The following is a 55,909-nucleotide window of genomic DNA, read 5'->3' on the forward strand; positions in this document are numbered from 1 at the left end:
TCCACCCAGCAAGCTGGGCTTCATCGTTCGACTTGCATGTGTTAAGCACGCCGCCAGCGTTCGTCCTGAGCCAGGATCAAACTCTCCGTAAAAAATTACGAACACCGACCCCGAAAGGAAGGCACTCAAGTTTGACCTCTAGCAAATAAGACATCATTACTGACATCAATTTCCAAAGGAACCCAACCGGATCACAAGACCCGGACGGGGTTATAAATTTGGCATTGAACATAGTGCACGCTGTTGAGTTCTCAAGAATCGGACACATCCCGCCTCCACACCTGAAGTGGTGCTTCACAACGGAAGTGATCGAAGATGTTCTACCGAGAGCCGGCCTGATTCAGGCGGGCCGTTCGATTTGTTCGTGTCGCCGAGACCGGGTAGACTTATCAGAACCGAAGTCCCGATCGCCTCCGTGGCAACTCGACTAACTTAGCACATCCGCAGGCCGTGTCAAGTCGGCGTCTTCGTGATGCTCGGCGTCGGATCCGGAGATCGTCTCGCCGTCATCGTGCCAAGCCGAGGCCGTGCACCGAAGCCGAGGACCGGGGTCCCGCGGAGGCTTTGCATCTTACGCTCGCGATCCGCCGCCATCAAGAGACGAATCTCTAACAGGCTTGAGAGCGAGGGGATGGTCATCGCTTGAGGGGGGCCGGCGGGTCACGATGCTCTGCATCCGACTCTCGCTGTCCGCTCCTTTGGGCTGACGAGGAGTTACACTACGTCGAGGTTTCGCGGCCCTGCAAATCGCTCGTCGCCCGGGCGTGTCGCGATCCGGGCTCCTCGCGGGGCGGACCGCGTCCGCGTCAGGAGACGAAGGCGCCGGCGAAGCTCTTCTTGCCGCGGCGCAGCACGGCGATCCCGTCGATCAGCGGGAGGTCGCCGAACACGGCGGCGTCGTCCGACACCGCGGTGTTGTTCACCGAGAGTCCGCCCTGGCCGATCGCTCGGCGGGCCTCGCCGAGGCTCGCGACGAGCCCGGCCTCCACGAACGCCTGCACCACCGGAGTCGACGCGGTCGCCTCGACCGTCGTCACCGCCTGGAGTGCTCCCCGCAGGATCTCCGCGTCGATGCCCTCGAGCGACCCGCGACCGAAGAGCGCCGAGGAGGCCGCGATCACCGAGGCCGTCACCGCCTCCCCGTGCACGAGAGTGGTGACCTCGCTCGCGAGTGCGCGCTGTGCCTCCCGCTTGAACGGTGCTTCCGCACTCGCCTGCTCGAGCCGCTCGATCTCGATGCGCGGCAGGTAGGTGAAGGTCTTCAGCCGGGCCGCCACGTCGCGGTCGTCGGTGTTGAGCCAGAACTGGTAGAACGCGTACGGGCTGGTGAGCGACGGGTCGAGCCAGACGGCGTTGCCCTCGCTCTTGCCGAACTTCGTCCCGTCGGAGTTCATCACCAGCGGCGTCCCGATGGCGTGCACCGAGACCCCCTCCGTCCGGTGGATCAGATCGGTCCCGCTGGTGAGGTTGCCCCACTGGTCGCTGCCACCCGTCTGCAGGACGCAGCCGTACTGACGGTAGAGCTCGAGGTAGTCCAGCCCCTGCAGGATCTGGTAGCTGAACTCGGTGTAGCTGATCCCCGCGTCGGAGTTCAGGCGCGCGCTGACCGCGTCCTTCTTGAGCATCGTGCCCACGCGGAAGTGCTTGCCGATCTCCCGGAGGAAGTCGATCGCGGACAGCGGCGCCGTCCAGTCCAGGTTGTTCACCAGCCGCAGCGGGTTCTCCCCCTCGGTCGAGAGGAACCGCGACACCTGCGCCTGCAGGCGGGACACCCACTCGACCACCGTCTCGCGGGAGTTGAGCGTCCGCTCCGCCGTCGGCCGCGGATCTCCGATGAGGCCCGTCGATCCGCCCACGAGACCGAGGGGGCGGTGCCCGGCGAGCTGAAGCCGGCGGAGCACGATGAGCTGCACCAGGTTGCCCAGGTGCAGGCTCGGCGCGGTCGGGTCGAAGCCGCAGTAGTAGGTGATCGGGTCTCCGGCGAGGAGCTCGCGCAGCGCTGCCGCGTCGGTCGACACGTGGATCGCGCCACGCCAGACGAGCTCGTCCCAGACGTTCTCGAACGAAGAATCGAGCGACGGCATGGTCGCGGATCCGCGGGAGTCCTGATCGGTCACCCGTCCAGGGTAGCGCGAGGCCGGCGGCTCGCCCGGCGCACGATCAAGTCCGAGAGCTTGATCTCACGGCATCAAGCCCTGATACTTGATCGAGGAGGTCATCGTGTTCGTCATCACCGCCGATCAGCGCGACAGTCGTCACGACGACGACCGGGTCGAGCAGGCGATCGCCGCTCTGCTCGAATCGGAGGAGTCGTCCTTCGTGCTCCCTCCCGAGCGCACCGCGGGCGACGAGTTCCAGTTCGTGCTCGACCGCGCCGAGGCCGTCGTCTCCGTGGTCCTCGCACTCCACCGCTCCGGGCACTGGAGCATCGGCCTCGGCATCGGCGCGATCGAGCGGCCGCTGCCCCGGACCACCCGCGCCGCCCGCGGAGCGGCGTACTTCGCGGCGCGGCGCGCGGTCGAGGCGGCGAAGGGACGGGCGACCCGCTTCTCCCTCGACCCCGGCTCCCCCGCAGCAGACCAGCCGAGCACCGACTCGCCGGAAGACGCCTTCCCCTCGGTCCGCGACGCCCAGGCCCTGTTCGATCCCCTGCTCCACCTCCGCGATTCGCGGACCCCGGCCGGCTGGGAGATCGTCGACCTGCTCGACGCGGGACTGTCGCAGAAGGAGGCGGCCGAGCAGCTCTCGGTCTCCCCCCAGGCGGTCAGCCTCCGGGTGCGCGCGGCGAGCGCGCGCGCCGACCGACCGGCACGGGACGCCCTCGCCCGGCTGCTGACGGTGGTCGACCGTACGCTCGACCCCGACGCTGCGGCGAGCGCCGATCCGTCGCAGCGCGGATCGGTCGAGACCGACGCCGCTTCCACTTCCGCTTCCACTTCCGAGAGGACACCCCGATGACGGCACTCCGCACCGCACTGCCCGAGACCTTCGCCGTCGCCGCGCAGTCCGCCTCCTGGACCGGCGTGCTCCTGGTGCTCCTCGCCGGAGTCGCGGGCGCCGTCCTCGCGGTGCGCCTGCGACGCCCCGCTCTCGGCTGGATCAGCATCGGCGCCGCGGCCGCCGCCTTCCTGCTGACCGGCGTGGCCGGCGCCTCCGCTCCCCCGGCGCTCGCTCTCGCCGTCGTGGTGCTCGCCTTCGCACTCGCGGTCCTCGGCGGCGGGCCGGTGGTCCTGCTCACCCTCGATCTCGCGACCACCGACTCCCGCAGCGGCGCGCACGGCGGCATCATGATCGCCGCCGCTCAGCGTCCCGGGACCCCCGGGGTCGCTCCGTCGGCGATCGGCCAGCCGATCGAGGTGCTGCGAGGCGGAACCACCATCGGCGTGCTCGAGCGGATCGCCACAGCGGGCGCCCTGCTCAGCGGTCTGCCGGAGGGCGTCGCCGTGATCGTCGCCGTCAAGGGCGTCGGCCGCTTCAGCGAGCTGGCGTCCCCCGAGGCGCGCGAGCGGTTCATCATCGGCACCCTGGCGAGCCTCGCCTGGTCCGCAGCGCTCGGGATCCTCGCGCGGCTCTACCTGGCGGGCTGACCGCCGCCGGCGTCCGGGCGACGCCGGGCCACCGCCCGCCGGTAGGGCGAGACCGATGGATCTCCGGGGATCGAGAACCGCCAGGGGAAGGCGATGTCACCGCCCTCGCCGGAGACCCCGGTCCGCGCGGACGACTCGATCAGCACATCGGCCCCGCGCGGCCGCAGCTCGAACGCCGTCGTCATCGGGTCCCCCGACTCCGCGAGGGTCACCCCGAGCGCCTTGGCGAGACGCGCCGGACCGCGGGCGAGGTCGCGGGAGCGCACCGGACCGCGGCGCTGCAGGGCCAGCTCCTCACCCACGACCACCTCGCCGGCGCGCAGCAGCACCGCCGACGCCGTGCCGGCCGGCGAGCAGACCAGGTTGACGCAGGTGTGCATGCCGTAGCTGAAGTACGCGTAGACCGTCCCCGGCTCCCCGAACATCGGCGCGTTCCTCGGCGACCGGCGCCGGTGCGCGTGCGATCCGGGATCCTCGCCGAGTCCGAGATACGCCTCGACCTCGGTCAGCCGGACGCCGACGACGCCCTCGTCGGTGCGGTGCAGCAGCACCGCTCCGAGCAGATCGGGAGCGACCTCGAGGGCCGAGCGCGACAGGTCGAGCGGCTCCGGCATCCCTAGAAGAAGCTCTGGCCCGAGACCACGGTGACGATGATCACCGCGATGATCACGACGCCCGCGACGACGACGAGGGTCCGCTGCTGCCACGGCGGCAGCGGCGGACGGCCGTCGTCGCCGGGCGGGCCCTGGAGCGTCACGACGCGTCCCCGCGGAGGGCGGACCGGACGACGCGCACGCGCTCGGTCAGCTGCGCGAGCTGCTCCGCCACCCGGTCGGGTGCGGTGCCGCCGACGCCGTCGCGGCTGGCGACCGAGCCCTCGATGCTGAGCACGAAGCGGACGTCGGGCGTCAGCAGGGGCGACACCGAGCGCAGCGCCTCGTCGTCGAGGTCCTCGAGACCGAGGCCCCTGGTCTCGGCGAGCTTGACCAGCTCGCCGGTGATCTCGTGCGCGTCGCGGAACGGGACGTGCTTCTTGACCAACCACTCGGCGACGTCGGTCGCGAGCGAGAAGCCCTGCGGGGCGAGCTCGGCCATCCGGTCGGTGTGGAAGGTCAGCGTGGCGATCATCCCGCTGAACGCGGGGAGGAGCACCTCGAGCGTGGTCACCGAGTCGAAGACCGGCTCCTTGTCCTCCTGCAGGTCGCGGTTGTACGCGAGCGGGAGCGCCTTGAGCGTCGCGAGCAGGCCGGTCAGGTTGCCGAGCAGCCGACCCGACTTGCCGCGCGCGAGCTCGGCGATGTCGGGGTTCTTCTTCTGCGGCATGATCGAGGACCCGGTCGAGTAGCCGTCGTCGAGGGTGACGAAGGCGAACTCGCGCGTGTTCCAGAGGATGATCTCCTCCGCGATCCGCGAGACGTCGATGCCGATCATCGCGCTGACGAAGGCGAACTCGGCGACGAGATCGCGGCTCGCGGTGCCGTCGATCGAGTTGGGCACGCTCGCGGCGAAGCCGAGCTCGCGGGCGACCGCCTCGGCGTCGAGACCGAGGGTCGAGCCTGCGAGGGCGCCCGAGCCGTACGGCGACACGTCGGCGCGGACCGCCCAGTCGCGCAGCCGCTCGAGGTCGCGCAGCAGCGCCCAGGCGTGCGCGAGCAGGTGGTGCGCGAGCAGCACCGGCTGCGCGTGCTGCAGGTGGGTGCGGCCGGGCATGATCGCCGCCGGGTGGGCGGAGGCCTGCGCGGCGATCGCGTCGATCAGCTGCACCACCAGCTCGGCGATGACGGCGGCGTGGTCGCGGAGGTACATCCGCACGAACGTCGCGATCTGGTCGTTGCGCGAGCGCCCAGCGCGCAGCTTGCCGCCGAGCTCCGGGCCCGCCTCGAGCATCAGGCCGCGCTCGAGTGCGCCGTGCACGTCCTCGTCGGCGTCGTCCGCGGTGAAGCGGCCCTCGACCACCGCCGAGCGCAGGCGCTCGAGCGCGTCGAGCATCCCGGTCAGCTCGGCGTCGTCGAGGTAGCCGGCGGTCGCGAGGGCCCGGGCGTGCGCGCGGGAGCCGGCGATGTCGTACTCGGCGAGCTGCCAGTCGAAGTGCGTCGACTTCGAGAGCGCGGCCAGCTCGGGCGACGGGCCGCCGGCGAACCGGCCTCCCCAGAGCGCGCCGGCCTCGCCCGCGCGGGCGGAGGGTCGTTCCGTCATGGTTCTCCTCGGGGTCGGCTGTCGAGTCTACTGAGCGGCGTCGGGCGTGCCGGCGCGCTCGAGGAGCCAGACCAGCAGGGCCTTCTGAGCGTGCAGGCGGTTCTCCGCCTCGTCCCAGATCACGCTCTGCGGGCCATCGATCACGTCGGCGGTCACCTCGTAGCCGCGGTCGGCCGGCAGGCAGTGCAGGAAGAGCGCGTCGGACGCGGCGGCCGCCATCGTGTCCGAGTCGACCCGGTAGTCGCGGAAGGTGGCGACCCGCGCGGCCTTCTCCTCCTCCTTGCCCATCGACACCCAGGTGTCGGTGATCACGATGTCCGAGCCGGCGGCGCCCGCGGCCGGGTCGGTCGTGGTGGTGGCCGAGCCGCCGGTGGTGGCCGCGATGCGCTGGGCGTCCGCGAGCACGGCCGGAGCGGGAGCGTAGTCCGCGGGCGAGACGATCCGGACGTGCATCCCAGCCGTCGCGCCGGCCAGCAGGTAGGAGTGCGCCATGTTGCTCGCGCCGTCGCCGAAGAAGGTCAGCGTGAGGCCGGCGAGGCGACCGCGGTGCTCGCGGATCGTCAGCAGGTCCGCGAGCAGCTGGCACGGGTGGAACTCGTCCGAGAGCGCGTTGACGACGGGGACACGGGTGCCCGCCGCCATCTCCTCCAGCCCGGACTGCGCGTAGGTGCGCCAGACGATGGCCGCGACCTGGCGCTCGAGCACGCGCGCGGTGTCGGAGGCGGTCTCCTTGCCGCCGAGCTGGCTGCTCGCTGTCGAGATGATCAGCGGGCTGCCGCCGAGATCGGCGATGCCGACCGCGAAGGACACCCGGGTGCGGGTGGAGGACTTGTCGAAGATGACCGCGACGGTCTGCGGGCCGGCGAGCGGCGTCCGCGAGAAGCGGTCGCGCTTGAGCTCGAGGGCGAGATCGAGGATCTCGGCCTGCTCGGCGGGAGTGATGTCGTCGTCGCGGAGGAAGTGGCGGGTCACAGCTGCGGTTCGCTTTCGATCGGGGAAGGAGGTCGGGTCGTTCAGGCGTCGAGCGCCTGCACCGCGCGGCCGAAGCGGGCGACGAACTCGTCGACGTCGGCGGCGGTGATGATGAGGGGCGGGGCGATCCGGATGCTGGACTCGTTCGGCGCGTTGACGATGAGTCCCTCCGCCATCGCGGCGGCGGCGAGCCGGGCGGCGACGGGCTCGCTGAGCGCGATGCCGAGCAGGAGACCGGCGCCCCGCACGCCGGCGATCAGCGGTGAGCCGAGGCCGAGCACGCCCGCGGTCAGCTGCGCCCCGCGCTCCCGGGCGTTCCGGAGCAGGTCGGCGCGCTCGATCTCGCCGATCACCGCGCCGGCGACCGCGGTCGCGAGCGGGTTGCCGCCGAAGGTGCTGCCGTGGTGGCCCTTCTGCAGCAGCTCGGAGGCCGCGCCGAAGGTGACCAGGGCGCCGACGGGGAAGCCGCCGCCGAGTCCCTTGGCGAGGGTGATCGCGTCGGGCAGGATGCCGGCCCGCTGGTAGGCGAACCAGCTGCCGGTGCGGCCGATGCCGGTCTGGATCTCGTCGACGATCAGCAGGGCGCCGCGCTCCCGAGTCAGCTCGCGCGCCCGCTCGAGGAAGCCGTCCGGCAGCGGGATGACGCCCGCCTCACCCTGGATCGGCTCGACGATCAGCGCGGCGACCGACTCGTCGATCGCGGCCTCGAGGGCCTCGACCGTCGCCTCGATGTGCTCGACTCCGCCGGGCATCGGCTCGAACGGCGCGCGCATCGCGGCCTTGCCGGTCATCGCCAGGGCGCCCATCGTGCGACCGTGGAAGGCGTTCTGCAGCGCCAGGATCCGGTGCCGGCCGCCGGCCGCGTGCAGGCGGGCGAGCTTGAAGGCGGCCTCGTTCGCCTCGGTGCCGGAGTTCGCGAAGTAGACGCGGCCCGCCTCGCCCGCGCCGGTGAGCTCGCGGAGCTTCTCGGCCAGCCGGATCTGCGGGGCGGTGGCGAAGTAGTTGGACACGTGCGCGAGCGCGCCGGCCTGGCGGCTCACGGCCTCGACGAAGACCGGGTGCGCATGGCCGAGCGAGTTCACCGCGATCCCGCCGAGGAAGTCGAGGTACTCGCGGCCGTCGACGTCCCAGACCCGGCAGCCCTCGCCGCGCTCGAGGACGGCGAGCGGAGCGGCGAAGGTCTGCATCATCGCGGCGGCGTAGCGGTCGCGGGCCTCGGCGGTGCGGGTGATGACGGCTGCGGGATCGGAGGCGGGGACCTCGGGCGCGGGGACGCCGGGAGCGGTATCGGTGGACATGTCGAGCCTTTCGAGCAGAAGCGGACCGGCCGGGAGGGCCGTCGGTGCGCGCACCCCGTCGGGGCGGCGCTCGGAGCCGGGGCCGCTGGTGGTCAGCGGCCCGACGTTCGCTCCCGGTCGCGGGGGTCGGCCGAGGCGACGACCTCGGTGCCGACGCCCTCGGAGGTGAAGACCTCGAGCAGCATCGAGTGCGGGACGCGGCCGTCGATGATCGCGGCCTTCGGCACGCCGCCGCGGACCGCGTCGAGGCAGGCCGTCATCTTGGGGATCATTCCCGACTCGAGCGAGGGCAGCAGCGCCGCGAGCTCGTCGGACGCGATGTGCGAGACGAGCGAGCCGCGGTCGGGCCAGTCGGCGTAGAGACCCGGAACGTCGGTGAGGATCACGAGCTTCTCGGCGCCGACGGCGACGGCGAGCGCGGCCGCGGCGGCGTCGGCGTTCACGTTGAGCGACTGCGTCGGGTCGTCTGAATCGGGGGCGATCGAGGAGACCACCGGGATGCGGCCGGCGTCGAGCTGGGCGAGGACGGCCGCAGGATCCACGGAGATCACGTCGCCGACCAGGCCGAGGTCGTGCTCGACCCCGTCGAGGACGACGCCGCGGCGGCGACCGACGAAGAGGCCCGCGTCCTCACCGGAGATGCTGGCGGCCAGCGGCCCGTACTCGTTGATGCGCCGGACGATGTCGCGGCTGATGCTGCCGGTGAGCACCATCCGCACGACGTCCATCGCCTCGGGGCTGGTCACCCGGTAGCCGCCGCGGAACTCGCTGGCGATGCCGAGTCGGTCGAGCATCGCGGAGATCTGCGGACCGCCGCCGTGCACGACGACGGGGCGGATGCCCGCGTAGTGCAGGTAGACGATGTCCTGCGCGAAGGCGCGCTGGAGCTCCTCCGACACCATGGCGTTGCCGCCGAACTTGATCACCATCGTCCTGCCGTGGAACCGCTGCAGCCAGGGCAGCGACTCGATCAGGGTGCCGGCCTTGACGGCCACGGCGTCGCGCAGCGCGAGCGCCTCGGCCTCGGTGGACGTCTCTGCGCCCGCAGCGCTCTCCGCGCCCCTGGAGTTCTCGGCGGCCATCAGCTGGAGTACGCCGAGTTCTCGTGGACGTAGTCGTGGGTGAGGTCGTTGGTCCAGATCGTCGCCGTGGCGTCGCCGGCGTGCAGATCGATGTCGACCGAGACCTTGCGCGGGGCGAGGTCGACCAGGTCGCGGCTCGCGTCGGGCTCGCCGGCCCGGCAGACCTGCACGCCGTTCATCGCCACGTCGATGCCGTAGGGGTCGAACTGCGCGTCGGTGGTGCCGACCGCGGCCAGCACCCGGCCCCAGTTCGGATCGTTGCCGAAGATCGCGGCCTTGAAGAGGTTGCTCCGCGAGACCGCGCGGGCGACGACGACGGCCTCGTCCTCGGTCGCCGCGTTCAGCACCCGGATCGCGACGTCGTGCGCGGCGCCCTCGGCGTCGGCCTGGAGCTGGAGGGTGAGATCGCGGCAGACGTCGGTGAGCGCGGCGGTGAAGTCGGCCGCCTCGGGGCGCACCCCGCTCGCGCCGCTCGCCAGCAGCGCCACGGTGTCGTTCGTCGACATGCAGCCGTCCGAGTCGAGGCGGTCGAAGGTGACCCGGGTCGCCGCCCGCAGCGCGGTGTCGAGCTCGGAGGAGTCGAGGACCGCGTCGGTGGTGATCACGACGAGCATCGTCGCCAGCCCGGGAGCGAGCATCCCCGCGCCCTTGGCCATGCCGCCGACGGTCCAGCCCTGCTCGGAGCGGACGGTCGCCTGCTTGGGCACGGTGTCGGTCGTCATGATCGCGCGGGCCGCGTCCTCGCCCGCCTCCGGACCGGTCGCGCCCGGAAGAGCCGCCGACGCCTCGGTCACCCCGGCCGTCAGCTTGCCGAGGTCGAGCTGATCGCCGATGAGACCGGTGGAGCAGACGAGCACATCGCCGGCTGAAACGCCCAGGCTCCCGCCGACGGCCTCGGCCGTCGCGTGGGTGACCTGGAAGCCCGCGGCGCCGGTGTAGCAGTTGGCGCCGCCGGAGTTGAGGACGATCGCCGAGACGACGCCGTCGCGCATGACCTGCTCGCTCCAGAGCACCGGGTTCGCCTTGCAGCGGTTGCTGGTGAAGACCGTCGCGGCGTTCTGCAGCGGGCCGAGGTTGTGCACGAGGGCGAGGTCGCGGGCGCCGGTCGACTTGAGACCGGCGACGACGCCGGCCGCGGCGAATCCTGCTGCGGCGGTGATGCTCACGGCGCGACTCCGTTCGTGCTCAGGCCGAGGGTCTCCGGGAGACCGAGGGCGATGTTGGTCGACTGGATCGCGGCGCCGGCGGTGCCCTTGACCAGGTTGTCGAGCGCGGTGACCACCACGACGCGGCGGGCGCGCTCGTCCACGGCGACCCCGATCAGCGCCGTGTTCGCGCCGACGGTGTCGGCCGTGCGCGGGAAGGTCCCCTCCGGCAGCAGCTGGACGAAGGGCTCGTCGGCGTAGGCCGACTCCCACGCGGCGCGCACCTCCCGCGCGGACACGCCCGGCGTGAGCCGAGCGGTCGAGGTCGCGAGGATGCCCCGCGACATCGGCACCAGGATCGGGGTGAACGAGATCGAGACGGGACCGGCACCGGCGAGCGCGAGGTTCTGCCGGATCTCCGGGTTGTGGCGGTGCCCGCCGCCGATGCCGTAGGCGTGCGCCGAGCCGAGCAGCTCGCTCGCGAGCAGATCGGTCCGCAGGCTCTTGCCCGCCCCGGACGGGCCGACGGCGAGGACCGAGACCAGGTCGGCGGCCTCGATCACGCCGGCGTGCAGCCCCGGCGCGAGGCCGAGCGTGATCGCGGTCACATTGCAGCCGGGCACCGCGATGCGGCGGACCCCGGCGAGCACGTCGCGCTGCCTGCCGGTGCCGGGGAGCATCAGCTCGGGCAGGCCGTAGGGCCAGGCGCCGGCGAACTCGCCGCCGTAGTAGTCGGCCCAGTCCTGCTCGTCGGTCAGTCGGTGGTCGGCGCCGCAGTCGACGACGAGCACGTCGTCGGGGAGCGTCGCGGTGATCTCGCCGGACTTTCCGTGCGGCAGGGCGAGGAAGACGACGTCGTGGCCCGCCAGGTTCTCGGTCGTCGTGTCGACGAGTTCGAGGTGGCGCAGTGAGCGCAGGTGCGGCTGCACCGCGGCGAGGGGCTGGCCGGCGTTCGAGTGCGCCGTGACCGTGCGCACCTCGAACTCGGGGTGATCGGCGAGCAGACGGAGCAGCTCCCCGCCCGCGTACCCGCTCGCTCCGGCCACCGCCACGGAAAAAGTCATGCCCGAGAGCCTAGTCGCTGGCGGGACCCGCCCTCGCCCGGCCCCGGCGGGCGGCCGCCGGCCGGAACCGGCGGCTGCCCGCTCACTCGCGCGGGGTCGCGCCGAAGCGCTCGGCGGCGAGCGCGGTGCCGCTCTCCTTCGCCGCGCTGGCCTCGGCGGCCGTGAGGGTCCGATCGGCGGCACGGAAGCGCAGCGCGAAGGTCAGCGACTTCGAGCCCTCGGGGACGCCCGCACCGCGGTAGTCGTCGACCAGGCGGATCGCCTCGAGCAGCTCACCGGCGCCCTCGGCGACGGCCTCCTGCAGGTCGGCCGCCGGCACGGCCACGGACACGACCAGTGAGAGGTCCTGCGTCGCGGCGGGCAGCGCCCCGACCGGACGCGCGACGACGAGGCGCCCGGCGCGGGCGATCAGCGGATCGAGGTCGAGCTCGACCACCGCCACCCGGTGCGGCAGGTCGAGATCGTCGGCGAGCGACGGGAGCAGCTCGCCGGCGTGGCCGACCACCGCGCCGTCCAGCAGAACCTCGGCCGTGCGGCCCGGGTGCAGGGCGGCGTGCGAGCCCTGCCGGATCTCCAGCTGCACGCCCGAGGCGGCAGCGACGTCGCGGACGACGTCGAGCGCGTCGCGCCAGTCGAAGTCACGCGCGGCCACTCCCGGCTGACGCTCGAGCGCCGAGCCCGTCAGCAGCGCGGCCACGTGCAGCGGCTGCCGCGGGATGCCCGCGTTCAGCGCCGCCTCGACCTCCGCGGACGGACGCGCGCCGGCGAGGGGCAGCCCCTCGGAGCCGAACGGACCGTCGCTCTGCGGCAGGAAGACCGAGCCCATCTCGTAGACGGCGAGGTCGACGAGACCGCGCGAGCGGTTGCGGGCCGCGACCTGCACGAGTCCGGGCAGGAGGGAGAGCCGCAGCTGCCCCGCCGTCGCGTCCAGCGGGTTCGCCAGCGAGACCTGCTGGACCGGCTCGCCGTCGACGGAGCCGAAGCGGTCGTTCATCGATCGGGAGAGGAACGGGTAGGACAGCACCTCGGTGAGCCCGGCGGCCGCCAGCGACTGCGCGACCGTCCGGCGCAGGCGCTGACCGGGCGTCAGGCCGCGACCGGGAGGCGCGACGGGGAGGATCGACGGGATGCGGTCGTACCCGGTGATCCGGGCGACCTCCTCCGCGAGGGTCGACCGGTCGGTCAGGTCGGGCCGCCAGCTCGGCGGGGTGACGAGGAGGCCCGCTCCCCCGGCCTCGACGCTCGCGCCGATCTCGACCAGGGCGCCGCGGATCTCCTCGAGCGTGTACTCGAGGCCGATCAGGCCGGAGATGTAGCCGTCGGGCAGATCGATCGCCGTCGCCGTGCCGGAATCGGCGAGCACCGACCCGAGCTCGTCGGCGGTGCCGCCCGCGAGCTCGACCAGCAGCTGGACCGCGCGCGCGGCGGCGACCGGTGCGACCAGCGGGTCGACGCCGCGCTCGAAGCGGCGCGACGCCTCGCTCGGCAGCTTGTGCCGGCGGGCCGTGCGGGCGATGGAGACCGGGTCGAAGTTCGCGGCCTCGATCAGGACGTCGGCGGTCGTGTCCGTGATCTCCGTCCGGGCGCCGCCCATCACGCCGGCGAGCCCGATCGGCCCGCCGTCGTCGGTGATCAGGAGGTCCTCGTGGTGCAGGCGGCGGATCTGGCCGTCGAGCGTCTCGAGCGTCTCGCCGGAGCGGGCACGGCGGACGACGATGCCGCCCTCCAGTCGCTCGAGGTCGTAGCCGTGCAGCGGCTGGCCGAGCTCGAACATGACGTAGTTGGTGATGTCGACGACCAGCGAGATCGAGCGCACACCGGCCAGACGCAGTCGCGCGATCATCCACGGCGGGGTCGGCAGCGACGGGTCGATGCCGCGCACCACCCGGGTCACGAAGACGGACGAGCCGACGCGGCCGCGGATCGGCGCCTCGTCCTCGACCGCGACGGGGAAGACGGGGGCGGAGTCGAGCCGCTCGGGCGCGGTGATCGCCAGCGCGGGGTCGCGGAAGTCGGCGCCCGTCGCGTGGGCGTACTCGCGGGCGATGCCGCGGATCGAGAAGGCGTAGCCGCGGTCCGGGGTCACGTTGACCTCGACGGCGGCGTCGTCCAGCCCGAGGAGCGCGATCGCGTCGGTGCCGACCTCGGGGTCGATGCCGAGGCTCGCCAGCCGGAGGATGCCCTCGTGGTCGTCGCCGAGGCCGAGCTCGCGGGTGGACGCGATCATCCCGTCGGACACGTGCCCATAGGTCTTCCGCGCCGAGATCGGGAACGGCCCGGGCAGCACGGCGCCGGGCAGCGAGACCACGACCTTGTCACCGGCGGCGAAGTTGTGCGCTCCGCAGACGATGCCGCGGACGTCGTCGCCGCCGTCGGCCACGCGCTCCCCCTCGGGCGCGACGCGGACGGTGCACCAGTTGATGGTCTTGCCGTTCTTCTGCGGCTCGGGCACGAGGTCGAGGACCTCGCCCACCACGACGGGGCCGGAGACCTCGAAGCGGTGGACGTCCTCCTCCTCCAGGCCGACCGACACCAGGGCCGCGTGCACGGCCTCGGTCGTGACGCCCTGCTCGAGGTCGACGTACTCACCCAGCCAGCTCAGCGGGATGCGCATCAGATCACCATCCCGTACTGCTTGCTGAAGCGGACGTCGCCCTCGACCATGTCGCGCATGTCCTTCACGTCGTTGCGGAACATCAGGGTCCGCTCGATCCCCATCCCGAAGGCGAAGCCGGAGTACTCGTCCGGGTCGATGCCGACCGAGCGCAGGACGTTCGGGTTCACCATCCCGCAGCCGCCCCACTCGATCCAGCGGGCACCGCCGACGAAGGTGGGGTGCCAGATGTCGAGCTCGGCGCTCGGCTCGGTGAAGGGGAAGTAGTTGGGGCGCAGGCGGATCTTCGCCTCGTCGCCGAACAGGAGGCGCGCGACGTGCTCGAGGGTGCCGCGCAGGTGCGCCATCGTCAGGCCGCGGTCGACGGCGAGGCCCTCGAACTGCGTGAAGACGGGGGTGTGCGTGGCGTCGAGCTCGTCGGTGCGGTAGACGCGGCCGGGCGCGATCACGTAGATCGGCGGGGTGCGCTCGAGCATCGACCGGATCTGCACCGGCGAGGTATGGGTGCGCAGCACGAGGTGCGACTCGACCGGGTCGACGAAGAAGGTGTCCTGCATCGCGCGGGCCGGGTGGTCCTCGTCGAAGTTCAGCGCGTCGAAGTTGAACCACTCGTTCTCGAGCTCCGGCCCCTCCGCGATCTCCCAGCCCATGCCGACGAAGACGTCGGCGATCGACTCCTGGAGGAGCGAGAGCGGGTGGCGGGCGCCCTGGCGCACGAAGCTCGCGCCGGCGGTGACGTCGACGCGCTCGGCATCGAGTGCCGCGGCCTGCTCGGCCTCGACCAGCTCCGCCTCGCGCTCGGCGTACGCATCGCCGACCTGCTTGCGGGCGCCACCCACGAGCTTGCCGGACGCCGCCTTGAACTCCGGCGGCACGGAGCGCATCAGCGCGTTCAGTCGGGCGAGGGCCGAGCCCTCGCCGAGGTGGGCGGTGCGGGCCGCCTTCAGAGCGGCGGAATCGGCGGCCGCGCGGATCGCGGTGAGCGCCTCCGCGGTCGCCGCCGAGACGGCCTCGTCGGTGATCGGGTTGCTGTCAGACACGATCCCCCAGTGTAGGGATGCCCTGAGCGGCCCGCTCGCCGCGGCGGGCTGACGCGGCGGCCGATCGGAGATCCGGCCGGGCCACGCTGATCGACTTGCAAGCGCAACCGACGTATCGAGCGGAGGGGGTGCCTTCGGCGCCAGCGCACGGCAGAGAGGAGACCGACGCCCTCGGGGTGGGAGGGTCTCTATACGCCCCTGCGGGGCTACTCGACCAGCATGTCTACGGGCGTCTCCTTCAAGCAGATTCACCCGAGCGCGAGCACCTAGCGCAAGCAACGACGCGCCGCACCGAAAAAACACGACAGCGCTTCATTTTCCGCCGAATTCGGAGAGTCTGGTCGCGGAGCTGCCGATCGGCCGTTTCGCCCAACCGCCCGACGAAAGGAAGAACCAATGCCTGCTTTCGAAGTGCCCACACGCCTGCGAGTGTTGCGCGCCACAATGCTCATTGCCTCGGGGGTCGCGCTCGCCGCATCGGCGGTCGCGACCCCTGCGGTCGCCGATCCGACCGGCTGCCAGACGTGGGCCTCGGACGGTACCGGCTATGCCCTGTGCAACTCAGGGGACGGTGCGTATCGGGTGACGACCGTCTGCCACACCCTCTTCGGGAACGCTTACAACTACGGGCCGTACGTGACAGTGGGCAACATCTCACAGGCTTCATGCGCTGAGGGGTCGACATTCAAGTATGTGGGAATCAATAAGCCCGGGAATCGATAGTCGTTAGACATTGGTTGGGCGGCTGCTGAATGAGCAGCCGCCCAACCTTTCGCAGAAAGCTCCGACCGGCAGTTCAGTCCTGGGCGGCGATCAGGGCGGTGTCCGTGGTGGCGCGGGCCGCCGGGTGGCCGGTGCCCTTGCGGCCGCCCGTTTTGGTGCGGATCTCGACCCACTTGGCGATGCCGGAGAGGATCAGGCAGATCCCGATGTAGATCGCACCGACGACGATGGCGGCGGGGATGATCGGGCTGTCCAAGCTCGGCTGGTTGCCGAGGTAGCGGGCGTAGTAGAGCAGCTCGTTGTAGGTGATGATCGAGCCGAGCGCCGTGTCCTTGAGGGCGACGACGAGCTGGGCGATGATCACGGGCAGCATCGAGCGGATCGCCTGGGGGAAGAGGATGAGGCGCATGACGCCCGCCTTGCGCAGGCCGATCGCGTAGCCCGCCTCCTTCTGGCCGCGCGGGAGGGCCTCGATGCCGGCGCGGAAGATCTCGGAGAAGACGGAGCCGTTGTAGAGCGTCAGTGCGATGACCACGGCGAGGTACGGCGTGAGCTTGAGCCCGACGAACGGGAGCCCGTAGTACATCAGCATCATCAGGATGAGGACCGGGATCGCGCGGAACAGCTCGATGAAGAGCGTGACCGGGATGTTGATCCAGCGGCGGTCGGAGAGGCGGCCGATCGCCAGCAGCAGGCCGAGCACGATGCTCGCGACGCCGGCGGTGGCGAAGGCGGCGAGCGTCTGCCCGAGAGCCGCGCCGATGCTCTGCCAGACCAGCGGGTAGCCGAAGGCACGCCATTTGGCCGCGGAGAACTGCCCGGACTCGGCGAAGCGCCAGAGCACGAAGGCCAGCAGCGCGACGAGGACGAGCAGGACGACGGCGCCGATGACGCGGTTGCGGGCGACCGCGCGGGGTCCGGGGTTGTCGAAGAGGACGGAGCTCATCGGGCGACCCTCCACTTCTTCTCGAGCTGGCGTTGGAGGAAGGAGAGCCCGGTGACGAGGATCACGAAGGCGAGCGCCACCCAGAGCACGACGATGAGGCTGTTCTCGCCGCGCTCGTTGAGCACGCGGACGATCGTCCCGGCCTCGGCGACCGAGAAGCCGGCGGCGACGGTCGTGTTCTTGAGGAGGGCGATCAGCACGCTCATCAGCGGCGGGATGACCGAGCGGAACGCCTGCGGCAGCACCACCTGGGTCATCGTGAGCCCGAAGTCGAGGCCGATCGCGCGGGCCGCCTCGGCCTGGCCGATCGGCACGGTGTTGATGCCGGAGCGGAGCACCTCGGCGACGTAGGTCGCGGTGTAGATGCTCAGCGCAGTGATGGCGAGGTTCGTGTAGCCGACGTCCGGCAGGTCGAGCTTGGGGTAGCCGAAGGCGAAGAAGAACATCAGCAGCGTCAGCGGCGTGTTCCGGACGGTGTTGACGTAGACGGTGCCGACCGCTCGCGCGATCGGGACGGGCGAGACGCGCATCGCTCCGACCACGGTGCCGAGGAGGAGAGCGAAGACGAGCGACACGACGAACAGCAGCAGGGTGTTGCCGAACGCGGGGACGAACACGTCGAGGTTGTTCAGGAGAACATCCATGCTGCGTGCCCTTTCATCGGGGAGGTGGAAGCGGTCGCCGGTGCGGCGCGGGGCAGAGGAGGTCCCGGGGCGAGGCGCGACGCGCCGCCCCGGGACTCCTCAGGGGTGTCGGCCTAGTACGCGTCGACCGCGGGCTGCTCGACCGTGGTGCCGGACTGGCCGAGGGTCTCGTCGTAGATCGCGCTCCAGGTGTCACCGCCGTCGGTCAGCATCTCGTTGATGAAGCCGCGCAGCGCGGTGTCGTCCTTCGCGAGGCCGATGCCGTAGAGCTCGGTGCTGAAGGGCTCGCCGACGACCTTGAGCTCGTCGGGCTTCTGCGCCGCGTAGCCGATCAGGATCGCGCCGTCGGTGGTGACCGCGTCGACCTGGCCATCGGCCAGGGCGTCGACGCACTGCGAGTAGGTGTCGAACTCGACGGGCGGGACCTCGGGGTAGTTCGCGCGGATGTTCTGGATCGGGGTGGAGCCGGTCGCGGAGCACACGGTGGTGTCGGCCGAGAGGTCCTCCGGACCCTTGATCGTGTCGTTGTCCGCGGCGACCAGCAGCTGCTGGCCGGTCTCGAAGTACGGTCCGGCGAAGCCGACCTGCTCCTTGCGCTTGTCGGTGATCGAGTAGGTGCCGACGTAGTAGTCGATGTCGCCGTTCACGATCGAGGCCTCGCGGTTGGCGGAGGGGATCGGCTGGTAGTCGATCTTGTCGGCGGAGAAGCCGAGGGACGCGGCGACCCACTTCGCGATCTCGATGTCGAAGCCGGAGCGCTCGCCGGTCGCGGCGTCGAGGTAGCCCAGACCGGGCTGGTCCTCCTTGACGCCGATGGTGACCCGGCCGTCCTCCGTCATGGCGTCGAAGGTGGGGCTGCCCTCGAGTGTGACGTCGGTGGCGACCTCGTACGCCGCTCCGCTCCCCTCGGAGCCGGAGTCCGAGCCGCCGCCGGTTCCGGAGTCACCGGCGCAGCCGGCGAGGGTGAGGGCCGCTGCGGCGAGTCCCGCGGTCATGAACATGAGCTTGGTGCGCATGATCGTCCTTCCTGGGGTGTGGCCCGCTGGAGCGGGCGATGTCCGGTCGCTCCCGGGGGTTCGGGGGGCGACCTGTCGAACGGCGGCCGAGGCGGAGTCCGTCCGCGGCGCCGGAGACCTAGTGGGTGATCAGCTTCGAGAGGAAGTCCTTGGCGCGGTCGGTCCGCGGAGCGGTGAAGAACGACTCGGGGTCGGTGTCCTCGAGGATCTCGCCGTCGGACATGAAGACGACGCGGTGCGCGGCCTTCCGGGCGAAGCCCATCTCGTGGGTGACGACGATCATCGTCATCCCCTCCTCGGCGAGGCCGACCATGACGTCGAGGACCTCGTTGATCATCTCGGGGTCGAGCGCGGAGGTCGGCTCGTCGAAGAGCATCACCTTCGGCTTCATCGCGAGGGCGCGGGCAATGGCCACGCGCTGCTGCTGACCGCCGGAGAGCTGGGCGGGCGTCTTGCCCGCCTGGTGCCCGACGCCGACGCGGTCGAGCAGCGCCTGCGCCTCCGCCTCGGCCGCCTTGCGCGAGAGCTTGCGGACCTTGATCGGCCCGAGCGTGACGTTCTCGAGGATCGTCTTGTGCGCGAAGAGGTTGAAGGACTGGAAGACCATGCCGACGTCGGCGCGCAGGGCGGCGAGCCCCTTGCCCTCCTCCGGCAGCGTCTGACCGTCGATCGAGATCGTGCCGCCGGAGATGGTCTCCAGCCGATTGATCGTGCGGCAGAGCGTGGACTTGCCCGACCCGGAGGGACCGAGGACCACGACCACCTCGCCGCGGTTGATCGTCAGATCGATGTCCTTCAGCGCCTGGAACTCGCCGTAGTGCTTCTGGACCCCGTCGAGGACGACGAGGGGCTCGCGGGCGGCAGCGGACGATCGCCCGGCCTGGGAGGGTGCTTCCATTCCGTCAGAGAATCACACGGGCATGGGTGGGTCAAATCATGAGCGGATTCTTAACCAGAGCGCAACAACCGGGGCTCGCTCCCAGCCTCATACCATGCCGAGGTGGTCTTCTCTCAGTTCTGGCGTGAAACGTCTCAGATCGAGTGCGCGTCGGGACTTCAGGAGCGGAGCGCGAAGGCGCTCTCGTAGAGGCAGACCGAGGCGGCGGTGGCGAGGTTGAGCGACTCCGCGGCGCCGTAGATCGGCACGGCGACGACGCCGTCCATCAGCTCGAGCGACTCGTCCTCGAGGCCGCGGGCCTCGTTGCCGAACACCCAGACCGTCGGCTGCGCGAGGTCGCCCCGGGCGCGCACGTCGAGCAGGCCCTCGCCCTTGACGTCGGCGGCGACGGCGCGGAGGCCCGCGGAGCGCAGCCGCTGCAGCACGTCGGGCAGCTCGGCGCCGACCGCGACGGGCAGGTGGAACAGCGAGCCCGTGGTCGAGCGGACGACCTTGGGGTTGTAGAGGTCGACGGAGCGGCCGGTCAGCACGACGGCGTCGGCGCCCGCGGCGTCGGCCGCCCGGATGATCGTGCCGAGGTTGCCGGGGTCACGGACCTCCTCGAGCACGGCGACGAGGCGGGGCTCGGAGGCGACGACGTCCTTGAGGGAGGTCGGGAACTGCCGGCAGACGGCCACGAAGCCCTGCGGCGTGACGGTGTCGGCCATCGAGTCGAGGACGTCCTCGGTCACGTACTCGATCTCGACCTCCGCCTCCTCAGCCGCGGCGACGATCTCGGGGTGGCGCTCGAGCGCGGTGGGGGTCGCGAACGACTCCATCAGCAGCTCGGGCCGGTAGCGCAGCGCCTCGGACATGGCCTGCGGGCCTTCGAGGAGGAAGAGCCCCGACTCCTGCCGTGCCGGACGCCGGGTGAGCTTGGCGACGGAGCGGACACGGGGAGAACGGGGGTTGTCGAGCATGCGGCGAGCCTATCGGCGCACCGTCGCGGGGCCCGGTCGACACGTCGCCCGCCGGGAAGGCCGATCCGCCGGAACGTGGTCCTGCGAGAACCGGGTCCTGCGGGAACGACGAAGGGGGCCACGACTCTCGTCGTGACCCCCTTCGGGGAAGTGCTGCGGACTACGCGGCCTTCGGGGCCGAGGTGTCGGCCGGCAGTGCGGCCTTCGCGCTCGCCACGAGGGCGGTGAAGGTCGCGGGCTCGGTGATCGCGAGGTCAGCGAGGATGCGGCGGTCGACCTGGATGCCGGCCAGGGCGAGGCCCTGGATGAAGCGGTTGTAGGTCAGGCCGTTGGCGCGGGACGCGGCGTTGATGCGCTGGATCCAGAGGCGGCGGAACTCGCCCTTCTTCGCACGGCGGTCGCGGTACGAGTAGACGAGGGAGTGGGTGACCTGCTCCTTGGCTTTGCGGTACAGACGCGAGCGCTGGCCGCGGTAGCCCTTGGCGCGCTCGAGGATGACGCGACGCTTCTTGTGGGCGTTGACCGCCCTCTTGACTCTTGCCATTTCTCTTTCTTCCTTACGATCCGGGTCGGTTGTCGAGGACTACGACGGCAGCGGACTGCCGCGGTGGTCGACTACAGGCCGAGAAGCTTCTTGGCGACCTTGGCGTCCTGCGGGGCGAGGACCTGGTCCTGGTTCAGGCGGCGGGTGCGGACGCTGGACTTCGACTCCAGGTTGTGACGCATGCCGGCCTGCTGCTTCATGAGCTTGCCGGAGCCCGTGACCTTGAAACGCTTCTTGGCACCCGAGTGGGTCTTCATCTTGGGCATGTTCTCTCCTTGTCGACGTCGCACGCGCACTCGGCGGGCGAAACTGGTGCCCCGCGAGCGGGGCGTCCACCGGCCCCGAGGACGGGGCGGCGAAGTATCAGACGGATTCGGACTCGGCCGATTCCTCTTCGGGGGTGTTGGCCTCGCGACGAGCGGCGCGGACGGCGTTCGCCTCGGCCTTCGCCTCGGACTTGTTCTTCAGCGGGCCGATGACCATCACCATGTTGCGACCGTCGATGGTCGGGGTGGACTCGACCTGGCCGAACTCGGACACGTCCTCCGCGAAGCGCTGCAGGAGCCGCACGCCCATCTCGGGGCGGGACTGCTCGCGACCGCGGAACAGGATCATGGCCTTGACCTTGTCGCCGGCCTTCAGGAAGCCCTCGGCGCGCTTGCGCTTGGTCTCGTAGTCGTGCTTGTCGATCTTCAGGCGGAAACGGACCTCCTTGAGGATCGTGTTCGCCTGGTTGCGACGGGCTTCCTTGAGCTTCTGGGCCTGCTCGTACTTGAACTTCCCGTAGTCCATGATCTTGGCGACGGGAGGCTTGGAGTTGGGAGCAACCTCGACCAGATCCAGGTCTGCGTCCTGCGCGAGTCGCAGGGCGACCTCGATTTTCACGACGCCGACCTGTTCTCCGGCGGGACCCACGAGGCGGACCTCGGGGACGCGGATTCGGTCGTTGGTACGGGGATCGCTGATTGCGTTTCTCCTCTGATCTCGGTGAGTTGCTGCTCTGCGGCCGGATTCTTCGTCCGGCGCATCCCGAGAGAGGTGATTCCCTGTGCGAAGCGCGTCTACCGCGCTGCGCTGCACCCTACGACGCGCTCCCCGAGACGTGTCTCGAGGACCGCAGCCCTGCCCCCGTTGCCGGAGGCGGAGTGCTTCTGACCCGGTAACCTAATGAAGCGGTCAAGCGCGGGTGGGAGAATCTCCACTTTCGAACCGAGGACATGCCTCGGAGCCCGCATCACCATAGCAGACTTCCGGCCGGAAGGGCAGCGGGCGGCGCCCGCCACTCCCCCTCCCCCGCGAGCGCCCCCTCGAGCACCGCCTCGGGGTCCTCGCGAGCGCCGGACTCACCGAACGAGGGACCCATGGCTCAGCACGACGACGACTACGCCCGACGGTTCGGCGACGACTCCTCCGATGTCGAGGCCGCCCGCGACATCGCCGAGGTGCCCGCGGTCGAGATCATCACGACCGCCGCGGTGCACCTGATGAGCGCCGCCGCCGTCAAGTGCGGTCTGGCCGACGAGCCCGGCGCCCAGGTCGACCTCGACGAGGCGCGCAAGCTGATCAACGCCCTCGCCGGCCTGGTCACGGCGGGTGCCCCCGACATCAGCGACATGCACGCGCGCAGCCTGCGCGACGGACTCCGCACACTGCAGCTCGCCTTCCGCGAGGCCTCCCCGATCGCCGACCCGATCGGCAAGGGCCCGGGCGAGAAGTGGACCGGCCCGGTCACCTGAGCGGCGGCGCCCGGATCAGCCCGTCGAAGCGGACGCCAGCTGGAGGGTCATCGAGTCGACCCGGGCCGCGACGATCTCGTCGGCGGCCCAGCGCTCGCCCAGGCGCGCGACCAGCTCGCCGAGCGCCGCGCGGTCGAGGCCGGGCCGCAGCTCCAGCACGATGACGAGCTCCGGTCCCGTCAGCCGCTGACGGCTGTCGCCCGGCTGCACGGCGAGCGAGACGACGGCGTCCTCCCCCTCGGCGCTCGCCCGCAGGGCGGCGAGGACCTCCGGGTCTGCCGGGCTGGATCGCCAGGGCGACCCTTCGGCGATCGCCCAGAGCGCGGGGCGGCGGACGGCGAACTCGTGCGGCGAGGCGGGGTCGAGGACCATCAGCTCGGTCTCCTCCGCCACCGCGGCCAGCGCCGCCCGCCGGCCGTCGACCGGGACGGGGCGCGCGAGGCGGTCCCAGCGCCGCATCGCCTCGACGTCACTGAAGACCGGGAGGACGGTGCGGCCGTCCGGCCCGGCGACCGTCACGATCGACAGCTCCTGCGACTTGTCGGCGCGGAGCCCGGCGAGCCCCTCGGCCTCCTCGCCGAGCTTCGCGACCAGGGGGATGAGCAGGCGCGAGACGCGCAGCGCGTCGACCACCGCCTCCGGGCCCCCCTCGCCGCCGCCGAACGAGCGCAGGGCAGCGACCAGGGCCTCGGGCGCGCTGCCGTCGTCGTCCGTCGAGGCGCTCTGCTCGAAGTGGCGGCCGGCCCACGGCGTCCCGGCCGAGTCGGTCAGGTGCGCGGGGAGCGCCCGGCCCTCACCCGAGGGCGATCCGGTCACTCGGAGGCGACGTCGAGCGCCTCGGCGAGCGTGAACGCTCCGGCGTAGAGCGCCTTGCCGACGATCGCGCCCTCGAGGCCCTGCGGCACGAGGTCGCGGAGCGCCGCGATGTCGTCGAGGTTGGAGATGCCGCCCGAGGCGATGACGGGGCGGTGGGTGCGCGCCATGACCTGCTCGAGCAGCTCGAGGTTCGGGCCCTTGAGGGTGCCGTCCTTGGTGACGTCGGTCACGACGTAGCGGGTGCAGCCGGCCTCCTCGAGGCGCTCGAGGACCTGCCAGAGGTCGCCGCCCTCCTTGGTCCAGCCGCGGGCCGCGAGGGTGGTGCCGCGCACGTCGAGGCCGACGGCGATCTGGTCGCCGTACTGCGCGATGACGCTGGCGGCCCACTCCGGGTTCTCCAGGGCGGCGGTGCCGAGGTTGATGCGCTTCGCCCCGGCGTTGAGCGCGGACTCCAGGCTTCGGTCGTCGCGGATGCCGCCGGAGAGCTCGACGTTGACGCCCTTGACCTGGCGGATGACCTTCTTCATGATGCCGTGGTTGTCACCGCGGCCGAAGGCGGCGTCGAGGTCGACGAGGTGGATCCACTCCGCGCCCTGGTCGGCCCAGTCGCCGGCCGCGTCGATCGGGTCGCCGTAGTTCGTCTCGGTGCCCGCCTCGCCCTGCGTCAGGCGGACGGCCTTGCCGCCGGCCACGTCGATCGCAGGGAGAAGGACCAGGCCCGGGGCCTTGGTGAACTCGCTCATCGTCATCCTCAGTCTCGGAGCTGGTGCGGCCGCGGCGCTCGGGGAGCCGCCGACCACCGGCCGATCCTAGTTCGTGCGGAGCCCGCCCAGCCAATTCGAGAGCAGGCGAAGGCCCGCGGCGCCGGACTTCTCGGGGTGGAACTGCGTCGCCGAGAGCGGGCCGTTCTCCACCGCGGCGATGAAGCGGCCGCCGTGGTCGGCCCAGGTGACGGCCGGGCGCGGGAACGGCGGCATGACGTCCAGCGTCCACTCCCGGGCGCCGTACGAGTGCACGAAGTAGAAGCGCTCGTCCTCGATGCCGTCGAACAGCCGCGAGCCGGTGGGCACCGCGACGGTGTTCCAGCCCATGTGCGGCACGACTTCGGCGGGGAGCAGGTCGACCGTCCCCGGCCACTCCCCCAGGCCCTCGCTCTCGACGCCGCGCTCGACGCCGCGCTCGAAGAGCACCTGCATCCCGACGCAGATGCCGAGCACCGGGCGACCGCCGGCGAGGCGCTTCTCGATGATCTCGCCACCGCGCGCCGCGGTCAGCGCCGACATCACCGCACTGAACGCGCCGACCCCCGGGACCAGCAGGCCGTCGGCCTCGAGGGCGCGGGTGCGGTCGGAGGTCAGCTCGACGTCGGCGCCGGCGAGCTCGAGCGCCTTGACGGCCGAGTGGACGTTGCCGGAGCCGTAGTCGTAGACGACGACGGACGGCCGGGCGCCGCTCACAGTGCGCCCTTCGTCGACGGCACCCCGGCGACCAGCGGGTCGAAGGCCTTGGCCTCGCGGAACGCCCGCGCGAACGCCTTGAACTCGGCCTCGGCGATGTGGTGCGGGTCGCGCCCGCCGAGCACGGTGACGTGCACGGTCAGGCCGGCGTTGAAGGCGATCGCCTCGAAGACGTGGCGGACCATCGATCCGGTGAAGTGGCCGCCGATCAGGTGCAGCGCGAAGCCCTCCGGCTCGCCGCCGTGCACGAGGTAGGGGCGGCCGGAGATGTCGACCACGGCCTGGACGAGCGCCTCGTCGAGCGGCACGAGGGCGTCGCCGAAGCGGGAGATGCCGGCCTTGTCGCCGAGCGCCTGCTTGATCGCGGTGCCGAGCACGATGCCGATGTCCTCGGCGGTGTGGTGGATGTCGATCTCGATGTCGCCGGTCGCGCGGACGGTCAGGTCGGTCAGCGAGTGCTTCGCGAACGCCGTCAGCAGGTGGTCGAAGAAGGGCACGCCGGTGGAGAGGTCCGCGACACCGGTGCCGTCGAGGTCGATCGACAGCTCGATGCTCGACTCGCTGGTGGCACGACGGAGGGAGGCGGTGCGCCCGGGAGCGGCGCTCGAGGAGGTCATGGTCTCCAGTGTATTCGGGGGCCGCCGGGCCTCCGGGCGGCTACTCGCGGGCCAGGGCGACCGCGGGGTCCGCCGCCGGGGCGGGCAGCGCGGCGACCGCCTCGAGGAAGGCGGTGGTCTCGGCCTCGGTGCCCGCGCTCACCCGCAGGTGGTTCGGGATGCCGACGTCGCGGATCAGGATGCCGCGGGCGAGGAGCGCCTCGAACATCGCTCCGGGGTCGGCGACGCCGCCGAAGAGGACGAAGTTGCTGCCGGTCTCGTGTGGGGTGTAGCCGAGCTCGCGCAGTCCGTCGATCATCCGGTCGCGCTGGACGATGATCTCGCCCACCATCGCGAGCATCTCGTCCGCGTGGGCGAGCGCCGCGGTCGCGGCCGCCTGGGTCAGCGCGGAGAGGTGGTACGGCAGGCGCACCAGGCGGAGGGCGTCGACGACGGCGGGGTCCGCGGCGAGGTAGCCGAGGCGGACGCCGGCGAAGGCGAAGGCCTTGCTCATCGTGCGGGAGACGAGCAGGCGAGGGCGGCCCTCGAGGAGGCTGAGGGCGGTCGGCGCGTCCCGGCCGGCGAACTCGGCGTAGGCCTCGTCGACGACGACGGTGCCGTCGGTCGCGTCGTAGACGGCGGCGATCGTCTCGAGGTCGAGCGGCGTTCCGGTGGGGTTGTTCGGCGCGCAGAGGAAGACGATGTCGGGGCGCTCGCGGCGGACCGCGTCGGCGGCGTACGACGTGGACACCCGGAAGTCGTCCTCGCGGTCGACGCCTACCCAGCGCGTGCCGCTGCCGGAGGCGAGGATCGAGTACATCGAGTAGGTCGGCGAGAAGCCGAGCAGTGAGCGGCCGGGGCCGCCGAAGGCCTGCAGGACGTGCTGGAGGACCTCGTTCGAGCCGTTGGCGGCCCAGATCGAGTCGGCGGTCAGACCGTGGCCGAGGTAGCCGGCCAGGGAGTCGCGCAGCTCCCGGAACTCGCGATCGGGGTAGCGGTTCACCGTGCGGAGGGCGACGGACACCCGCTCGACGATGTCGGCGATGACGTCGTCAGGGACGGGGTGGGTGTTCTCGTTGACGTTGAGGGCCACGGGCACGACGGCTTGCGGAGCGCCGTAGGGCTGCTGACCGCGCAGGTCGTCGCGGAGGGGGAGATCGTCGAGAGTCGTCACCCCGGAATGGTACCGGGGCGCCCGACGCGCTCGATCAGTCCGCGATGTCGTACTGCGCCGGGATCGCGAGGCGCTGCCCGGGCTCGAGGCCGGCGTTCGCCAGCTGGTTGAGCGACTGGATGTCGTAGACGACGTCGCGGGGGTCGGAGTCCGGTGCGAGCTCCTCCGCGAGGGACCAGAGGGACTCGCCGGCGCGGACAGTGACGTACTGGAACTCGACGTCGGCGCTCTCGCCCGAGGCGACGGCTCCGCCCCCGTTCAGTCCGAACACGAAGGCGCCTGCGACGAGGGGCAGGGCGCCGAGCGTCGCGAGGACGGCGCGGCCACGACGGGTCAGGCGCAGGCGGGTGCGCGCACCGGGCTGCTCGGCAGCGGTGACGTGCTGCGCGGAGGGCTGGTGCTGCGCGATGGTGGAGGGCTGTGCGGTCATGGTGATCGCTCCTTTCAGCAGGGGCTCGGGCCGGGTCCTCGGCCGGGAGGGCCCGGTCCGAACCTCTGTTCCGAATATATCTTCGAATACCGCGTCGGGCAAGACCCGGTCGCGTCGCATCCGTTGCTGGATCGCGCGACACACTCGAACGAATGTTTCGAACGCGGACCCCCGCCGGATACAGTTTCGAGAGTCCGCAGTCAGTACAGCAGCGACCACCGACATCGGTGCTCGACGCGGACGAAGAGGGCGCGCACGCGGCGTGCGCACCGAGAGAGGGACGATCGTGAGCGACGCGCAGACGGCCGGGGCGAAGCCGGCCGGGGCGAAGGCGGCCAGGACGACGACTCCCGCGCCGAAGGCGAAGACGGCGGCGAAGCCCGCGGCCGGCCGCCGCCGGAAGAACCTCAGCGCGAAGCAGCTCGCGATCCTCGACGCCATCCAGCGCTCGGTGTCCAGCCGCGGCTATCCGCCGAGCATGCGCGAGATCGGCGACGCCGTCGGGCTCGCCTCGCTCTCCAGCGTGACCCACCAGCTCAACCAGCTCGAGCTGAGCGGCTACCTGCGCCGCGACCCCAACCGCCCCCGGGCGCTCGAGATCCTCATCGACGTGCCGAGCTCGACCGAGGACGACGGCTCGTTCGAGTCGACGGCGACGGTCGCCGACGCGGCGATGGTGCCGCTGGTGGGCCGGATCGCCGCCGGCGTGCCGATCATGGCCGACCAGCAGATCGACGAGGTCTTCCCGCTCCCCCGCCAGCTGGTCGGCAAGGGCGAGCTCTTCATGCTCAAGGTGGTCGGCGAGTCGATGATCGACGCCGCCATCTGCGACGGCGACTGGGTCGTCGTCCGCTCGCAGCGCACCGCGGAGAACGGCGAGATCGTCGCCGCGATGCTCGACGGCGAGGCGACCGTCAAGGTCCTCCGCCAGCGCGACGGCCACACCTGGCTGCTCCCCCGGAACTCCAACTTCGAGCCGATCCTCGGCGACGAGGCCGAGGTCCTCGGCAAGATCGTCGCGGTGCTCCGCTCCGTCTGACGCGGCGGCGCACACGCGCGCGGGAGGGGCGGACGGCATCGAGCCTTCCGCCCCTCCTGCGTTCCACGGACGCACGGCGAGCAGCTCGCGCAGCACGGACGACGAAGCGCCCGCGACCGCGGAGGTGATCCGTGGTCGCGGGCGCTTCGGGCGCGGGTGCCGGCGCTGCCGCTACGCCTCGACGGCGGCGACGGGAGCCGCGAACTCGCCGAGCGAGCCGGCGAGGTCCTCGTGCACGAGCGCGTGGACGTGCGTGCCGCCCTCGACGTACTGCGTCGAGAGGATCCGGCCGTTGCGGTGCAGCGAGGAGACCACGTCGCCGCGGTCGTAGGGCACGAGCAGGTCGATCTCGATCTGCGGCTCCGGCAGGATCTCGGCGATCTTCGCCTGGAGCTCGTCCATCCCCTCGCCGGTGCGCGCCGACACGAAGACGGCGCCGGGGGCGAGACCGCGCAGAACGAGCCGCTGGCCCTCGTCGACGAGATCGGACTTGTTGAACGCGATGATCTCGGGGATGCTCCGCGCGCCCACCTCGCCGATGACGTCGCGGACGGTCGCGATCTGCCCCGCGGGATCCGGGTGCGAGGCGTCGACGACGTGGACGATGATGTCCGAGTCGGCGACCTCCTCCAGGGTCGAGCGGAACGCCTCCACCAGCTGGTGCGGCAGGGCGCGCACGAAGCCGACGGTGTCGGCGAGCGTGTAGCCGCGCCCGTCCGGGGTCTCGGACTTGCGGATCGTCGCGTCGAGTGTCGCGAAGAGTGAGTTCTCGACGAGCACGCCGGCGTGCGTCATCCGGTTGAGCAGGCTGGACTTGCCGGCGTTGGTGTAGCCGGCGATGGCGACCGACGGCACCGCGTTGCGCTTGCGGTTGGCGCGCTTCGCCTCCCGGGCGGGCTTCATCGCGATGATCTGCTTGCGCAGGCGCGCCATGCGGGTGTGGATGCGGCGGCGGTCGAGCTCGATCTTCGTCTCACCCGGTCCGCGGGAGCCCATGCCGGCGCCGGCGCCGACCTGGCCACCGGCCTGGCGGGACATCGACTCGCCCCAGCCGCGCAGGCGCGGCAGCAGGTACTCGAGCTGCGCGAGCTCGACCTGCGCCTTGCCCTCGCGGCTCGTGGCGTGCTGGCTGAAGATGTCGAGGATGACGGCCGTGCGGTCGATGACCTTGACCTTCACCACGTCCTCCAGCGAGCGGCGCTGGCTCGGAGCCAGCTCGGTGTCGGCGACGACCGTGTCGGCGCCGAGGGCGGCGACGAGCCCGGCGAGCTCCTCCGCCTTGCCCTTGCCCAGGTAGGTGCTCGGGTCGGGGTGCGGCCGGCGCTGCAGCAGACCGTCCAGGACGGTCGCTCCGGCGGTCTCGGCCAGGGCGGCGAGCTCGTGCAGCGAGTTCTCCGCGTCCTCGATCGAGCCCTGCGAGTACACGCCGATCAGCACCACGTTCTCGAGGCGCAGCTGGCGGTACTCGACCTCGGTGACGTCCTCGAGTTCGGTGGAGAGGCCGGCCACGCGCCGCAGCGCCTGCCGGTCCTCGCGATCGAACTGATCGCCGTCGCTGGACTGCTCGGCGTCGCGCTCGACGTCGCCTCCGGCGCTCTGCAGCGCCTGGGCTCCGCCCGCGACGAACCGCGAATATCCCGACGAGCGCGACTGCGCGTTCGCCAGGACCCGCGAGACGACGTCCACGGCCTCGGTCGTGTCGGTCTCGTTCAGGTCTTCCGTCATCCGGATAACACTAACTCCTCAGCTGTTGATAAGTTCACTTCTCATGGCCGCCGAGCACTACTTCACCAGCACTCCCGACGGCGACCTCCGACCCCGCAGGATCAGCGCCCGGATCGCCGGCCGCGACCTCGAGGTCACGACCGCCGGCGGGGTGTTCAGCCCCGGCCACGTCGATCTCGGCACCCGGGTCCTGCTGGACGCGGTCCCCGACGCCCCCGCGAGCGGGGACCTCCTGGATCTCGGCTGCGGCTGGGGACCGATCTCGCTCGCCCTGGCGCTCGGCTCCCCCGACGCCCGGGTGTGGGCGGTCGACGTCAACCAGCGGGCGCTCGAGCTCGTCCGCCGCAACTGCGCAGAACTCGGTGTCTCCAATGTCAACGCCGTGCTGCCCGAGGATGTTCCCGAGGACGTCCGCTTCGCCGCCGTCTGGTCGAACCCGCCGATCCGGGTCGGCAAGGCCGAGCTGCACGCACTGCTCGAGCGCTGGCTGCCGCGCCTCGAGCCGGACGCGGAGGCCTGGCTCGTCGTCCAGCGCAACCTCGGCGCCGACTCGCTGCTGACCTGGCTGACCGAGACGTTCGAGGGCCGGCTCGAGGTCGACCGGATCTCCTCGGCCAAGGGCTTCCGCGTCATCCGCACCACGCGCACCGCCTGATCGCAGGTATCGGGCGCGCTCGCCGGAGCGGATCGGCGCCGCGCCGGTCGACCGATCGAGCGATCCCGAGCTAGTCGATCCGGATCGTGCCGGTGTAGACGAGGTCGGCCGGGCCGGACAGGCCGACGTGCTCGCCCTCCTCGGTCGGGAACATGGTCACGCCCAGCGTGCCGCCGGGGACCTCCACGCGCCAGGACTGCGGAGCGCGCGCTCCGGCCCAGTAGCGCACGGCGAGGGCCGCCGCGGCGGCGCCCGTGCCGCAGCTGAGCGTCTCGCCGCTGCCGCGCTCGTGGACGCGCATCCGGATCCTGCCGATGCCGTCGTGCACCAGCGGCTCGCCCGGCACGACGAACTCGACGTTCGCCCCGTCGGCCGGCTCCGGCTCGATCTGCGGGATGTAGCTGAGGTCGGCCTCGTCGAGCTCCTCGTCGTTGCTCAGCGCGACGACGATGTGCGGGTTGCCGAGGTCGAGCCCGAGACCGGGACGCGGCACCTTCAGCTCCTTGGCCCGGACGAGCGGCTCGCCGCCGGCCAGCTCCCAGCGGCCGAGGTCGACCTGGAAGCCGGCACCGCTGCGGGTGACGTCGCGGACCCCGGCGCGCGTGCCGATGGGGAGGGTGTCGCCCTGCTCGAGCGCCGCGAGACCGCCGGCGAGCAGGAACGCCGCGTAGACGCGGATGCCGTTGCCGCACATCTCGGCGATCGAGCCGTCGGCGTTGCGGTAGTCCATGAACCACTCCGCCTCCGGCTCCTGCTCGAGGGCGGCGGCGCCGTCGGCGAGGGAGCGGGAGCGGACCGCGCGGATGATGCCGTCGGCGCCGACGCCGAAGTGCCGGTCGCAGATCATCGCGATCTGCGCGGGCGAGAGGTCGACCTCACCGTCCGGGTCGCTGAAGAGCACGAAGTCGTTGCCGGTGCCCTGGCCCTTGGTGAAGTGCAGCTCGATCGTCATGCCGATCAGCCTAGCGAGGCGCTGGAGCGCCGACCTGGGCGAGGGCGAGCGCCTGCTCGAGGAGGTCCGGAGCGTCGAAGGGCAGCCAGTGCGCCGCCTGGTAGCGGCGGAACCAGCTGTTCTGCCGCCGGGCGTAGCGGCGGGTGAGCGCCTGGGTGGCGGCGATCGCCTCCGCCTCCGTCAGCTCGCCCGAGCGCTGCGCCAGCGCCTGCGCGTAGCCGATGGCGCGGCTGGCGGTGACGCCGCGCTCGATGCCGAGCGGCACGAGGCGCTCGACCTCCTCGAGCATGCCGCCCGCCCACATCCGCTCGACGCGGCGGTCGAGCCGCTCGACGAGGACGTCCCGCGGCGCGGACAGCGCGAGGACCGTGCTCGGGCGCCACGGGACGGGAGTGTCCGACATCAGAGCGCTGTTCGGCGAGCCGGTGAGCTCGGTGATCTCGAGGGCGCGCACGATCCGGCGGACGTTGTGCGGCCCGATCCGTGAGGCGACCTCGGCGTCGACGGCGCGGAGCCGCTCGAAGAGCACGGCCGGCCCCTCGCGCTCGGCGGTCTGCTCCAGTGAGCGCCGGACGGCCGGGTCGGTGCCGGCGAAGGAGAACTCGAAGATCACGCTCGAGACGTACAGACCGGAGCCGCCGACGAGGATCGGGGTCGCGCCGCGCGCCAGGACACCGTCGATCACCGCGCGGGCCTCGCGCTGGTACCGGGCGACGGAGGCGTCCTCGGTGACGTCGAGGACGTCGAGCAGGTGGTGCGGAACGCCCTGGCGGTCCTCCGGCGGGAGCTTCGCGGTCCCGATGTCCATGCCGCGGTAGAGCTGCATCGCGTCGGCGTTGACGACCTCCGCGGCACCGCCGGACGCGCGGATCGCGGCGGCGAGGGCGAGCGAGAGGTCGGACTTGCCGGTGCCCGTGGCGCCGACGACGGTGAGGAGGGCGGGCGCCGCCCGCTCAGCGCTCGCCATCGAGGGCGTCGTAGATCGGCGTGGTCAGCGTCTCCGGCGCGACCGGCGTGATCGGGCGGAGGCGGAGCGACGGCAGGCCGAGCGAGACCTTCGGTGCGCCGCTGGCGCCCGGAGCCGCGGGGACTCCGCACGACTCCGCCTGCGCGCGGTCCCAGGCGTCGCCGGCGCGGGTGCGGCGGACCTGAAGCGGAGCACCGTCGGTCGAGTCGGCGATCAGGTAGAAGGGTGCGGCGCGGGTGACCTCGACGCTGACGACGTCGCCCGGGCGCGGCTGCTCGGAGCCGGCGGGCACGTCGAAGTGCACCAGGCGGCTGTCCTCGGCGCGGCCGCTGAGGCGGTGCGTCGTGCTGTCGCGGCGGCCTTCGCCGGTCGCGACGAGCACCTCGACCCGGCGGCCGACGACCGTGCGGTTCTCGCTCTCGCTGATCGAGTCCTGCAGCGCGGCCAGGCGCTCGAAGCGCTCCTGGACGACCGCCTTCGGGATCTGGTCGGGCAGCGTCGCCGCGGGCGTCCCCGGGCGGACGGAGTACTGGAAGGTGAAGGCGGAGGCGAAGCGGGCCGCCTCGACCACACGGAGGGTCTCCTGGAAGTCGGCCTCGGTCTCACCGGGGAAGCCGACGATGATGTCGGTGCTGATCGCCGCGTGCGGGATCCGGTCGCGGACGCGGTCGAGGATCCCGAGGAAGCGCTCGGAGCGGTAGGAGCGGCGCATCGCCTTGAGGATGCGGTCGGAACCGGACTGCAGCGGCATGTGCAGCTGCGGCATGACGGCCGGCGTCTCGGCCATCGCGTCGATGACGTCATCGGTGAAGGCGGCCGGGTGCGGGCTGGTGAAGCGGATCCGCTCGAGGCCCTGGATCGTGCCCGCGGCGCGGAGCAGCTTCGAGAACGCCTGCCGGTCGCCGAACTCGACGCCGTAGGAGTTCACGTTCTGGCCGAGGAGGGTCACCTCGATCGCGCCGTCGTCGACGAGCGCCTGGATCTCGGCGAGCACGTCGCCGGGACGGCGGTCCTTCTCCTTGCCGCGCAGGGCGGGGACGATGCAGAAGGTGCAGGTGTTGTTGCAGCCGACGGAGATGGAGACCCAGCCGCTGTACGTCGAGTCGCGCTTGGTCGGCAGCGTCGAGGGGAAGACGTCGAGCGACTCGAGGATCTCGAGCTGGGCCTCGTCGTTGTGCCGGGCCCGCTCGAGCAGTCTCGGCAGCGCCCCCATGTTGTGCGTCCCGAAGACGACGTCGACCCACGGAGCCTTCTCGAGGATGACGTTCTTGTCCTTCTGCGCGAGGCAGCCGCCGACGGCGATCTGCATCCCCTCGTGCCGGCGCTTGACCGAGGCGAGGTGCCCGAGGTTGCCGTAGAGCTTGTTGTCCGCGTTCTCGCGGACCGCGCAGGTGTTGATGACGACGATGTCGGCTTCGGCGCCGTCGGCCGAGACGTAGCCGGCCGCCTCGAGCGAGCCGCTCAGCCGCTCGGAGTCGTGGACGTTCATCTGGCAGCCGAAGGTGCGGACCTCGTAGGTCCTCGGCCGCGCATCGACGAGGGGAGAGGTGACCGGACCGAGCGTGCTCATGGTGTGCGATTCTACGCGCCGCTCCGGCCGCCTCTCGGCGACCGGGCGGCACGGTGGCTCAGCGGAAGCGGACGCTCGAGCCGGGCTTGCGCACCGTCTCGCGGACGACGCGCTGGACCAGTGCGCCGGAGTAGCCCCGTCGCGCGAGGAACCCGGAGAGGCGGCGCTCAGCGACCTCGTCGGAGAGCGACCGCAGGCTCGGCAGGCGCTTGCGCGCGAGCTCCATCGCCGTGCGGTACTCGTCGTCGCCGTCGAGCTCGTCGAGCGCCGTCGCGATCGCGTCCGGATCGAGCTTGCGGGCGCGCAGCTCCTGCATGATCGACGAGCGCCCGAGCTTCTTGCGCTCGCGCAGCTGGATGACCAGCGACTCCGCCATCTTGTAGTCGTCGAGGTAGCCGAAGCGGGTGAAGCGCTCGAGGATGTCGATCGCGTCCTTCTCGGCGACTCCCTCGGTGTAGAGGCGCGCCTCGACCTCGGCGACCGAGAGGCTCTTGCGCGACAGGCCGCGGACGATGCGGTCGGCGATCTGCTCGGGGTCGGGCTCCTCGGGGAGATCCTCCGCGAAGGAGTCCTCCTCCGGGGAGTCGTCCTCTGCGACGTCCGCCGCGGAGTCGTCCGATCGGGACGACCGGCCCGGAGCCCTCGAGGGCGCTGCGTCCCGCCGTGCGACGTGCGCCGAGAGCTCTGCGATCGCGTCGACGGCGGGCTCGACCGCCTCGGCGGCCGCCCCGTCGTCCTTCACCCAGGGGAGGAAGGCCACGGGCCGACCCTGTGCCCCCTCCGCAGCCTTCTCCCCCACGGGCTACGCGCCCTTGCGGACGGGCGGCTTGGTCTCGCGGACCGGCTGCTTCGTCTCGATCGCGACCGGGGCGGCGTCGACCACGGCGTTCGGGTCGGCGACGACGCCGAGCTTGATCAGGATGCGCTTCTCGATCTCGGCCGCGATGTCCGGGTTGTCGATGAGGAACTGGCGCGCCTTCTCCTTGCCCTGGCCGAGCTGGTCGCCGTCGTAGGTGTACCAGGCGCCCGACTTGCGGACGATCTCGTGCTCGACACCGAAGTCGATCAGGCTGCCCTCGCGGGAGATGCCGATGCCGTAGAGGATGTCGAACTCGGCCTGCTTGAACGGCGGCGCCATCTTGTTCTTGACGACCTTGACGCGGGTGCGGTTTCCGACCGCGTCGGTGCCGTCCTTGAGGGTCTCGATGCGGCGGATGTCGAGGCGGACCGACGCGTAGAACTTCAGCGCCTTGCCGCCCGCGGTGGTCTCGGGGCTGCCGAAGAAGACGCCGATCTTCTCGCGGAGCTGGTTGATGAAGATCATCGTGGTGTTCGTGGTGTTGAGGCCACCGGTGAGCTTGCGGAGGGCCTGCGACATCAGGCGGGCCTGGAGGCCGACGTGCGAGTCGCCCATCTCGCCCTCGATCTCAGCGCGGGGCACGAGGGCCGCGACGGAGTCGATGACGATGAGATCGATGGAGCCGGAGCGCACGAGCATGTCGGCGATCTCGAGCGCCTGCTCGCCCGTGTCCGGCTGCGAGACCAGGAGCGAGTCGATGTCGACGCCGAGCTTCTTGGCGTACTCCGGGTCGAGCGCGTGCTCCGCGTCGATGAAGGCCGCGATGCCGCCGTTGCGCTGGGCGTTGGCGATCGCGTGCAGGGTCAGCGTGGTCTTTCCCGAGGACTCGGGGCCGTAGATCTCGACGATGCGGCCGCGCGGGAGTCCGCCGATCCCGAGCGCGACATCGAGCGCGATCGAGCCGGTCTGGATCACCTCGACGGGGGCGCGGTCATCGCTGCCCAGGCGCATGACGGCGCCCTTGCCGAACTGGCGGTCGATCTGGGCGAGTGCGGTCTCGAGGGACTTCTCGCGGTCTGAGGAACTGGGCATGGCCGTCTCGCTCTCGTGTCGTGGTGGTATCGCCTACAGGCTGTCGTGTCGTACCGGAACCGTTCGCGGGCGAGTGCCCCTGAATGCGGTCCCGGCCGGTTGCGACAAGGCGGTGAAGCAGTCCGTGTGACTGATGTCGACGGTAGGCCCGACCACCGACATCGGCGCCGAGCCGGACCGCTTCTGTGGAGACGGAGGCGATCCTGCTTCTGGTGAGGAGCTTAGACCCGTTCGAACAGGGATTCGATGGTGGCGCGCCAGGCGTGTCGAACACGACTTCGGGCCGCAGACCGCCGCGGGAGGCGTGCGACGTCAGTGCCGGCGCTTCGCCGGGTCGATCCCGTGCCAGCGGCCCTCGGGGACGTCGTTGGCGCGGCAGAGCGCGATCCAGACCTCTCGCGGCTCCGCGCCGTCGCGGAGGGCCTTCTGGGCCGTCCGACCGCCGAGCTCGGTGAGCACGAGGTCGGAGACGAGGACGCGCGCGTACGCGTCGCCGAACTCGTCGTCGACCAGCTGCTGGAACTCGCTCAAGCGCATGCGTCCACGGTAACAACCCGAACCGGGGTGCAAGCCCGGAGGGTGGGGCGGGTGCGTCTCCGGGTACGACGAAGGGCGCCGGAGCCGGAGCTCGGGCGCCCTTCGCGAGGTGCGGTGCGGTGGGTGGGAAGAGGACGGATCCGCTACTGCGAGACGAGGTCCGCGTCGAATCCGGCGACCATGTCGGCCGGGATGGTGTCGGGGATCGTGTCGATCCCCTCGATGACCGCGAGACGGTCGCCGACCTCGCGCATGATCACCGAGATCGGGGTGTCGAGCGCATCGGCCACCGAGGCGAGGATCTCGGACGACGCCTCCTTCTGACCGCGCTCGACCTCGCTGAGGTAGCCGAGAGCGACACTCGCCTTGCTCGCCACCTGGCGCAGGGTGCGACCTTTCTGCAGGCGAAAGTCCCTGAGGACATCGCCGATCTCCTGACGAACTAGAACCACTGGACCCTCCTTCTCCACGTCAACCGCTTCTCGCGCACCGCTTCGAGGAATGCCGGAGCATCGGATTCGAAGGGGATGTGTACGAGAGAGCCGGATAGCTGTTCACTACCCGGCTCGTGTGAGTCGACTCTAATACCGGATGACTGGACTTTGCGTGTGAGCGACGTCAGATGTAACCCGGCCGAAACCCTGCGCATTCCACGATTCCGAGGCGGTTCGGGGACTCTCGAACGTCACACGGCCGAGGCCGCGACCTCGCCGGCCAGATCGAGTGCCGCGGCGACGGACGCGGCGCGGATCTCGGGCCGCCCGCCGTCGAAGCGGTGCTCGCGCACGAGCTCGGCCTCGCCCAGGACCGCCGCGACGAACACGGTGCCGACGGCCGCTCCGCCCTGCGGCTCCGGGCCCGCCACCCCCGTCGTCGCGACGCCGACGGTCCTCGCGCCGGCCTCGCCGAGCTGCCGGGCGACGCCGCGCGCCATCTGCACGGCGACCACGGGGTGGACGGGTCCCTCCTGCGCCAGGAGCGCCGCGTCGACCCCGAGCAGGCGGTGCTTCAGATCAGTGGCGTAGGACACCACTCCCCCGCGGTAGACGGCGGAGGCGCCGGGCACCTCGACCAGGGCGGAGCTCAGCGCGCCGCCCGTCAGGGACTCCGCGACCGCCAGCGCGAGACCGCGCTCCGCGAGTGCCCGCAGGAGCTCCTCGGCGCTCATCGGCGCCCGCGGGCCGCGCGACTCTGGCGCGCCGCGTCGGCGAGGTAGTCGATGCCGGTCACGACGGTGAGGACGACCGCGGCTGTCATCGTGATGCCGTTCAGCCAGTGCACCCACTCGCCGAGGAAGGTCCAGAGCGGCAGGAGCGCGAGCGAGATCGCGACGGACTGCACGATCGTCTTCAGCTTGCCGCCGCGAGAGGCGGGGATCACCCGGTCCGAGAGGACGGCCATCCGGAAGACGGTGATGCCGATCTCGCGGACCAGGATGACGATCGTGACCCACCAGGGCAGCTCGGCGAGTATCGAGAGGCCGACCAGCGCGGCACCGGTGAGCACCTTGTCCGCGATCGGGTCGAGCAGCTTGCCGAGGTCGGTGACCAGCCCGCGGCTGCGCGCGATGTGGCCGTCGATGCCGTCGGTCGCGATCGCGACGATGAAGAGCAGCGCGGCCGCGATGCGCACGCCGCCGTCCTCGCCGCCGTCGGCCAGGAGCAGCCAGAAGAACACCGGAGCGAGCAGGATGCGCACCACGGTGATCGCGTTCGGCAGGTTCCAGTTGCTCGGGGCGGCGTCGGCGTGCGCGGTGGGGCTGGTCATCGGTCTGAGCCGTTCCTCGTGATCGGTCGAATCGGCGGCGTGGTCGGCGTGGTCATCGCTCAGTCGCGCCCCGTGAGCGCCCAGGCGTCGTCGTCGGAGCCCTCGTCGTCGTCGTGGTAGTCGGTCGCGACCGGGCCCGAGGGCTCCGCCAGCGGATCGGCGTAGGCGTCGGGTGCGGTCGGCGACGGCGCGGCGGAGTGCTCGCCGGGCTCCTCGCCGCGCATCCGCGAGAGGACACCCGGCAGCTGCTCGGCGGTCACCAGCACGTCGCGCGCCTTCGACCCCTCGGAGGGGCCGACGACCTCGCGGGACTCGAGCAGGTCCATCAGGCGGCCCGCCTTCGCGAAGCCGACGCGGAGCTTGCGCTGCAGCATCGAGGTCGAGCCGAACTGCGTGCTGACCACGAGCTCGGCCGCAGCCATCAGCAGCTCGAGGTCGTCGCCGATGTCGGAGTCGATCTCCTTGCGCTGCGCCTGGACCGTGATGTCCTGGCGGTACTCGGGCTGGGCCTGCCGGGTGACGTGCTCGACGACCTTGGCGATCTCCTCCTCGCGGACCCAGGCACCCTGGACGCGCATCGGCTTGTTCGTGCCCATCGGCAGGAACAGCCCGTCGCCCTGGCCGATGAGCTTGTCGGCGCCCGGCTGGTCGAGGATGACCCGCGAGTCGGTGACGCTCGTCACGGCGAAGGCCAGGCGGCTGGGCACGTTGGCCTTGATCAGGCCGGTGACGACGTCGACGCTCGGCCGCTGGGTGGCGAGCACGAGGTGGATGCCGGAGGCCCGGGCGAGCTGGGTGATGCGGACGATCGAGTCCTCGACGTCGCGCGGGGCGACCATCATCAGGTCGGCGAGCTCGTCGACGACCACCAGGAGGTAGGGGTAGGGCCGGAGGACGCGGTTGCTGCCCGCGGGGAGCTTGATCTCGCCGCTGCGCACCGCCGCGTTGAAGTCGTCGATGTGCCGGTAGCCGAACGACGCGAGGTCGTCGTACCGCATGTCCATCTCCTTCACGACCCACTGGAGTGCCTCCGCGGCCTTCTTGGGGTTCGTGATGATGGGCGTGATCAGGTGCGGGACGCCGCCGTAGATCGTGAGCTCGACGCGCTTGGGGTCGATCAGCACCATCCGGACGTCCTGCGGGCTCGCCCGCATCAGCAGGCTCGTGATCATCGAGTTCACGAAGCTGGACTTGCCGGAGCCGGTCGAGCCGGCGACCAGGAGGTGCGGCATCTTGGCGAGATTGGCCACCACGTAGCCGCCCTCGACGTCCTTGCCGACGCCGATCGTCATCGGGTGGGTCGACGTCGTCGACGCGGCGGAGCGCAGGACGTCGCCGAGCGAGACGATCTCGCGGTCGCTGTTCGGGATCTCGACGCCGATCGCGCTCTTGCCCGGGATCGGCGAGAGGATCCGCACCTCGTTGCTGGCGACCGCGTAGGAGAGGTTCTTGCTCAGCGCCGTGACGCGCTCGACCTTGACGCCCGGGCCGAGCTCGATCTCGTAGCGGGTGACCGTCGGACCGCGGGAGAAGCCGGTGACCGTCGCGTCGACGTTGAACTGCTGGAGCACCTCGGTGAGCGCGCGGACCATCTCGTCGTTCGCCGCCGAGCGCGCCTTCGACGGCGTACCGGTGGAGAGGGCGGAGGCGGACGGCAGGCGGTAGGGGGTCTCCTCCTCGAACGAGGAGTCGAAGTCGGCGGTGGGGTCGGCGACGACAGGGGCGATCGGACCGGTCTCGATCATCGGCGGCAGCGGGACGGCGGGGGCGACGTCGAGGTCGTCGAGCGCGATCACGCCCGTCGCGTCGTCGTCCACCACGCCCAGCGGGATGCGGGTGGTCGCGCTCTGATCGTGGCGGGCCAGGGCGGCCTCGGCCGACTCGGCCTCGGAGATCACCTCGGTGGCGTAGGAGCGGGTGGGCGGGTCGGCCGGCTCGTCCCGCTCGGCGGACGCCGGCTCCTCGAGCGCGGTGTCGAAGCCCTTCGCGCGGCCGCGGCCCTTGCGGCCCTTCGGCGCCTCGTCCTCGTCGCCGAGCGCGTCGATCGGCAGCTCGGCCTGGACCGTCGGCTCGTCCTCGCGACCGGAGTCGGTGCGGCGCCACCAGGGCAGCTCGCCGCCCTCCTCCTGCTCGTCGTCGGCCTTCTCGCTCTCGGCCTTCGCAGCCGCCTTGCTCGCGGCCCTCTCCGCCTTGAGGCGCGCGCGCTCCTCGTCGTCGAGGACGGGAGCGCCGAAGAGGTAGCCGTAGAGCTCGCGCGAGCGGGCGGCGATCCGGTTCGGCGGGGTCTTGGTGATGATGAAGAGGGAGAGCAGGACGACCAGGGAGAGGAGCACCGTGGCGCCCGGCACGGTCGCGATCGCCACGAGCGGCGCACCGACGAGCCAGCCGAGGACACCGCCGGCGGCGGCCATCTGCTCGATGCCCGAGCCCGGCTGCGGCGCGCCGAGGTGCGCGTGGCAGAGACCGGCGGAGGAGATCAGCAGGACGGCGAGGCCGACGCCGATGCGGCCGTTGTCGTCGACCGAGCGCGGGTGGCGGAACAGCCAGAGCGAGAAGAGCAGCAGCACCACGGGGAGGACGTAGGCGACGCGGCCGAACAGGCCGCCGAAGCTCCAGGCGTCCAGCACGAGGGCGACCGGGTCGGTCGCGAGGAACCACTCCACCACCGCGCCAGCGACGGCGAGCAGCAGGAGCAGGAAGGGGACGCCGTCGCGGCGCTCCTCCTTCGCCAGGCGCTCCGGACCGAGCGCGCGGGCGGCACCGCCGGCCAGGTGCGCCAGCGCCATCCAGACGGTGACGAGCGGATTCGTGCGCGGGGTCGAGCTGAACGCGACCGTGCTCTTCTCGGACGATCCCCGCCCGGAGCCGCGGCCGGAGCGCGGAGTGCTCGAGCGCGCGGGGGCGCTCGCCTTCGCGCGGGAGGTCGTCTTCGGAGTCGTCGCCATAGGGCCACCGTACCCGCCGCCTCCGTCATCGCCGCGGACCCGCGCCGGAGGGCGGCGGCCGCGCGGCGCCCGCACCGCGCCCGCACCGCGCCCGCACCGCGCCTGCTCAGCGCAGCGTCGCGACCATCGTCTCCGCGTCGCCGCGGTCGGCCACCGCGCTGAAGCCCTCGCTGCGGTAGAGCCGGCGCGCGAAGTTGTCCGTCGACACGTTGAGCGAGATGCGCGCGTACCCGGCGGCGCGCGCCTGGTCCAGGGCGGCCCTCAGCAGCCCGCGGCCGATGCCCTGCGCGCGCCAGACCGGGCGCACGCCGAGGGTCAGCTCGGGTACGCCCGCGGCGACGAAGCCGCGGCCGGGTGCGGCGGCGCTGAAGAGCCGGAACCAGCAGGCGCCGATCCGCTCGCCGTCGACGGTCTCGGCGACCGAGCCGAGATCGCCGGGGCGGGGCCAGCCGGCGACGTAGCGGCGGGTCGACTCCTCCTCGAGGACGTCGATGCGGGTGCGGGCCGACGTCCAGTTCCAGTTCGCGGCGTCGACGAGCATGTCGGCGAGGAAGGGGGCGTCCTCGCGGCGGGCGGGGCGGATCGAGTGGTCCATGCGCGGTCTCCGTGGGGGATCGGGTCTGGCATGAGGTGCGGACGGGTGCCCGGGGCGGGGACGGTACGGGAGCGGGTCGGAGCGTCGGGGGCACTCCGTCCGGGGGTCAGGCCTCGATGACCAGGGGGACGATCATCGGGCGGCGGCGGTAGGTGGTGTTCACCCAGCGGCCGACGACGCGGCGGATGCTCTGCGAGAGCGCGTGCTGGTCGCTGACTCCGCTCTGCACCGCCTCCTCGAGGGCCTTCGCGATGCGCGGCTTCACCTCGTCGAAGACGCTGTCGTCCTCCGCGAAGCCCTTGGCGTGGATCTCGGGACCGACCACGATCCGGCCGGTACCCGCCTCCACGACCACGATGATCGAGATGAAGCCCTCCTCGCTGAGGATGCGGCGGTCCTTGAGGTCGGCGTCGGTGATCTCGCCGACGGACGAGCCGTCGACGTAGACGAAGCCGAGGTCGAGCTGGCCGGCCACGGTCACGACGCCGTCGCGGAGGTCGAGCACCGTACCGTCCTCGGCGATGATCGTGTTCTCCTCCGCGATGCCGGTGGCCTGCGCGAGCTTCGCGTTCGCGACGAGGTGGCGGTACTCGCCGTGCACCGGCAGGACGTTGAGCGGCTTGAGGATGTTGTAGCAGTAGATCAGCTCGCCGGCGGCGGCGTGGCCCGAGACGTGCACCTTCGCGTTGCCCTTGTGCACGACGGTGGCGCCGAGCCTGGTCAGGCCGTTGATCACGCGGTAGACGGCGTTCTCGTTGCCGGGGATGAGGCTCGACGCGAGGATGACCGTGTCGCCCTCGCCGGGCTGGATCTGGTGGTCGAGGTTCGCCATCCGGCTGAGCACCGCCATCGGCTCGCCCTGGGAGCCGGTGGACATGTAGACGATCTCGTCCTCGGGGATGTCGCCGGCCTTCTTGACGTCGATCAGCACGCCTTCCGGCACCTTGAGGTACCCCAGGGTGGCCGCGATGCCCATGTTGCGCACCATCGAGCGACCGAGCAGCGCCACGCGGCGGCCGTTGGCGTGCGCGGCGTCGAGCACCTGCTGCACGCGGTGCACATGGCTGGAGAAGCTCGCCACGATGACCCGGCGGGTCGCCTTCGCGATCACGCTCTCGATGACCGGGCCGATGTCGCGCTCGTTCGGCGTGAAGCCGGGCACGTCGGCGTTGGTCGAGTCGACCATGAACAGGTCGATGCCCTCCTCGCCGAGGCGGGCGAAGGCGCGGAGATCGGTGATGCGCCCGTCGAGCGGGAGCTGGTCCATCTTGAAGTCGCCGGTGTGCAGCACGGAGCCCGCGTCGGTGATGATCGCGACGGCGAGCGCGTCCGGGATGGAGTGGTTGACCGCCACGAACTCGAGCTCGAAGGGACCGAGGTTCTCGACGTCGCCCTCCTTCACCGTCAGCGTGTAGGGCTTGATCCGGTGCTCCTTCAGCTTCGCCTCGACCAGCGCGAGCGTCAGGGTCGAGCCGATCAGCGGGATGTCCCGCTTGAGCTTGAGGAGGTAGGGGACGGCACCGATGTGGTCCTCGTGACCGTGGGTCAGCACGACGCCGACGATGTCCTCGAGGCGGTCCTTGATCGGGGTGAAGTCGGGCAGGATCAGATCCACGCCCGGCTGGTTCTCCTCCGGGAAAAGCACGCCGCAGTCGACCACGAGGATCTTGCCGTCGATCTCGAAGACCGTCATGTTGCGGCCGATCTCGCCGAGGCCGCCGAGCGGGATGATCCGCAGCGTGCCCGCCTCGAGCGCGGCAGGAGTGATCACGGGACTGGGCATGCGCCCTCCTCTTCCTCGGTCGGGAGTCGTCCGTGCCGCTCGTGCGGCGTCAGCGTGTGGTGCCGGCGACCTTCGGCAGCGCGCCGCCCGCGGCGGCGTTGCGGTCGGGCCGGAAGTTGCGGAAGTCGACGCCGGGGATGTCGCGGACGAGGCCGAGCTCGTCCTCGATCAGGGCGGCCTCCGACTCCTCGGGGCCGACCAGCGGCAGGCGCACGCGGGGCGAGGAGATGCGGCCGAGGCCGTGCAGGATGTACTTCGCCGCGACGGTGCCGGGGACGTGGGTCATCACGGCGCGCACGAGCGGCTCGAGCTGCTGGTGCGCGAGGGTGGCGGCCCTGAGGTCGCCGGAGTTCACGGCGTCGACGATGGTGCGGTAGGGCGAGGCGGCGATGTTGGCGGTGACGCCGATCAGGCCGGTGGCGCCGATGGCCAGCTCGGGCAGGACGTTGGCGTCGTCGCCGCAGAAGTACATCAGGTCGGTCTGGTTGAGGACGCGGCTGACCTCGGAGAGATCGCCCTTGGCGTCCTTCACGGCGAGGATGTTGGGGTGCTTGGCCGCGCGGAGGATCGTCTCGTAGCGGATGGGCACGCCGGTGCGGCCGGGGATGTCGTAGAGGATGACCGGGAGGTCGGTCGCGTCGGCGATCATCCGGAAGTGCGTGAGGATGCCGGCCTGGGTGGGCTTGTTGTAGTACGGCGTGACGATCATGTTGCCGTCGGCGCCGGCCTTCTCGCTCTGGCGGGCGAGCTGCATCGCGTGCGCGGTCTCGTTCGAGCCGCCGCCGGTGATGATCTTCGCGCGTCCCGCGGCGACGGACTTGCCGACCTCGACGAGCCGGATCTTCTCCGGGTCGGTGAGGGTGCTGGTCTCGCCGGTGGTGCCGGTGACGACGATGCCGTCGGCGCCCTTCGCGATGCAGTCGTCGATGTGCTTCTCGACGCCGGGCCAGTCGACCTCGCCGTCGGCGGTGAACGGGGTGACCAGGGCGACCAGGACCTGGCCGAAAGGATTCTCCGGAGTTGACACGAGCCCAGGGTAACGGGTCGGCGGCCGCGGGCTCGTGGCGTTCTGATCCGCGGGTGCCGGCCGGGTCTGCGGGCTCTCGTTCGATCTGCAGGAGTCGCCGAGCCGAACGGGCATTCAGCCGCGCCAGAGACCTCGACGGCGCTCGAACACCTGCAGATCGAACGGGTCCCCGCCGTGCGCCGACGGAGGGAGTCAGCTGCGGACGTGATCTCCGCGGGAGAGGGCGGCGAGGATGTCGGCCTCCACGAGCGGCCAGTCGTCGAGGACGAGGGAGGTGCGGTAGTGGCGGACGCGGTAGCCGAGCAGGCCGAGCTCGACATCGCGCCGGTTGTCGTGCTCGGGATCGTGGAACGCAGCACCGTCCACCTCGAGGGCGAGCACCTCCCCGAGCAGGAAGTCGATGCGCCGGCGGCCGATGCGCACCTGCTGGCGGAAGGCGATCCCGAGAGTCCGCAGCCGGAAGGCGACCATCGACTCCAGCCCGCTCTCGGAGGACGAACCGGCCCAGCTGAGGAGCCGCCGGTGGGGAGTCGGCAGCCGCGCGAGGAGCCGCGCTCGACCTGCGGAGTCGAGGAGCCGCCGGTGCAGCGCCGATTCCAGAAGGACGAAGGCGAACTCGGCGCCCTGGCAGGCCGCCGCCTCGACGACGCAGTCCTCGAGCCCCTGGACCAGCGCGGAGGGTCGCGGTGCCTCCTTCGACCAGTGGACGACGACGTCGGGATCGTGGGCGAGCGGGACGGTGTGACGGTCCGGATCGCGGAGTCGTGAGGTGTGCGCACCGACGGCGACGTGCAGGCCGCGGAAGCGCGGGACCCACAGCCCGTGCGCGACGGCGGCGTTCGCGCAGGCGAGGACCCCGCCGACGCGGAAGGCGCGCTCGATTCCGGTGTCGACTCCGGGAAGGGCGTACCAGCCCTTCCGGACGCGGAGGAGCGCTCCGGTCTTCACCGCCTCGCGGAGCTCGCGTGCGGAGGAGCCCTCTCGGAGGACCTGCTCGGTCTTCACCAGGCCTCCGGCACGGAGGACGGAGCCGGAGGACGCGCGCACAGGGAGAGCGTGGCCGCGCAGGAAGGGCGCGCGGGCGGCGCGGGCTCCGATCGGTGGACAATTTGCCGCCACGGCTCCTGTGGAGGGGGACGCTTCCGCGGGGAGTGGTGCGATGTGCAGGCGATCCCGGCCCGCCCGGGCCTACTCGCGCGGCTCGAGGCGGCTTCGTCCTCGGATCGCCTGCAGATCGGACAGGCACCTGCAGATCGGACAGGCACCTGCACAGCGGAGAGGCACCTGCAGAGCGGACGGGCGCAGGGAGTGCGGGCAGGGACGCTGCTAGGGGGCGACGCGGCCGTTCGCGGTGAAGGCGGCGGCGGTGAGGGGCATGAGCTGCTCGAAGTGCTGCTCCATCTGCTCGGCGGCCATCTCGATCTCGCGCTGCGGGAACGAGGGGAACGTCGAGTCCTCGCGCTTGGTGCGGAGGGAGAGGAAGTTCATCAGCGAGCGGGCGTTCAGCGTCACGTACATCGAGGAGTAGATGTTGAGCGGCAGGACGATGCGGGCGACCTCGCGGGCGACGCCCTCCTGGAGCATCCGCTGGTACGCCTCGAAGGCCTGGGTGCTGGCGCGGCGGGTCTCGGCGACCACGAGCTCCGTCTGCTCGGGGGTGCCGGGCTCGAAGGAGTAGGCGCCGGGCTTGCCGACCTGGACGAGGTTGCGCTGCGGGCCGGGCACGTAGAAGACGGGGCGGAGCTCGCGGTAGCGGCCCGACTCCTCGTTGTAGGAGGCGATGCGGTGCCGCATGAACTCGCGGAAGACGAAGATCGGCGCCTGCACGTAGAAGGTCATCGAGTTGTGCTCGAAGGGCGAGCCGTGGCGGTCGCGCATCAGATAGTTGATCAGGCCGCGGTCGCGCTTGCCCTGCAGCTCGCTGTCGGCCGACTCCTCGTCGAGGGCGCCGGCGAGGGTCTTCTCGCCCTGCGTCGAGACGCGGGCGGCGAAGAGCACGTCGGAGTCGTGGGCACTGGAGCGGACGAGCTCGACCACGACATCGGAGCGGAAAACGGGGCTGTCGGGTTCGCTCTGCTCGGTCACGGCTTCGACGATAGAGCACGGTCCGTCGACGCAGAGCGCAATGAACGGGCGTGCAGGGACGCCGGCGCCTACCGTGATCGCGTGGACCCTCCCCAGATCGCGGCCGCACTGCTGGGCCTCGTCGCGCTCGGAACCGCCCTCGGGCTGCTCCGGCGGCGCGCGGCCGGGCGTGTCCGCGCGCGGCCCGCCGCTTCCGCCGAGCGCATCGATCCGACCGCGCTGGTCGACGGCGCGGTCCTCGGCCCGCGAGCGACGATCGTGCAGTTCTCCACCGAGTACTGCGCCCGCTGCCCGGCGGTGCACCGGATGCTCGCCGACGTGTCCGCCGGTCGCGACGGCGTCGTGCACCTCGACGTCGACCTGACCCGCCGGGCGGACCTGGCCGACCGCTTCCGCATCCTGCAGACCCCGACCCTGCTCGTGCTCGACGCCGACGGCGTGGCCCGCAGCCGCATCGCCGGCGCTCCGGCGCGGGCCGTCGTCCTCGCCGAGCTCGACCGACTGGAGACAGCATGACCACCGCCCCGCCCGCCGGCTCCGTCGATCCGCGTGGACCGCGCTTCGCCGCCTCCGTCACCGCCGTGCTGCTGCTCGCGACCGTGGGGCTCGGGCTCGCGGCGCCGGTGCCGGCGGACTCCGTCACCCGGCTCGTCCAGCCCGGCTTCCTGCTGCTGGCGGTCCTCGCGGCGCTGTTCGCCTGGTCGGCCTCCCGCGGTGTCGGCTCGGGGCCCTGGGCGGTCGTGTTCCGCCGGCTGATCCGGCCCCGCCTCGCTCCGCCGACGGAGTGGGAGGACGCCCGCCCGCCGCGCTTCGCCCAGCTGGTCGGGCTGGTCGTCACCGCCGCGGGAGTCGTCCTGCACCTCGCCGGAGTGCCGGGCGCGGTGCCCGTGGCCGCCGCGATCGCCTTCCTCGCCGCCTTCCTCAACGCGGCGTTCGGCCTCTGCCTGGGCTGCGAGCTCTACCTGCTCCTGGTGCGCGCGGGGGTCCTCGGCCGCACGGCCGGCTCCCGGGCCTGAGGCCCTAGGCTGAATCCCGCTTCGCGGGCGGCCCGCGACGGGCCTCGGGAGGCACCATGAGCGAATCGACCGCACGGCACTCGGACCAGGACGGGACCGGCGGCGCCGGCGACTCCCCCCGGCGCTCGACCCGCACGGCGGCACCGCGGCCGGCCGTGCCGCCCGGCGAGGCGCCGGACACGGCGACCCGCGCACAGGAGGAGCCCGCGGCTCCGAAGCGGCTGCGGGTCCTGATCTCCGGGGCGAGCGGCATGATCGGCTCGGAGCTGGTGCGCCAGCTCCGCTCGGACGGGCACGAGATCTTCCGCCTGGTCCGCCACGCCCCGACCAGCCCGGACGAGTTCCACTGGGCGCCCGCTTCGCACATGCTCGACTTCAGCGTGCTCGACCGCGTCGACGCCGTGATCAACCTCTCGGGCGCCTCGATCAGCCGCCTCCCGTGGACCTCCTCGTACAAGCGCGAGATCCTCGACTCGCGAGTGCAGGCCACGCAGACCATCACCGACGCGATGCGGATGGCGTCCACTCCCCCGTCGATCCTGCTCAACGCCTCGGCCGTCGGCTACTACGGCGACCGGCCGGGCGAGGAGCTGACCGAGGAGTCCCCCCGCGGCGAGGGCTTCCTCGCCGACGTGGTCGAGCGCTGGGAGCAGGCGGCGCTGCTCGCTCCCGAGACCGCGCGCGTCGTGACGGTGCGCACCGGGCTCGTGCTCGGGAACGGCGGTGCGCTGAAGCCGCTGCTGCCGCTGACGAAGCTGGGACTGAGCGGCCCGCTGGGCGGCGGACAGCAGTACTGGCCGTGGATCAGCCACTACGACGAGGCCGCCGCGATCCGGCACCTGCTGACCTCGTCGCTGTCCGGCCCGGTCAACCTCGCGGGGCCCGAGGCCGCGACGGCGAACGAGGTCATGAGCACCCTGGCCGAGCTCCTGCACCGGCCGTTCAAGCTGCCGGTGCCGGAGAAGATCATCGAGCTCGCACTGCGCGACGCGGGGCACGAGCTGCTGCTCTCGAGCCAGCGGCTGGTGCCGCAGCGGCTGCTCGACGACGGCTTCGTCTTCCGTCACCGCACGGTGGCCGAGGCGCTGCAGGCGGTGCTGGCGGACTGAGCGCCGCCGATCAGGCGGGCCGCTCGCGCTCCAGGGCGATCGAGCGGCGGATCGCCCCGCGGGCGCGCTTGCGGTCGCCGCTCGCGTCGTAGGCGAGGCCGAGCCGGTACCAGGCGCGCCAGCTCCCGGGGTCCTCGTCGACGTCGGCCGCGTAGCGCGGGAAGAGCGCGTCGGCCTCGGTCCGGTCGAGTCGGCCGGTCGCGCTAGATTCGAGGACCTCGGAGGGCAGGGCGTCCTCGGACTCGAGACGCCGGGCCAGCTTCTCGGCGCGGACGCCGAAGGAGATCTCGCGCACGAGCCCCCAGACGCCGACCCCGCCGAGGACGAGCAGGCCGACGCCCATCACGATGCCCGGCACCGTCCCGGCGGCGAAGGCGACGTACGAGTACTGCAGGCAGACGAAGAGGTAGAGCGCGAGGAGGACGGCCATCAGGCCGACGCCGATGCGGGTCGTCACGGGGCGCTCGTGGCGGCCGCGGCCTGGCCGGAGGGCGGGTCGTCACTGATCGCCGGCTCGTCGCGGACCTGCTCGGCCAGGGGTGCGGCGTCGAAGGCGGCGCGGAGGTCGATCAGCGCGTCGAGGCCGACGACCACGCCGGTGGTGCTGCGGACGGCGTCGAGGGCGCGGAGGATGCCGGCCTCGTAGGACGCGGAGGACGTGGTGTCGTGGCGGATCGTGACCGTCTCGCCGGTGCCGCCGAAGACCACCTCCTGGCGCGCCTCGACCCCGGGCAGGCGCAGGCTGTGCACCGGGATGCTCGCCACCTGCTGGCCTCGGGCGCGCTGGTCGGTGTGCGGCGCCTGGACGGGCCCCAGCTCGGCGCGCGCGCGGAGCAGCAGCTCGGCGGTCCGCACGGCGGTGCCGGAGGGCGAGTCGACCTTGCGGGCGCCGTGGGTCTCGACGATCTCGACCGCGTCGAAGAAGCGCGCCGCGACGGTGGACAGCGCGGTCGCGAGCACGGAGCCGAGCGAGAAGTTGGGGATGATCACGACGCCGGCGCCGGGCTGCGCGTCGACGCTGCGGCGGAGCGCCGCGATCCGGTCGCCGGTCCAGCCGGAGGTGCCGACGAGCACCTTCCTGCCGTTCGCGACGGCGAGGTCGACGATCTGCTGGCTGACGGCGGGGAGCGTCATGTCCACGACGACGTCCGCCGCGAGCATCTCGCGCGGGTCGCTGCGCGAGCCGAGCCGGGCAACGAGGTCGAACTCCTCCGATGCCTCGAGGAGCGAGCAGGTGAGGGAGCCGAGTTTGCCGGTTGCACCGACGACGGCGACGGAGGTGGTCACCGTGCCAGCCTAACGACCGCGGCTGACGCGGGGCTGCTGGTGGCGGTGGATCTCGATACGCCCGCTGCGCGGGCTACTCGATCAGCATGCAGAGCGACCCCTGCTGGTCGAGTAGTCCCGGAGGGGCCTCTTCCCCTGCTGGTCGAGTAGCCCCGGAGGGGCGTATCGAGACCGACGTCCTTGGGGGCGAGCAGCGCAGCTTCCTCGCCGCAGTCGCAGGGGTCAGTAGGACTGGGCCTCGGGGAGGCCGGTGCGCAGCTCGACGGGGAGGTGGGCGAGGTCGTTGTGGACGACGAGGACCGGGGGCTTGCGGGAGCGGACGCGGATGATCGTCAGGCCGCAGTTCGCCTGGTTCACGCCGAGCCAGCGCCAGTCCGGGGCGTCGAACACGTGCCGGACGAACCAGCCGATGACGAAGTTGTGCGTGATGAGCAGGTCGTGGCGGTCCTCGCGGGACGGGGCGAGGAACTCGGCCACGGCGTCCTGCATCTGCGCGTGCCCGGCGTCGATCTCGGCCGGGGTGACGCTGCCGAAGAAGGGCTCGAAGGCGCGCGGCATGTCCGGGGTCGGGCCGGAGGGGATGCAGTCGAACAGCAGCGAGGACGGCTCGATCGACAGCCCCGGCAGGACCGCCTGGAAGCGTGCGGCGGTCTCCTCCGCCCGGCGCAGCGGCGAGTGCCACGCCCCGGTGAAGGGGACGCCGCCGAGCCGCTCGGCGATGAGCCGGGCCTGGCGCTCGCCGCGGGCCGACAGGGGCCCGTCGGGCATGCCGTGCTCGGCGTCCTGCTGCTCGCCGTGGCGGACGAGGTAGATGTAGTGGGACACGGAGGTCCTCCCTGGTGCGGCGCGACGGTGCGCGGTCAGCGGGTGTTCTCGGAGCGGGTCAGGCCGCGGGAGTGGTCTCGATCTCGGCGATGCCGGCGAAGGTCGACTCGTCGACCGCTCCGACGGCCGAGATCGACGACGGCCCCCGGGCCAAGTCTGCCGCGAGTGCCTGGACGTCCTCCGCGCCGACGAGGGCGAGTCGGCGCAGGCTCTCGTCGAGGTCGACGAACTCGCCGAAGGTCAGCTCGGACCGGCCGAGCCGCGACATCCGGGTGTCCGAGTCCTCCAGGGCGAGCGCTGCCGCGCCGGACAGCTGGCCGCGGGCGCGGGCGAGCTCCTCGGCGGTGACGCCGTGCTCGGCCAGGCGGGTGAACTCGGCCAGCAGCAGCTCGGCGACGGTGCCCGCCTTCGACGGCGTGCAGGCCGCGTAGAGGCCGAAGAGCCCCGCGTCGGAGTAGGACGGGGCGAACGAGTAGACGGAGTAGGCCAGGCCGCGCTTCTCGCGCACCTCCTGGAAGAGGCGCGAGGACATGCCGCCGCCAAGGATCGAGTTCAGCACGCCCATCGTCATCCGCCGGTCGTCCGCGGCGGCCAGGCCGGGGAAGCCGATCAGCAGGTTCGCCTGCTCGGTCGGGCGGTGCGTGATCGAGAGGGGGGTGCCGCGGGTGAAGACGGCCGAGCCGCCGACCCGGCGCTCGACCGGCGCGGCCGGGGTGCTGAGGTCCCAGCCGTCGGCGGCGAGGACGCGCTCGAGCTGGGCGACGAGCACCTCGTGGTCGACCGCTCCTGCGACCGTGACGACGAGGTCGCGCGGGCGGTAGGCGGCGCGGTAGTGCGCCCAGACGGCGTCTCGGGTGGCCTCGCCGATGATCGCGGGGGTGCCGCCGATCGGGCGCCCGAGCGGGTGGTCGCCGAAGACGGCCTCGAAGAGCCGCTCGCTGGCGACGTCGGCCGGGTCGTCGTCGGCCATCGCGAGCTCCTCGAGGATGACGCCCCGCTCGGTCTCGAACTCGGCCGGGTCGAGCAGGCTCGACGTGACCATGTCGCCGATGACCTCGACCGCCATCGGCAGGTCGCGGTCCTGCACCTTGGCGTAGTAGCAGGTGTACTCCTTGGCGGTCAGCGCGTTGTGCTCGCCGCCGACCGAGTCGAAGGCGACCGCGATGTCGAGCGCCGACCGGGTGCCCGTGCCCTTGAAGAGCAGGTGCTCGAGGAAGTGCGTGGAGCCGAAGTTGGACGGCACGGCGGGACGGCCGTCGACCGCGGGCAGGGCAGGCGCCTCGTCGCGCGAGCCGGCCGCGACCCAGAAGCCAATCGTCGCGCTGCGGGCCCCGGGCATCGCCTCGCTGAGGATGCGGACACCGCTCGAGAGGACGGTCCGGCGGACGAGCGAGCCGCCGGCGGCCCCGATGGTCGTCTCCGGCTGTTCGAGAGGGAGTGCGACACCGTGGTTCATCCGGCACAGCCTAGGCCACCTGCACCGGGTGATCCCTGCGCGACCCGTCAGCGGCGGGCGCGCTCCAGGGCCGCCAGGTGCCCGGCGTCGAGCTCGAGGGAGACGGCGCGCACGACGGCGTCGACGTCGGCCGGAGAGCGCGGGGCGACCGCAGCCGCGGTCACTCCCGGCCGGGAGAGCAGCCAGGCCAGTGCGACGGCGGCCGGGGTGGCCGAGAGCTCGGCGCCGATGGCGTCGAGGGCGACCAGCACGCGCCGCCCGCGCCGCCCGACGTGGGCGGCGGCGAGGACGCCGTCGGGGAGCCGGCCGAGCTGCCGGCGGCCGCGCTCGACGCCGTCGAGGAAGCCGTGCGCGAGCGGCGCCGTGCAGAGCAGCGAGAGACCCTGGCCGGCCGCGACCAGACCGAGGTCGCCGTCCGCCCGGGTGCTGTCGAGCAGGCTGTAGGGCAGTTCGACGCCGGCGAACCGCGGGTGGCCGTGGCCGGCGAGCACGCGCGCCTCGAAGAGCTCCTCGGCGGCGAACCCCGAGGCGACGGCGGTGCCGACGAGACCGCGGGCGAGCAGGACCTCGACGGCGCTGAGCAGCTGGTCGAGCCGGCCGGCACCGTCGGGGCGGACTGCGAGGACGTCGAGTCGCTCGGCTCCGAGCCGCCGCAGCGACTCCTCGACGCGGGTCACCAGGGCGCGCGGGGAGGCGACGGCGGACGGGGAGCCGCCGAAGCGGCCGAGCAGCCGGAACCGATCGCGGTCGCGGTGGCCGGCGAGCCAGGCGCCGACCCGCTCCTCCCCCGTCGCGGATCCGGCGGTGTCCGCGACGACGACGCCGTCGCCGCCCCAGGCCGCGAAGCGCTCGAGCAGCTCGGGGCCGCCGACCTCGCGCCGCGCGAGCGCTGCGGCGTCGAGGACGAGCGGGAAGAGGGCCTCGGCCGTGTCGCCGAGAGAGCGCCGGAGGGCGGCGGGGGCCACGACGGGCCCGCTGTCCGCGAGGGGCGGATGCGCCGCGGTGCCGCGCATCGTCCGAGCGCCGGAGCCGGCCTTCACCCTCGCCACTCGTCCACTCCCCCGCGGCGGTCGGGTCCGCCGAGACCGAGGGTATCCGAGCGCGGCGGGCGCCTCGCGGGGCGCCCGGGAACGCTTAACCCGATCGTTACACGGTGTTCTCCGGCGGTCTCGCGAGGGCGGCAGGCGACGGTGCGGCGACCCCGCCGGCGTCGGTGGTGGCGGCTAGATTCGGGCCATGGAGCCCCTCACCCCGACCCCCGCGACGCCCTGGTGGACGAGCGCGGTCGTCTACCAGATCTACCCCCGCTCGTTCGCCGACTCGAACGGCGACGGGTTCGGCGACCTCGGCGGCATCCGCGCGCATCTCGACCACCTCGCCGACCTCGGCGTGGACGTCGTCTGGCTGTCGCCGGTCTACCCGTCGCCGCAGCACGACAACGGCTACGACATCTCGGACTACCAGGACATCGACCCGCTGTTCGGCTCGCTCGAGGAGTTCGACCTGCTCCTCGCCGAGGCGCACGAGCGCGGCATCAAGCTGGTGATGGATCTCGTGGTGAACCACACCAGCGACGAGCACGCCTGGTTCGTGCAGTCGCGCTCGTCACATGAGGACGCGAAGCGCGACTGGTACTGGTGGCGGCAGGGGCGCGAGAACGCGCCTCGGGAGGCGCCGCTCGCGCCGGACGCCGAGCTCGAGGCCACCGCCGCCGCGAGCCTCGACGTCGCCGAGCCCAACGGCTGGCGCTCCTACTTCTCCGGCCCGGCCTGGACCCTCGATCCGGCGACCGACGAGTACTTCCTGCACCTCTTCGCGGTGCAGCAGCCCGACCTCAACTGGGAGAACCCGGAGGTCCGGCACGCGGTGCACGCGATGATGAACTGGTGGCTCGACCGCGGGGTCGACGGCTTCCGGATGGACGTCATCAACCTGGTCTCGAAGAACGTCGAGGAGATCGACGGGCCGGGCGGCGGCTCCGGGATCGTCGGCGGGGTGGGCCCCCGGCTGCACGAGTACCTCCGCGAGATGAACGAGGCGGTGTTCGCCGGGCGCGACGCCGCGCTGATGACGGTCGGCGAGATGCCGGGCGTCACGCTCGAGGAGGCGGTGCTCGTCACCGACCCGGAGCGGCGCGAGCTCGACATGGTCTTCCAGTTCGAGCACGTCGGGATCGACCACGGCGTCGACAAGTTCCACCCGGTCCCACTCGATCTCGTCGCCCTCAAGGCGAATCTCGCCCGCTGGCAGGACGGGCTGGCCGAGCGCGGCTGGAACAGCCTCTACCTCGGCAACCACGACCAGCCCCGGCTGGTGTCCCGCTTCGGCGACGACGCCACCTGGCGCTACGAGTCGGCCACGCTCTGGGCGACGCTCCTGCACCTGCAGCGCGGCACGCCGTACATCTACCAGGGCGACGAGATCGGCATGACCAACGTGCCGTTCGCCGGCATCGAGGACTTCCGCGACGTCGAGTCGCTGAACTACTACGCCGAGGCGGTCGAGGAGCGCGGCGAGGACCCGGAGCAGGTGCTCGCGGGGCTGCGCGCGCAGAGCCGCGACAACGCGCGGACGCCGGTGCAGTGGGACGGCGGACCGCAGGCCGGCTTCACCACGGGCGAGCCGTGGATCCCGGTCAACCCGAACCACGTCGAGGTGAACGTGGCGGCCGACCGCGCGGCGGAGCGCTCGGTCTTCGAGTACTACCGCGCGCTGATCGCGCTGCGGCACGAGGACGAGACGGTGCAGCTGGGCCGGTTCGCGCTGCTCGAGGCAGGGCATCCGACGCTCTTCGCGTTCACCCGCACCGGGGCGAGCGAGCTGCTCGTGGTCGGCAACGTCTCCGGTGAGCCGCTCGAGGTCGCGCTGCTCCAGGAGTGGGCCGGGGCCGAGACGGTGCTGGGCAACGTCGCGGGCGCGTCGGGGTCGACGCTCGGGCCGTGGGAGGCGCGCATCCTGCGTCGCTGACCGCCGGCCCGGCAGCGCCCCTGCTCCGACGGGGCGCTGCCGGGCCGGCCTGTGCTGCCGGCCGACCCGTGGGGGCGCCGCTCAGGCGGAGGCGCGGTCGAGCTGGGCGATCTCGCTCCGGGTGATCGGCAGCGTCGCCGCGCCGAAGATCGACGCCAGCTCCTCGGCGCCGCGGGCGCGCACGATCACGGCCGAGACCTCCTGGTGCGCGAGCACCCAGGCGAGCGCGGCGGTGCCGGGGTTGCTGCCGTGCGCCTCCGCGACCTCGTCGAGCGCCGCGAGCACCTTGTTGCCGTGCCGGCCGACGTAGTCGAGCGCGGCCTCGAACATGACCGACTCCGGCTCGTCGGAGCGGTGGCGCAGCCGGCCCGTCAGGTAGCCGCTCGCGAGCGGCAGGCGGGCGAGAGTGCCGAGGCCCTGGCGGAGCACCTCGGGGGCGACGTCCGCCTCGTAGTGCTTGCGCTCCATCAGGTTGTACTCCGCGATCACCGCGGTGAAGGCGGGCAGGCCGAGCTCGCGGGCCGCTTCCTCCGCCTCGGCGAGGGCGGCGCCGCTGAAGTGCGCCGCGCCCAGGGCGCCGACCGAGCCGTTCTCGATGAACGGGGCGACGGCGGCGAGGCTCTCGGCGATCGGGACCTCCGGATCCTCGCTGTCGAAGGAGAGCAGGTCGATCCGGGTGCCGAGGCGCTCGAGGCAGCCCTCGATCGCGATCCGCACGTCCTCGGCCGCGAGGCCAGGGGCGTCGGGGTGGCGGCCGACCTTGGTGGCGACGAG

At 71.9% G+C, this 55,909-nt stretch carries 56 protein-coding genes and 1 rRNA gene (1 of these 57 cut by a window edge); 9 read left to right on the forward strand and 48 right to left on the reverse strand.

The window, feature by feature from the left end; genetic code table 11:
- A 16S ribosomal RNA gene (locus EDF35_RS20140) occupies positions 1-92 on the reverse strand; the annotation flags it as partial.
- A 714-nt stretch (positions 93-806) separates the two neighbouring features.
- Positions 807-2,084, reverse strand: a complete 1,278-nt coding sequence (tyrS, locus tag EDF35_RS20145; RefSeq protein WP_133963668.1) for a tyrosine--tRNA ligase — start codon at positions 2,082-2,084, stop codon at positions 807-809.
- Between the two features lie 136 nt (positions 2,085-2,220).
- Here tyrS and EDF35_RS20150 point away from each other — a divergent pair, with 136 nt between their 5' ends.
- Together EDF35_RS20150 and EDF35_RS20155 are read left to right on the forward strand one after the other, a co-directional pair.
- Positions 2,221-2,958: a DNA-binding protein gene (locus EDF35_RS20150; RefSeq protein WP_208323113.1), complete on the forward strand. Its 738-nt coding sequence runs from the start codon at positions 2,221-2,223 to the stop codon at positions 2,956-2,958.
- Positions 2,955-3,587, forward strand: coding sequence for a hypothetical protein (locus EDF35_RS20155; RefSeq protein ID WP_133963628.1), 633 nt, complete (start codon positions 2,955-2,957; stop codon positions 3,585-3,587). Before EDF35_RS20150 ends, EDF35_RS20155 begins: the two co-directional genes overlap by 4 nt.
- Here the strand turns inward: EDF35_RS20155 and EDF35_RS20160 are convergent.
- The 18 genes from EDF35_RS20160 to infC all read right to left on the reverse strand — a co-directional run bounded on the left by EDF35_RS20160 (position 3,572) and on the right by infC (position 21,694).
- Positions 3,572-4,201, reverse strand: coding sequence for a DNA-3-methyladenine glycosylase (locus EDF35_RS20160; RefSeq protein ID WP_133963629.1), 630 nt, complete (start codon positions 4,199-4,201; stop codon positions 3,572-3,574). The two genes, EDF35_RS20155 and EDF35_RS20160, sit on opposite strands and share 16 nt — an antisense overlap.
- A 2-nt stretch (positions 4,202-4,203) precedes the next feature.
- Positions 4,204-4,344: a hypothetical protein gene (locus tag EDF35_RS20980; protein WP_159422422.1), complete on the reverse strand. Its 141-nt coding sequence runs from the start codon at positions 4,342-4,344 to the stop codon at positions 4,204-4,206.
- Positions 4,341-5,783, reverse strand: a complete 1,443-nt coding sequence (gene argH, locus EDF35_RS20165) for an argininosuccinate lyase (protein ID WP_133963630.1) — start codon at positions 5,781-5,783, stop codon at positions 4,341-4,343. Before argH ends, EDF35_RS20980 begins: the two co-directional genes overlap by 4 nt.
- Before the next feature lie 27 nt (positions 5,784-5,810).
- Positions 5,811-6,755, reverse strand: a complete 945-nt coding sequence (gene argF, locus EDF35_RS20170) for an ornithine carbamoyltransferase (RefSeq protein ID WP_127887041.1) — start codon at positions 6,753-6,755, stop codon at positions 5,811-5,813.
- 41 nt (positions 6,756-6,796) lie between these two features.
- A complete protein-coding gene (locus EDF35_RS20175; RefSeq protein WP_133963631.1) occupies positions 6,797-8,053 on the reverse strand; it encodes an acetylornithine transaminase in 1,257 nt (418 codons plus the stop codon).
- A gap of 92 nt (positions 8,054-8,145) precedes the next feature.
- On the reverse strand, positions 8,146-9,135 hold the full coding sequence (gene argB, locus EDF35_RS20180) for an acetylglutamate kinase (protein WP_133963632.1): 990 nt from the start codon (positions 9,133-9,135) through the stop codon (positions 8,146-8,148).
- A complete protein-coding gene (gene argJ, locus EDF35_RS20185) occupies positions 9,135-10,301 on the reverse strand; it encodes a bifunctional glutamate N-acetyltransferase/amino-acid acetyltransferase ArgJ (RefSeq protein WP_123737170.1) in 1,167 nt (388 codons plus the stop codon). The genes argB and argJ overlap by 1 nt, the downstream gene beginning before the upstream one ends.
- Positions 10,298-11,344, reverse strand: coding sequence for an N-acetyl-gamma-glutamyl-phosphate reductase (argC, locus tag EDF35_RS20190; protein WP_133963633.1), 1,047 nt, complete (start codon positions 11,342-11,344; stop codon positions 10,298-10,300). Before argC ends, argJ begins: the two co-directional genes overlap by 4 nt.
- A gap of 82 nt (positions 11,345-11,426) precedes the next feature.
- Positions 11,427-13,958, reverse strand: coding sequence for a phenylalanine--tRNA ligase subunit beta (gene pheT, locus EDF35_RS20195; RefSeq protein ID WP_133963634.1), 2,532 nt, complete (start codon positions 13,956-13,958; stop codon positions 11,427-11,429).
- Positions 13,958-14,998, reverse strand: a complete 1,041-nt coding sequence (gene pheS / locus EDF35_RS20200; protein ID WP_123444514.1) for a phenylalanine--tRNA ligase subunit alpha — start codon at positions 14,996-14,998, stop codon at positions 13,958-13,960. The genes pheT and pheS overlap by 1 nt, the downstream gene beginning before the upstream one ends.
- Positions 14,999-15,794: 796 nt before the next feature.
- A complete protein-coding gene (locus EDF35_RS20205; protein ID WP_123737298.1) occupies positions 15,795-16,667 on the reverse strand; it encodes an amino acid ABC transporter permease in 873 nt (290 codons plus the stop codon).
- Entirely contained in the window at positions 16,664-17,311 is a 648-nt protein-coding gene (locus tag EDF35_RS20210) for an amino acid ABC transporter permease (protein WP_133963635.1), read from the reverse strand. Before EDF35_RS20210 ends, EDF35_RS20205 begins: the two co-directional genes overlap by 4 nt.
- 113 nt (positions 17,312-17,424) lie before the next feature.
- Positions 17,425-18,327, reverse strand: coding sequence for a glutamate ABC transporter substrate-binding protein (locus EDF35_RS20215; protein WP_133963636.1), 903 nt, complete (start codon positions 18,325-18,327; stop codon positions 17,425-17,427).
- Between the two features lie 118 nt (positions 18,328-18,445).
- Positions 18,446-19,225 (reverse strand): amino acid ABC transporter ATP-binding protein, encoded by a 780-nt coding sequence (locus EDF35_RS20220; protein WP_123444517.1) that lies wholly within the window; start codon positions 19,223-19,225, stop codon positions 18,446-18,448.
- 158 nt (positions 19,226-19,383) lie between these two features.
- Complete coding sequence (locus EDF35_RS20225) at positions 19,384-20,184, reverse strand: RNA methyltransferase (RefSeq protein ID WP_123444518.1); 801 nt, start codon at positions 20,182-20,184, stop codon at positions 19,384-19,386.
- A gap of 160 nt (positions 20,185-20,344) precedes the next feature.
- The gene (gene rplT / locus EDF35_RS20230) at positions 20,345-20,728 is read right to left on the reverse strand and encodes a 50S ribosomal protein L20 (RefSeq protein WP_123444519.1); all 384 of its coding nucleotides are present in this window, start codon (positions 20,726-20,728) and stop codon (positions 20,345-20,347) included.
- A 71-nt stretch (positions 20,729-20,799) separates the two neighbouring features.
- Complete coding sequence (rpmI, locus tag EDF35_RS20235; RefSeq protein ID WP_056042364.1) at positions 20,800-20,994, reverse strand: 50S ribosomal protein L35; 195 nt, start codon at positions 20,992-20,994, stop codon at positions 20,800-20,802.
- Positions 20,995-21,091: 97 nt separating this feature from the next.
- Positions 21,092-21,694 carry a translation initiation factor IF-3 gene (gene infC, locus EDF35_RS20240; RefSeq protein ID WP_123444546.1) on the reverse strand — a complete coding sequence of 201 codons (603 nt, stop codon included), beginning with the start codon at positions 21,692-21,694 and terminating at the stop codon, positions 21,092-21,094.
- Between the two features lie 395 nt (positions 21,695-22,089).
- Between infC and EDF35_RS20245 the strand changes: the two genes are divergently transcribed.
- Entirely contained in the window at positions 22,090-22,464 is a 375-nt protein-coding gene (locus EDF35_RS20245) for a DUF1844 domain-containing protein (protein ID WP_133963637.1), read from the forward strand.
- A 15-nt stretch (positions 22,465-22,479) separates the two neighbouring features.
- Here EDF35_RS20245 and EDF35_RS20250 read toward each other — a convergent pair whose 3' ends face one another.
- From EDF35_RS20250 to EDF35_RS20275, 6 genes are all read right to left on the reverse strand, one after another.
- Positions 22,480-23,280, reverse strand: coding sequence for an SseB family protein (locus tag EDF35_RS20250; protein WP_243840078.1), 801 nt, complete (start codon positions 23,278-23,280; stop codon positions 22,480-22,482).
- The gene (priA, locus tag EDF35_RS20255; RefSeq protein ID WP_123705565.1) at positions 23,277-24,023 is read right to left on the reverse strand and encodes a bifunctional 1-(5-phosphoribosyl)-5-((5-phosphoribosylamino)methylideneamino)imidazole-4-carboxamide isomerase/phosphoribosylanthranilate isomerase PriA; all 747 of its coding nucleotides are present in this window, start codon (positions 24,021-24,023) and stop codon (positions 23,277-23,279) included. The genes EDF35_RS20250 and priA overlap by 4 nt, the downstream gene beginning before the upstream one ends.
- A gap of 66 nt (positions 24,024-24,089) precedes the next feature.
- Positions 24,090-24,737: an imidazole glycerol phosphate synthase subunit HisH gene (gene hisH, locus EDF35_RS20260; protein WP_133963638.1), complete on the reverse strand. Its 648-nt coding sequence runs from the start codon at positions 24,735-24,737 to the stop codon at positions 24,090-24,092.
- A complete protein-coding gene (hisB, locus tag EDF35_RS20265; RefSeq protein WP_133963639.1) occupies positions 24,734-25,354 on the reverse strand; it encodes an imidazoleglycerol-phosphate dehydratase HisB in 621 nt (206 codons plus the stop codon). The genes hisH and hisB overlap by 4 nt, the downstream gene beginning before the upstream one ends.
- A gap of 40 nt (positions 25,355-25,394) precedes the next feature.
- Positions 25,395-26,507, reverse strand: coding sequence for a histidinol-phosphate transaminase (locus tag EDF35_RS20270; RefSeq protein ID WP_133963640.1), 1,113 nt, complete (start codon positions 26,505-26,507; stop codon positions 25,395-25,397).
- 34 nt (positions 26,508-26,541) lie between these two features.
- Positions 26,542-26,937, reverse strand: coding sequence for a LysM peptidoglycan-binding domain-containing protein (locus EDF35_RS20275; RefSeq protein WP_133963641.1), 396 nt, complete (start codon positions 26,935-26,937; stop codon positions 26,542-26,544).
- A gap of 286 nt (positions 26,938-27,223) precedes the next feature.
- On the opposite strand from EDF35_RS20275, the gene lexA reads away from it, so the two are divergent.
- Positions 27,224-27,976, forward strand: a complete 753-nt coding sequence (lexA, locus tag EDF35_RS20280; RefSeq protein WP_133963642.1) for a transcriptional repressor LexA — start codon at positions 27,224-27,226, stop codon at positions 27,974-27,976.
- A 171-nt stretch (positions 27,977-28,147) separates the two neighbouring features.
- Here the strand turns inward: lexA and hflX are convergent, their stop codons facing one another.
- Positions 28,148-29,701, reverse strand: coding sequence for a GTPase HflX (hflX, locus tag EDF35_RS20285; RefSeq protein WP_133963643.1), 1,554 nt, complete (start codon positions 29,699-29,701; stop codon positions 28,148-28,150).
- A gap of 43 nt (positions 29,702-29,744) precedes the next feature.
- Between hflX and EDF35_RS20290 the strand changes: the two genes are divergently transcribed.
- Positions 29,745-30,356 carry a methyltransferase gene (locus EDF35_RS20290; RefSeq protein ID WP_133963644.1) on the forward strand — a complete coding sequence of 204 codons (612 nt, stop codon included), beginning with the start codon at positions 29,745-29,747 and terminating at the stop codon, positions 30,354-30,356.
- 70 nt (positions 30,357-30,426) lie between these two features.
- On the opposite strand, the gene dapF is transcribed toward EDF35_RS20290, so the two are convergent.
- From dapF to thyX, 15 genes are all read right to left on the reverse strand, one after another.
- Positions 30,427-31,308, reverse strand: a complete 882-nt coding sequence (dapF, locus tag EDF35_RS20295) for a diaminopimelate epimerase (RefSeq protein WP_123733937.1) — start codon at positions 31,306-31,308, stop codon at positions 30,427-30,429.
- 10 nt (positions 31,309-31,318) lie between these two features.
- Positions 31,319-32,275 (reverse strand): tRNA (adenosine(37)-N6)-dimethylallyltransferase MiaA, encoded by a 957-nt coding sequence (gene miaA / locus EDF35_RS20300; protein WP_123733938.1) that lies wholly within the window; start codon positions 32,273-32,275, stop codon positions 31,319-31,321.
- Positions 32,262-33,845, reverse strand: a complete 1,584-nt coding sequence (miaB, locus tag EDF35_RS20305; RefSeq protein ID WP_123733939.1) for a tRNA (N6-isopentenyl adenosine(37)-C2)-methylthiotransferase MiaB — start codon at positions 33,843-33,845, stop codon at positions 32,262-32,264. Before miaB ends, miaA begins: the two co-directional genes overlap by 14 nt.
- A gap of 58 nt (positions 33,846-33,903) precedes the next feature.
- Positions 33,904-34,605 carry a regulatory protein RecX gene (locus EDF35_RS20310; RefSeq protein ID WP_166674191.1) on the reverse strand — a complete coding sequence of 234 codons (702 nt, stop codon included), beginning with the start codon at positions 34,603-34,605 and terminating at the stop codon, positions 33,904-33,906.
- A 42-nt stretch (positions 34,606-34,647) separates the two neighbouring features.
- A complete protein-coding gene (recA, locus tag EDF35_RS20315; RefSeq protein ID WP_123444530.1) occupies positions 34,648-35,736 on the reverse strand; it encodes a recombinase RecA in 1,089 nt (362 codons plus the stop codon).
- Between the two features lie 312 nt (positions 35,737-36,048).
- A complete protein-coding gene (locus EDF35_RS20320) occupies positions 36,049-36,273 on the reverse strand; it encodes a DUF3046 domain-containing protein (protein WP_123444531.1) in 225 nt (74 codons plus the stop codon).
- A 143-nt stretch (positions 36,274-36,416) separates the two neighbouring features.
- On the reverse strand, positions 36,417-36,725 hold the full coding sequence (locus tag EDF35_RS20325; protein WP_123704950.1) for a helix-turn-helix transcriptional regulator: 309 nt from the start codon (positions 36,723-36,725) through the stop codon (positions 36,417-36,419).
- A gap of 233 nt (positions 36,726-36,958) precedes the next feature.
- On the reverse strand, positions 36,959-37,441 hold the full coding sequence (locus tag EDF35_RS20330; RefSeq protein ID WP_123704952.1) for a CinA family protein: 483 nt from the start codon (positions 37,439-37,441) through the stop codon (positions 36,959-36,961).
- Complete coding sequence (gene pgsA, locus EDF35_RS20335) at positions 37,438-38,040, reverse strand: CDP-diacylglycerol--glycerol-3-phosphate 3-phosphatidyltransferase (RefSeq protein WP_123704954.1); 603 nt, start codon at positions 38,038-38,040, stop codon at positions 37,438-37,440. The genes EDF35_RS20330 and pgsA overlap by 4 nt, the downstream gene beginning before the upstream one ends.
- Before the next feature lie 59 nt (positions 38,041-38,099).
- Positions 38,100-40,985, reverse strand: coding sequence for a DNA translocase FtsK (locus EDF35_RS20340; protein ID WP_133963645.1), 2,886 nt, complete (start codon positions 40,983-40,985; stop codon positions 38,100-38,102).
- A gap of 106 nt (positions 40,986-41,091) precedes the next feature.
- A complete protein-coding gene (locus EDF35_RS20345) occupies positions 41,092-41,580 on the reverse strand; it encodes a GNAT family N-acetyltransferase (protein WP_123733943.1) in 489 nt (162 codons plus the stop codon).
- A gap of 106 nt (positions 41,581-41,686) precedes the next feature.
- Positions 41,687-43,363: a ribonuclease J gene (locus tag EDF35_RS20350; protein ID WP_133963646.1), complete on the reverse strand. Its 1,677-nt coding sequence runs from the start codon at positions 43,361-43,363 to the stop codon at positions 41,687-41,689.
- A 49-nt stretch (positions 43,364-43,412) separates the two neighbouring features.
- Complete coding sequence (gene dapA / locus EDF35_RS20355) at positions 43,413-44,390, reverse strand: 4-hydroxy-tetrahydrodipicolinate synthase (RefSeq protein WP_123704963.1); 978 nt, start codon at positions 44,388-44,390, stop codon at positions 43,413-43,415.
- A 192-nt stretch (positions 44,391-44,582) separates the two neighbouring features.
- Positions 44,583-45,437: a type IV toxin-antitoxin system AbiEi family antitoxin domain-containing protein gene (locus EDF35_RS20360; protein WP_133963647.1), complete on the reverse strand. Its 855-nt coding sequence runs from the start codon at positions 45,435-45,437 to the stop codon at positions 44,583-44,585.
- A 279-nt stretch (positions 45,438-45,716) separates the two neighbouring features.
- Positions 45,717-46,475, reverse strand: coding sequence for an FAD-dependent thymidylate synthase (thyX, locus tag EDF35_RS20365; RefSeq protein ID WP_123444539.1), 759 nt, complete (start codon positions 46,473-46,475; stop codon positions 45,717-45,719).
- An 81-nt stretch (positions 46,476-46,556) separates the two neighbouring features.
- Here thyX and EDF35_RS20370 point away from each other — a divergent pair, with 81 nt between their 5' ends.
- Genes EDF35_RS20370 through EDF35_RS20380 form a run of 3 tightly spaced genes read left to right on the forward strand, consistent with a single transcriptional unit; the run spans position 46,557 to position 48,600 of the window.
- Positions 46,557-46,991, forward strand: coding sequence for a thioredoxin family protein (locus EDF35_RS20370; protein WP_243840079.1), 435 nt, complete (start codon positions 46,557-46,559; stop codon positions 46,989-46,991).
- Complete coding sequence (locus tag EDF35_RS20375) at positions 46,988-47,491, forward strand: DUF4395 domain-containing protein (protein WP_133963648.1); 504 nt, start codon at positions 46,988-46,990, stop codon at positions 47,489-47,491. The genes EDF35_RS20370 and EDF35_RS20375 overlap by 4 nt, the downstream gene beginning before the upstream one ends.
- 56 nt (positions 47,492-47,547) lie before the next feature.
- Positions 47,548-48,600, forward strand: a complete 1,053-nt coding sequence (locus EDF35_RS20380; RefSeq protein WP_133963649.1) for a TIGR01777 family oxidoreductase — start codon at positions 47,548-47,550, stop codon at positions 48,598-48,600.
- Between the two features lie 10 nt (positions 48,601-48,610).
- Here EDF35_RS20380 and EDF35_RS20385 read toward each other — a convergent pair whose 3' ends face one another.
- From EDF35_RS20385 to EDF35_RS20405, 5 genes are all read right to left on the reverse strand, one after another.
- Entirely contained in the window at positions 48,611-49,057 is a 447-nt protein-coding gene (locus EDF35_RS20385) for a hypothetical protein (protein ID WP_123704973.1), read from the reverse strand.
- The gene (gene dapB / locus EDF35_RS20390) at positions 49,054-49,887 is read right to left on the reverse strand and encodes a 4-hydroxy-tetrahydrodipicolinate reductase (RefSeq protein WP_123704974.1); all 834 of its coding nucleotides are present in this window, start codon (positions 49,885-49,887) and stop codon (positions 49,054-49,056) included. The genes EDF35_RS20385 and dapB overlap by 4 nt, the downstream gene beginning before the upstream one ends.
- A 222-nt stretch (positions 49,888-50,109) precedes the next feature.
- Entirely contained in the window at positions 50,110-50,712 is a 603-nt protein-coding gene (locus tag EDF35_RS20395) for a histidine phosphatase family protein (protein WP_123447881.1), read from the reverse strand.
- A gap of 58 nt (positions 50,713-50,770) precedes the next feature.
- A complete protein-coding gene (locus tag EDF35_RS20400) occupies positions 50,771-52,168 on the reverse strand; it encodes a pitrilysin family protein (RefSeq protein ID WP_133963650.1) in 1,398 nt (465 codons plus the stop codon).
- Between the two features lie 47 nt (positions 52,169-52,215).
- Positions 52,216-53,217, reverse strand: a complete 1,002-nt coding sequence (locus tag EDF35_RS20405) for an aldo/keto reductase (protein ID WP_133963651.1) — start codon at positions 53,215-53,217, stop codon at positions 52,216-52,218.
- Positions 53,218-53,404: 187 nt separating this feature from the next.
- Between EDF35_RS20405 and EDF35_RS20410 the strand changes: the two genes are divergently transcribed.
- Positions 53,405-55,135, forward strand: a complete 1,731-nt coding sequence (locus tag EDF35_RS20410; protein WP_133963652.1) for an alpha-glucosidase — start codon at positions 53,405-53,407, stop codon at positions 55,133-55,135.
- A gap of 81 nt (positions 55,136-55,216) precedes the next feature.
- Here the strand turns inward: EDF35_RS20410 and EDF35_RS20415 are convergent, their stop codons facing one another.
- Positions 55,217-55,909, reverse strand: the 3' portion of a protein-coding gene (locus EDF35_RS20415) for an aldo/keto reductase (RefSeq protein WP_166674192.1). 267 nt of this gene lie beyond the right edge of the window; the window shows 693 of its 960 coding nt (coding positions 268-960); its start codon lies beyond the right edge, outside the window; its stop codon occupies positions 55,217-55,219.

Source organism: Rathayibacter sp. PhB151, assembly GCF_004366415.1.
Taxonomy (GTDB): domain Bacteria; phylum Actinomycetota; class Actinomycetes; order Actinomycetales; family Microbacteriaceae; genus Rathayibacter; species Rathayibacter festucae.

Bases quoted from the DNA above. Each gene is read 5' to 3' on its own strand.
- EDF35_RS20375 (WP_133963648.1), top strand. From the start codon at position 46,988: ATGACCACCGCCCCGCCCGCCGGCTCCGTCGATCCGCGTGGACCGCGC.
- argC (WP_133963633.1), bottom strand. From the start codon at position 11,344: ATGACTTTTTCCGTGGCGGTGGCCGGAGCGAGCGGGTACGCGGGCGGG.
- argB (WP_133963632.1), bottom strand. From the start codon at position 9,135: ATGGCCGCCGAGAACTCCAGGGGCGCGGAGAGCGCTGCGGGCGCAGAG.
- EDF35_RS20175 (WP_133963631.1), bottom strand. From the start codon at position 8,053: ATGTCCACCGATACCGCTCCCGGCGTCCCCGCGCCCGAGGTCCCCGCC.
- EDF35_RS20225 (WP_123444518.1), bottom strand. From the start codon at position 20,184: ATGCTCGACAACCCCCGTTCTCCCCGTGTCCGCTCCGTCGCCAAGCTC.
- EDF35_RS20155 (WP_133963628.1), top strand. From the start codon at position 2,955: ATGACGGCACTCCGCACCGCACTGCCCGAGACCTTCGCCGTCGCCGCG.
- dapF (WP_123733937.1), bottom strand. From the start codon at position 31,308: ATGACGATCGAGCTGCACTTCACCAAGGGCCAGGGCACCGGCAACGAC.
- hflX (WP_133963643.1), bottom strand. From the start codon at position 29,701: ATGACGGAAGACCTGAACGAGACCGACACGACCGAGGCCGTGGACGTC.
- hisB (WP_133963639.1), bottom strand. From the start codon at position 25,354: ATGACCTCCTCGAGCGCCGCTCCCGGGCGCACCGCCTCCCTCCGTCGT.
- priA (WP_123705565.1), bottom strand. From the start codon at position 24,023: ATGAGCGAGTTCACCAAGGCCCCGGGCCTGGTCCTTCTCCCTGCGATC.
- EDF35_RS20160 (WP_133963629.1), bottom strand. From the start codon at position 4,201: ATGCCGGAGCCGCTCGACCTGTCGCGCTCGGCCCTCGAGGTCGCTCCC.
- EDF35_RS20345 (WP_123733943.1), bottom strand. From the start codon at position 41,580: ATGGACCACTCGATCCGCCCCGCCCGCCGCGAGGACGCCCCCTTCCTC.
- EDF35_RS20410 (WP_133963652.1), top strand. From the start codon at position 53,405: ATGGAGCCCCTCACCCCGACCCCCGCGACGCCCTGGTGGACGAGCGCG.
- EDF35_RS20350 (WP_133963646.1), bottom strand. From the start codon at position 43,363: ATGCCCAGTCCCGTGATCACTCCTGCCGCGCTCGAGGCGGGCACGCTG.
- EDF35_RS20320 (WP_123444531.1), bottom strand. From the start codon at position 36,273: ATGCGCTTGAGCGAGTTCCAGCAGCTGGTCGACGACGAGTTCGGCGAC.
- tyrS (WP_133963668.1), bottom strand. From the start codon at position 2,084: ATGCCGTCGCTCGATTCTTCGTTCGAGAACGTCTGGGACGAGCTCGTC.
- miaB (WP_123733939.1), bottom strand. From the start codon at position 33,845: ATGAGCACGCTCGGTCCGGTCACCTCTCCCCTCGTCGATGCGCGGCCG.
- rpmI (WP_056042364.1), bottom strand. From the start codon at position 20,994: ATGCCCAAGATGAAGACCCACTCGGGTGCCAAGAAGCGTTTCAAGGTC.
- EDF35_RS20400 (WP_133963650.1), bottom strand. From the start codon at position 52,168: ATGAACCACGGTGTCGCACTCCCTCTCGAACAGCCGGAGACGACCATC.
- miaA (WP_123733938.1), bottom strand. From the start codon at position 32,275: ATGGCGAGCGCTGAGCGGGCGGCGCCCGCCCTCCTCACCGTCGTCGGC.
- EDF35_RS20205 (WP_123737298.1), bottom strand. From the start codon at position 16,667: ATGAGCTCCGTCCTCTTCGACAACCCCGGACCCCGCGCGGTCGCCCGC.
- EDF35_RS20330 (WP_123704952.1), bottom strand. From the start codon at position 37,441: ATGAGCGCCGAGGAGCTCCTGCGGGCACTCGCGGAGCGCGGTCTCGCG.
- EDF35_RS20215 (WP_133963636.1), bottom strand. From the start codon at position 18,327: ATGCGCACCAAGCTCATGTTCATGACCGCGGGACTCGCCGCAGCGGCC.
- EDF35_RS20290 (WP_133963644.1), top strand. From the start codon at position 29,745: ATGGCCGCCGAGCACTACTTCACCAGCACTCCCGACGGCGACCTCCGA.
- rplT (WP_123444519.1), bottom strand. From the start codon at position 20,728: ATGGCAAGAGTCAAGAGGGCGGTCAACGCCCACAAGAAGCGTCGCGTC.
- EDF35_RS20210 (WP_133963635.1), bottom strand. From the start codon at position 17,311: ATGGATGTTCTCCTGAACAACCTCGACGTGTTCGTCCCCGCGTTCGGC.
- EDF35_RS20245 (WP_133963637.1), top strand. From the start codon at position 22,090: ATGGCTCAGCACGACGACGACTACGCCCGACGGTTCGGCGACGACTCC.
- EDF35_RS20380 (WP_133963649.1), top strand. From the start codon at position 47,548: ATGAGCGAATCGACCGCACGGCACTCGGACCAGGACGGGACCGGCGGC.
- pheT (WP_133963634.1), bottom strand. From the start codon at position 13,958: ATGCGCATCCCGCTGAGCTGGCTGGGTGAGTACGTCGACCTCGAGCAG.
- pgsA (WP_123704954.1), bottom strand. From the start codon at position 38,040: ATGACCAGCCCCACCGCGCACGCCGACGCCGCCCCGAGCAACTGGAAC.
- recA (WP_123444530.1), bottom strand. From the start codon at position 35,736: ATGCCCAGTTCCTCAGACCGCGAGAAGTCCCTCGAGACCGCACTCGCC.
- argH (WP_133963630.1), bottom strand. From the start codon at position 5,783: ATGACGGAACGACCCTCCGCCCGCGCGGGCGAGGCCGGCGCGCTCTGG.
- EDF35_RS20275 (WP_133963641.1), bottom strand. From the start codon at position 26,937: ATGACCGCACAGCCCTCCACCATCGCGCAGCACCAGCCCTCCGCGCAG.
- EDF35_RS20340 (WP_133963645.1), bottom strand. From the start codon at position 40,985: ATGGCGACGACTCCGAAGACGACCTCCCGCGCGAAGGCGAGCGCCCCC.
- EDF35_RS20220 (WP_123444517.1), bottom strand. From the start codon at position 19,225: ATGGAAGCACCCTCCCAGGCCGGGCGATCGTCCGCTGCCGCCCGCGAG.